This is a genomic window from Gallibacterium anatis DSM 16844 = F 149 (genome assembly GCF_000379785.1).
Classification (GTDB): Bacteria; Pseudomonadota; Gammaproteobacteria; order Enterobacterales; family Pasteurellaceae; genus Gallibacterium; species Gallibacterium anatis.
In genome coordinates this window covers 1-57,671 of the sequence record NZ_KB903737.1, presented here as the reverse complement: position 1 = coordinate 57,671, position 57,671 = coordinate 1, and the positions used below count along the sequence as shown (strand labels likewise).

At 41.1% G+C, this 57,671-nt stretch carries 56 protein-coding genes, 2 tRNA genes and 2 pseudogenes (1 of these 60 running past the window's edge); 40 read left to right on the top strand and 20 right to left on the bottom strand.

Annotated features, from left to right (window positions below; all coding sequences use genetic code 11):
• The 3 genes and pseudogenes from A3EO_RS13870 to tsaE form a co-directional block, all read right to left on the bottom strand.
• Positions 1–192 (bottom strand): annotated as a pseudogene (locus A3EO_RS13870) (N-acetylmuramoyl-L-alanine amidase) (its annotated part extends 490 nt beyond the left edge of the window); the annotation flags it as partial.
• Between the two features lie 192 nt (positions 193–384).
• Positions 385–702 (bottom strand): annotated as a pseudogene (locus A3EO_RS13865) (AMIN domain-containing protein); the annotation flags it as partial.
• A gap of 51 nt (positions 703–753) precedes the next feature.
• Positions 754–1,239: a tRNA (adenosine(37)-N6)-threonylcarbamoyltransferase complex ATPase subunit type 1 TsaE gene (gene tsaE, locus A3EO_RS0110840; RefSeq protein ID WP_018347162.1), complete on the bottom strand. Its 486-nt coding sequence runs from the start codon at positions 1,237–1,239 to the stop codon at positions 754–756.
• Between the two features lie 154 nt (positions 1,240–1,393).
• Between tsaE and A3EO_RS0110835 the strand changes: the two genes are divergently transcribed.
• From A3EO_RS0110835 to A3EO_RS0110805, 7 genes are all read left to right on the top strand, one after another.
• Positions 1,394–2,311, top strand: coding sequence for a LysR family transcriptional regulator (locus tag A3EO_RS0110835; protein ID WP_018347161.1), 918 nt, complete (start codon positions 1,394–1,396; stop codon positions 2,309–2,311).
• A gap of 74 nt (positions 2,312–2,385) precedes the next feature.
• Positions 2,386–3,657 carry a 2-aminoadipate transaminase gene (locus tag A3EO_RS0110830; RefSeq protein WP_018347160.1) on the top strand — a complete coding sequence of 424 codons (1,272 nt, stop codon included), beginning with the start codon at positions 2,386–2,388 and terminating at the stop codon, positions 3,655–3,657.
• 22 nt (positions 3,658–3,679) lie between these two features.
• A complete protein-coding gene (gene hglS / locus A3EO_RS0110825) occupies positions 3,680–5,080 on the top strand; it encodes a 2-oxoadipate dioxygenase/decarboxylase HglS (protein WP_018347159.1) in 1,401 nt (466 codons plus the stop codon).
• A 202-nt stretch (positions 5,081–5,282) separates the two neighbouring features.
• Complete coding sequence (gene amaB / locus A3EO_RS0110820) at positions 5,283–6,776, top strand: L-piperidine-6-carboxylate dehydrogenase (protein ID WP_018347158.1); 1,494 nt, start codon at positions 5,283–5,285, stop codon at positions 6,774–6,776.
• A gap of 139 nt (positions 6,777–6,915) precedes the next feature.
• Positions 6,916–8,379 carry a Na+/H+ antiporter NhaC gene (gene nhaC, locus A3EO_RS0110815; protein WP_018347157.1) on the top strand — a complete coding sequence of 488 codons (1,464 nt, stop codon included), beginning with the start codon at positions 6,916–6,918 and terminating at the stop codon, positions 8,377–8,379.
• A gap of 185 nt (positions 8,380–8,564) precedes the next feature.
• Positions 8,565–9,914 (top strand): L-pipecolate oxidase, encoded by a 1,350-nt coding sequence (gene amaA / locus A3EO_RS0110810; RefSeq protein WP_018347156.1) that lies wholly within the window; start codon positions 8,565–8,567, stop codon positions 9,912–9,914.
• A 26-nt stretch (positions 9,915–9,940) separates the two neighbouring features.
• Entirely contained in the window at positions 9,941–10,918 is a 978-nt protein-coding gene (locus A3EO_RS0110805) for an ornithine cyclodeaminase family protein (protein WP_018347155.1), read from the top strand.
• Positions 10,919–10,970: 52 nt separating this feature from the next.
• Here the strand turns inward: A3EO_RS0110805 and A3EO_RS0110800 are convergent, their stop codons facing one another.
• The 11 genes from A3EO_RS0110800 to orn all read right to left on the bottom strand — a co-directional run bounded on the left by A3EO_RS0110800 (position 10,971) and on the right by orn (position 19,813).
• Entirely contained in the window at positions 10,971–11,531 is a 561-nt protein-coding gene (locus A3EO_RS0110800) for an acetate uptake transporter (RefSeq protein WP_018347154.1), read from the bottom strand.
• A 156-nt stretch (positions 11,532–11,687) separates the two neighbouring features.
• On the bottom strand, positions 11,688–12,995 hold the full coding sequence (locus A3EO_RS0110795) for a sodium ion-translocating decarboxylase subunit beta (RefSeq protein WP_018347153.1): 1,308 nt from the start codon (positions 12,993–12,995) through the stop codon (positions 11,688–11,690).
• 10 nt (positions 12,996–13,005) lie between these two features.
• Positions 13,006–14,835, bottom strand: coding sequence for a sodium-extruding oxaloacetate decarboxylase subunit alpha (gene oadA / locus A3EO_RS0110790; protein WP_018347152.1), 1,830 nt, complete (start codon positions 14,833–14,835; stop codon positions 13,006–13,008).
• A gap of 11 nt (positions 14,836–14,846) precedes the next feature.
• Entirely contained in the window at positions 14,847–15,113 is a 267-nt protein-coding gene (locus A3EO_RS0110785) for an oxaloacetate decarboxylase subunit gamma (protein WP_018347151.1), read from the bottom strand.
• 230 nt (positions 15,114–15,343) lie between these two features.
• The gene (locus A3EO_RS0110780; RefSeq protein ID WP_013746747.1) at positions 15,344–16,528 is read right to left on the bottom strand and encodes an NRAMP family divalent metal transporter; all 1,185 of its coding nucleotides are present in this window, start codon (positions 16,526–16,528) and stop codon (positions 15,344–15,346) included.
• Between the two features lie 24 nt (positions 16,529–16,552).
• On the bottom strand, positions 16,553–17,293 hold the full coding sequence (gene pxpA / locus A3EO_RS0110775) for a 5-oxoprolinase subunit PxpA (protein ID WP_018347150.1): 741 nt from the start codon (positions 17,291–17,293) through the stop codon (positions 16,553–16,555).
• Positions 17,280–18,212, bottom strand: coding sequence for a 5-oxoprolinase subunit C family protein (locus tag A3EO_RS0110770; RefSeq protein ID WP_018347149.1), 933 nt, complete (start codon positions 18,210–18,212; stop codon positions 17,280–17,282). The genes pxpA and A3EO_RS0110770 overlap by 14 nt, the downstream gene beginning before the upstream one ends.
• Positions 18,209–18,859: a 5-oxoprolinase subunit PxpB gene (gene pxpB, locus A3EO_RS0110765; RefSeq protein WP_018347148.1), complete on the bottom strand. Its 651-nt coding sequence runs from the start codon at positions 18,857–18,859 to the stop codon at positions 18,209–18,211. Before pxpB ends, A3EO_RS0110770 begins: the two co-directional genes overlap by 4 nt.
• A 148-nt stretch (positions 18,860–19,007) precedes the next feature.
• Positions 19,008–19,083 (bottom strand) — tRNA-Gly (locus A3EO_RS0110760).
• A 24-nt stretch (positions 19,084–19,107) separates the two neighbouring features.
• Positions 19,108–19,183, bottom strand: a tRNA-Gly gene (locus A3EO_RS0110755).
• An 81-nt stretch (positions 19,184–19,264) separates the two neighbouring features.
• The gene (gene orn / locus A3EO_RS0110750; protein WP_013746752.1) at positions 19,265–19,813 is read right to left on the bottom strand and encodes an oligoribonuclease; all 549 of its coding nucleotides are present in this window, start codon (positions 19,811–19,813) and stop codon (positions 19,265–19,267) included.
• 72 nt (positions 19,814–19,885) lie between these two features.
• Between orn and rsgA the strand changes: the two genes are divergently transcribed.
• The 4 genes from rsgA to crr all read left to right on the top strand — a co-directional run bounded on the left by rsgA (position 19,886) and on the right by crr (position 23,836).
• Positions 19,886–20,947, top strand: a complete 1,062-nt coding sequence (rsgA, locus tag A3EO_RS0110745; RefSeq protein ID WP_018347147.1) for a small ribosomal subunit biogenesis GTPase RsgA — start codon at positions 19,886–19,888, stop codon at positions 20,945–20,947.
• Positions 20,948–21,221: 274 nt separating this feature from the next.
• A complete protein-coding gene (gene ptsH / locus A3EO_RS0110740; RefSeq protein WP_018347146.1) occupies positions 21,222–21,479 on the top strand; it encodes a phosphocarrier protein Hpr in 258 nt (85 codons plus the stop codon).
• Between the two features lie 55 nt (positions 21,480–21,534).
• Complete coding sequence (gene ptsI / locus A3EO_RS0110735; protein WP_013746755.1) at positions 21,535–23,262, top strand: phosphoenolpyruvate-protein phosphotransferase PtsI; 1,728 nt, start codon at positions 21,535–21,537, stop codon at positions 23,260–23,262.
• A gap of 73 nt (positions 23,263–23,335) precedes the next feature.
• On the top strand, positions 23,336–23,836 hold the full coding sequence (crr, locus tag A3EO_RS0110730; protein WP_018347145.1) for a PTS glucose transporter subunit IIA: 501 nt from the start codon (positions 23,336–23,338) through the stop codon (positions 23,834–23,836).
• Between the two features lie 65 nt (positions 23,837–23,901).
• Here crr and dld read toward each other — a convergent pair whose 3' ends face one another.
• Positions 23,902–25,593, bottom strand: a complete 1,692-nt coding sequence (dld, locus tag A3EO_RS0110725; RefSeq protein WP_018347144.1) for a D-lactate dehydrogenase — start codon at positions 25,591–25,593, stop codon at positions 23,902–23,904.
• Between the two features lie 236 nt (positions 25,594–25,829).
• Here dld and nrdD point away from each other — a divergent pair, with 236 nt between their 5' ends.
• The 13 genes from nrdD (at position 25,830) to mog (ending at position 37,102) form a co-directional block, all read left to right on the top strand.
• The gene (gene nrdD, locus A3EO_RS0110720; protein ID WP_018347143.1) at positions 25,830–28,010 is read left to right on the top strand and encodes an anaerobic ribonucleoside-triphosphate reductase; all 2,181 of its coding nucleotides are present in this window, start codon (positions 25,830–25,832) and stop codon (positions 28,008–28,010) included.
• Between the two features lie 9 nt (positions 28,011–28,019).
• A complete protein-coding gene (nrdG, locus tag A3EO_RS0110715) occupies positions 28,020–28,487 on the top strand; it encodes an anaerobic ribonucleoside-triphosphate reductase-activating protein (RefSeq protein WP_018347142.1) in 468 nt (155 codons plus the stop codon).
• A gap of 173 nt (positions 28,488–28,660) precedes the next feature.
• A complete protein-coding gene (locus A3EO_RS0110710) occupies positions 28,661–30,148 on the top strand; it encodes a carbon starvation CstA family protein (RefSeq protein WP_018347141.1) in 1,488 nt (495 codons plus the stop codon).
• A 67-nt stretch (positions 30,149–30,215) separates the two neighbouring features.
• A complete protein-coding gene (locus tag A3EO_RS0110705) occupies positions 30,216–30,557 on the top strand; it encodes a SirB2 family protein (protein ID WP_018347140.1) in 342 nt (113 codons plus the stop codon).
• Positions 30,558–30,561: 4 nt separating this feature from the next.
• Positions 30,562–31,362 carry a TatD family hydrolase gene (locus A3EO_RS0110700; RefSeq protein ID WP_018347139.1) on the top strand — a complete coding sequence of 267 codons (801 nt, stop codon included), beginning with the start codon at positions 30,562–30,564 and terminating at the stop codon, positions 31,360–31,362.
• Positions 31,363–31,437: 75 nt separating this feature from the next.
• Positions 31,438–32,415, top strand: a complete 978-nt coding sequence (epmA, locus tag A3EO_RS0110695) for an elongation factor P--(R)-beta-lysine ligase (protein ID WP_018347138.1) — start codon at positions 31,438–31,440, stop codon at positions 32,413–32,415.
• A gap of 11 nt (positions 32,416–32,426) precedes the next feature.
• Entirely contained in the window at positions 32,427–32,786 is a 360-nt protein-coding gene (locus tag A3EO_RS0110690; protein ID WP_013746764.1) for a YcfL family protein, read from the top strand.
• Between the two features lie 9 nt (positions 32,787–32,795).
• Positions 32,796–33,497 carry a phosphotransferase gene (locus tag A3EO_RS0110685; RefSeq protein WP_233432276.1) on the top strand — a complete coding sequence of 234 codons (702 nt, stop codon included), beginning with the start codon at positions 32,796–32,798 and terminating at the stop codon, positions 33,495–33,497.
• 7 nt (positions 33,498–33,504) lie between these two features.
• Positions 33,505–34,536, top strand: coding sequence for a beta-N-acetylhexosaminidase (gene nagZ / locus A3EO_RS0110680; protein ID WP_018347136.1), 1,032 nt, complete (start codon positions 33,505–33,507; stop codon positions 34,534–34,536).
• Positions 34,536–35,699, top strand: coding sequence for a 23S rRNA (uracil(747)-C(5))-methyltransferase RlmC (gene rlmC / locus A3EO_RS0110675; protein ID WP_018347135.1), 1,164 nt, complete (start codon positions 34,536–34,538; stop codon positions 35,697–35,699). Before nagZ ends, rlmC begins: the two co-directional genes overlap by 1 nt.
• 21 nt (positions 35,700–35,720) lie before the next feature.
• A complete protein-coding gene (gene glnB / locus A3EO_RS0110670) occupies positions 35,721–36,059 on the top strand; it encodes a nitrogen regulatory protein P-II (RefSeq protein WP_013746768.1) in 339 nt (112 codons plus the stop codon).
• Positions 36,059–36,529 carry a DMT family transporter gene (locus A3EO_RS0110665; RefSeq protein WP_018347134.1) on the top strand — a complete coding sequence of 157 codons (471 nt, stop codon included), beginning with the start codon at positions 36,059–36,061 and terminating at the stop codon, positions 36,527–36,529. Before glnB ends, A3EO_RS0110665 begins: the two co-directional genes overlap by 1 nt.
• 3 nt (positions 36,530–36,532) lie before the next feature.
• Positions 36,533–37,102 (top strand): molybdopterin adenylyltransferase, encoded by a 570-nt coding sequence (gene mog / locus A3EO_RS0110660; protein ID WP_013746770.1) that lies wholly within the window; start codon positions 36,533–36,535, stop codon positions 37,100–37,102.
• 68 nt (positions 37,103–37,170) lie between these two features.
• On the opposite strand, the gene fur is transcribed toward mog, so the two are convergent.
• The 4 genes from fur to A3EO_RS0110640 all read right to left on the bottom strand — a co-directional run bounded on the left by fur (position 37,171) and on the right by A3EO_RS0110640 (position 39,493).
• Entirely contained in the window at positions 37,171–37,614 is a 444-nt protein-coding gene (gene fur, locus A3EO_RS0110655) for a ferric iron uptake transcriptional regulator (RefSeq protein WP_026211122.1), read from the bottom strand.
• 171 nt (positions 37,615–37,785) lie between these two features.
• A complete protein-coding gene (gene fldA, locus A3EO_RS0110650) occupies positions 37,786–38,310 on the bottom strand; it encodes a flavodoxin FldA (protein ID WP_013746772.1) in 525 nt (174 codons plus the stop codon).
• Position 38,311: 1 nt separating this feature from the next.
• Positions 38,312–38,593 (bottom strand): LexA regulated protein, encoded by a 282-nt coding sequence (gene ybfE, locus A3EO_RS0110645; protein ID WP_013746773.1) that lies wholly within the window; start codon positions 38,591–38,593, stop codon positions 38,312–38,314.
• Positions 38,594–38,704: 111 nt separating this feature from the next.
• Positions 38,705–39,493 (bottom strand): alpha/beta fold hydrolase, encoded by a 789-nt coding sequence (locus A3EO_RS0110640; RefSeq protein WP_018347133.1) that lies wholly within the window; start codon positions 39,491–39,493, stop codon positions 38,705–38,707.
• 172 nt (positions 39,494–39,665) lie between these two features.
• Here A3EO_RS0110640 and seqA point away from each other — a divergent pair, with 172 nt between their 5' ends.
• The 16 genes from seqA (at position 39,666) to A3EO_RS0110555 (ending at position 57,357) form a co-directional block, all read left to right on the top strand.
• The gene (gene seqA, locus A3EO_RS0110630) at positions 39,666–40,325 is read left to right on the top strand and encodes a replication initiation negative regulator SeqA (RefSeq protein ID WP_230587140.1); all 660 of its coding nucleotides are present in this window, start codon (positions 39,666–39,668) and stop codon (positions 40,323–40,325) included.
• The gene (menE, locus tag A3EO_RS0110625) at positions 40,325–41,770 is read left to right on the top strand and encodes an o-succinylbenzoate--CoA ligase (RefSeq protein WP_018347131.1); all 1,446 of its coding nucleotides are present in this window, start codon (positions 40,325–40,327) and stop codon (positions 41,768–41,770) included. The genes seqA and menE overlap by 1 nt, the downstream gene beginning before the upstream one ends.
• Position 41,771: 1 nt before the next feature.
• Positions 41,772–45,107 (top strand): mechanosensitive channel MscK, encoded by a 3,336-nt coding sequence (mscK, locus tag A3EO_RS0110620; RefSeq protein WP_018347130.1) that lies wholly within the window; start codon positions 41,772–41,774, stop codon positions 45,105–45,107.
• 23 nt (positions 45,108–45,130) lie between these two features.
• On the top strand, positions 45,131–46,219 hold the full coding sequence (gene aroC, locus A3EO_RS0110615; protein WP_018347129.1) for a chorismate synthase: 1,089 nt from the start codon (positions 45,131–45,133) through the stop codon (positions 46,217–46,219).
• Positions 46,209–47,054, top strand: coding sequence for a penicillin-insensitive murein endopeptidase (mepA, locus tag A3EO_RS0110610; protein ID WP_018347128.1), 846 nt, complete (start codon positions 46,209–46,211; stop codon positions 47,052–47,054). Before aroC ends, mepA begins: the two co-directional genes overlap by 11 nt.
• A 14-nt stretch (positions 47,055–47,068) precedes the next feature.
• Positions 47,069–47,833 (top strand): TSUP family transporter, encoded by a 765-nt coding sequence (locus A3EO_RS0110605; RefSeq protein WP_018347127.1) that lies wholly within the window; start codon positions 47,069–47,071, stop codon positions 47,831–47,833.
• A gap of 5 nt (positions 47,834–47,838) precedes the next feature.
• On the top strand, positions 47,839–48,789 hold the full coding sequence (gene lpxM, locus A3EO_RS0110600; protein WP_018347126.1) for a lauroyl-Kdo(2)-lipid IV(A) myristoyltransferase: 951 nt from the start codon (positions 47,839–47,841) through the stop codon (positions 48,787–48,789).
• Positions 48,790–48,897: 108 nt separating this feature from the next.
• Positions 48,898–49,443: an adenine phosphoribosyltransferase gene (gene apt / locus A3EO_RS0110595; RefSeq protein WP_013746782.1), complete on the top strand. Its 546-nt coding sequence runs from the start codon at positions 48,898–48,900 to the stop codon at positions 49,441–49,443.
• Between the two features lie 21 nt (positions 49,444–49,464).
• Positions 49,465–51,633, top strand: a complete 2,169-nt coding sequence (dnaX, locus tag A3EO_RS0110590) for a DNA polymerase III subunit gamma/tau (RefSeq protein WP_018347125.1) — start codon at positions 49,465–49,467, stop codon at positions 51,631–51,633.
• A gap of 72 nt (positions 51,634–51,705) precedes the next feature.
• Positions 51,706–52,035, top strand: coding sequence for a YbaB/EbfC family nucleoid-associated protein (locus A3EO_RS0110585; protein ID WP_013746784.1), 330 nt, complete (start codon positions 51,706–51,708; stop codon positions 52,033–52,035).
• 72 nt (positions 52,036–52,107) lie between these two features.
• Entirely contained in the window at positions 52,108–52,710 is a 603-nt protein-coding gene (recR, locus tag A3EO_RS0110580; RefSeq protein ID WP_013746785.1) for a recombination mediator RecR, read from the top strand.
• A gap of 98 nt (positions 52,711–52,808) precedes the next feature.
• A complete protein-coding gene (locus A3EO_RS0110575; RefSeq protein ID WP_018347124.1) occupies positions 52,809–53,246 on the top strand; it encodes a DNA polymerase III subunit chi in 438 nt (145 codons plus the stop codon).
• Positions 53,246–53,680, top strand: a complete 435-nt coding sequence (locus A3EO_RS0110570; RefSeq protein WP_018347123.1) for a GNAT family N-acetyltransferase — start codon at positions 53,246–53,248, stop codon at positions 53,678–53,680. The genes A3EO_RS0110575 and A3EO_RS0110570 overlap by 1 nt, the downstream gene beginning before the upstream one ends.
• 17 nt (positions 53,681–53,697) lie before the next feature.
• Entirely contained in the window at positions 53,698–53,874 is a 177-nt protein-coding gene (locus tag A3EO_RS13405) for a hypothetical protein (RefSeq protein WP_018347122.1), read from the top strand.
• Entirely contained in the window at positions 53,864–54,460 is a 597-nt protein-coding gene (locus tag A3EO_RS0110560) for a zeta toxin family protein (protein WP_018347121.1), read from the top strand. Before A3EO_RS13405 ends, A3EO_RS0110560 begins: the two co-directional genes overlap by 11 nt.
• Before the next feature lie 20 nt (positions 54,461–54,480).
• Entirely contained in the window at positions 54,481–57,357 is a 2,877-nt protein-coding gene (locus A3EO_RS0110555; RefSeq protein WP_018347120.1) for a valine--tRNA ligase, read from the top strand.
• 87 nt (positions 57,358–57,444) lie between these two features.
• Here A3EO_RS0110555 and A3EO_RS0110550 read toward each other — a convergent pair.
• Positions 57,445–57,671: IS3 family transposase (locus tag A3EO_RS0110550; protein ID WP_018347119.1), on the bottom strand; the 227-nt coding region annotated here is incomplete at its 5' end.

Genomic DNA, 57,671 nt, shown 5'->3' with positions numbered 1-57,671 from the left:
ATCAGAACGATCCGGCACAGAAATAAAATAATCGCCAGAACGAGTTAAAACTGCTTTAAAGTTTGGATCTCGGTCAAGCAATGCTTTTAGCTCTTTAGCAATAGAAAGAGTGATATTTTTTTCTTTGATCTTTAGAATTTTACCAATAGCACCTGGATCTTTACCACCGTGTCCTGGGTCAATGGCTACAATGTATGTAGATGCACGATATGGTGTTGTAGTTGGTGGCGAAAAATTAACACTTGCTTCTTTTCGGTTTGTTTTTGAGGGGATGCTTTTTTTATCATTATTTTTGACAGCAACCGTTTTATTTGTACCGTTCGGATTAGCAATTTTTACTGAAATGGTATTGTTGTTGTGCATAAAAATGGCACGAACACTTTGTTCTAGCCGTAATACAACTCTAAGATTATTTGGACGAGCCGCTTTTGCTTGTTCAATGCTTTGTAGATTAGTGTTATTCTTACGAGGTAAAATGCCACGAACGCTATCACTATTAGAAAAATCTATGATTAAACGATTTGGTTTTTCAAGATAAAAATAACTATATTTTGTTGGAAAACTAAAGCGAAAATCGACTCTGGTTTCTTTATTGTTATTACTGATATTGATCGATTTTAATGTGCCGGCAACGCTCGACAAACTGACGGAAAAACATAGCAGTGTGATTAACCAATAAACAAATAGCGTTAATTTCTTCATCTTATTCTTTAATATCAACAGGTTAGTTATTTAAAGTAAAAACAGCAGCCGTTATTGTGCTAGATCTGACTTTAAAGCGCAAATCATTTGAGCAGCGATATTTGAATTTGCGGTGAGCGTGATTTGGCGCGCTTGTTGCTGATATTCAATATTAATCAGCAAATCGGGCTGTGGAATTAAATCACCACCTTTTTCCGCCCATTCCAGCAAACAGAGTGTATTTTCGCGAAAATAGTCACGAAAACCGATAAACTCCAACTCTTCCGGATCGCTTAAACGGTAGAGATCAAAATGGTAAATGCTCTTTTGCTGCAAATGATACTCTTCCACTAAAGCGTAAGTCGGGCTTTTTACATTGCCGTTATAGCCCATTGCTTGAATAATCGCTCTTGTCAATGTGGTTTTACCTGCACCAAGCTGCCCATTAAGATAGATGACAAAATTTTGTGTTGGAGAGCGTAAAAAACGGCTTAACTTTTGCCCTAAAGCGATGGTTGCTTCTTCATTCGCAAGAAAAAGAGTTAATGATTCTGCCATAAAAAATCCCGAAATCCTGAAAAAAGATAGAAAAGTTGCTTATCATAGCAAAATTATTGAATACGGATAAATTTTATTTGTTACAAGATTGTAAAAAAGAAGCGAAAGGCATAAACTGAGGCGTATGCCTTAATTATCGTAGAGAGCCTTCGTTATGCTTTGTTTCCGCAAATACCCTTCAACTACCGCAATGCAATGTTTTGAAACTGCTGCCAGACATTTAAGCTTTACTAAAGCAGCGCAGGAACTGCATATGACACAAAGTGCCGTTAGTAAACAGGTGGCGCAACTGGAAGATTTGTTACAACTGCAACTGTTTGAGCGCTCTTCACAAAGCCTTTATTTAACGCCGGTCGGTAAAAAATTTTATATTGAAATTGAAAATATCTTGAAACAGATCGAGCTTTCTACGATTGATGTGATGGCACACGGTGCTGAAACAGAAACGCTTAATCTTGTTTCCCATCCAACATTTTGTGCACGTTGGTTAGTTCCGGCATTAAAAGGTTTTGGTAAGGCTAACCCTAAAATTCATCTTGATATAAAAGAGATGACCGCCCCTTTCTTTTTAGAAGATCACAATATTGATGCCGCTTTTTTGCACGGCGATGGCGTATGGACGGGAATGAAATCTATCCTTTTGTTTGATGAGGAGATGGTGGCAGTTTGTCGTCCGGATTATTTGAAGCAGCCGTTACAAACGTTGTCGGATATTAGCCAATATATTTTATTACAGAGTAATTCCCGACCTAGTGCGTGGCACTACTATTTTCAAGCACAGAATGTGTGTTTAAGCGGCTCTTTTATTGGGCCTAGATTTGAAACTTTTTATACTTGTATTGCTGCCGCAGAAAATGGTTGCGGTATTGCGTTAGTGCCGAAAATTATGGTGCAAAAAGAGCTGGATTCCGGACAATTGGTGAAAGCGTGGCACTATAAATTTAAAGGAATGGGCGGTTATTATTTGGCTTATCCTTGTAATAAAGAGAGCACGCCAAAAGTGAAAATTATTATTCAATGGATAAAAAATTATCTAGAAAAAACGGCCAACGAAAAAATGGAATGCAGTTAAGACTTTAATTCGTTTGCTGTGAGTAAAGTCGGTTTCTACAATGAAATCAACATCACAGCAAAAGGGTTATTGTTATGACAGCAGAAAATTATCAAGTGACCGATGCATTTAATATTGTCCATCCTATTACTTTAGTTCAAGGAAAAAATGCAGAAGTTTGGGATAAAGCAGGCAAACGTTATATCGATTTTATCGGTGGGATCGGCGTTCTGAACTTCGGGCACGGTCATCCTCATATTCTTGCCGCCATTCACGCACAAGCGGATAAACTGGTGCATTATGCTTATAATGCGGCAGGACATCAACCATATCAGGAATTAATGCCGAAACTGTGTGATTTAGTGCCGATTAATGCGCCTTTGTCCGGAATGTTGACAAATTGCGGGGCGGAAGCGGCAGAAAATGCACTTAAAGTCGTCAGAATGAAAACCGGACGCACCGGTGTAATTGCATTTGATGGCGGTTTTCACGGCAGAACCTTAGCAACAGTCAATTTAAACGGCAAAGTTGCGCCGTATAAAAAAAATCTTGGTCCATTAGCAAGTTGCGTTTATCACATTCCTTATCCAAGCAAGAGTAACAATATCAGTGTTGATACCGCCAAAGCGGCATTGCAACGTCTATTTTCTGTTGAAACGGATATCAATAATATCGGTGCAATTATTTTTGAACCGGTGCAGGGTGAGGGTGGTTTTTTGCCGATAGATCCTGAATTTGCCCAATATTTACGCCAATTCTGTGATCAAAACGGCATTGCATTAATTATGGATGAAATTCAATCTGGTTATGGCCGTACCGGAAAACCGTTTGCTTTTATGCACTTAGGGGTTGAGCCGGATTTAGTTCTGCTCGGTAAAAGTATTGCCGGCGGTTTGCCGTTAGGTGCGGTTATCGGTAAATCCTCTTTTATGGATGGCTTGTTAAAAGGCAGCCTTGGCGGCACTTATTCCGGTAATCCGGTGGCGTGTGCGGCGGCGTTGGCTGTTATCGATATTATGCGTGATGAAAAATTGTGGCAGCAGGCACAACAGTATGAACAGATTTTGTTATCAACCTATCAGCGTTGGCAACAGGAAAACATATCTCCGTGGTTGGGTGAAATGACCGGTATCGGAGCAATGCGAGGCATTATGTTGCACCATCCGCAATATGGTTACGGCACAGCGGTGATGCCGTTATTGTTGAAAGCGGCGCGAGAGGCCGGGTTGTTATTGATGCCAAGCGGCAGTTATCGCCATATTATTCGCTTATTACCGCCATTGACTATTGAGCCGGAAATTCTGCAAGAGGGATTGGCTATTTTTGAGCAAGCGTTAAAAAGTTTACCGAATGAATTAACGAATTAATCTGAACAGTGAGGAGGATAGCGTGAGTAATTTTGTTGCAGCCAGTGAAATTCGTCGCCAATTTTCAAGTGCGATGTCAAAAATGTATCAACAGGAAGTTCCTTTATATAGCGAGCTTATTCAGTTGGTGAATGATGTAAACGAAAAAGTATTGAAAGATGAACCAGCCGTTAAGGCGCAACTTGAGGCGACAGGCGAGTTGGAGCGTTTGGATATTGAACGCCACGGCGCAATCCGTTTAGGGTTGCCGTCAGAACTGTCTACAATGCGCCGTCTGTTCGCTGTAATGGGAATGTTTCCGGTCGGTTATTATGATTTAGCACCGGCAGGTGTACCGGTTCATTCTACCGCTTTTCGTGCGATAGATGCGGAATCATTGAATATCAGCCCATTCCGTGTGTTTACCTATTTATTGCGTTTAGAGTTAATTAGTGATGAAAAATTACGTCAGCAAGCGGAACAGGTGCTGCATCGCCGTCAAATTTTTACCGCAAGAGCAGTGGAGTTAATTGAAAAATTTGAACAGCAGGGGGGATTGAATGCAGCGGATGCGCAGGAGTTTGTTGCCGAAGCATTGGAAACGTTCCGTTGGCACGACACTTCACCTGTCAGCAAATCGCTCTATGAAGAGTTACATAATCAACATCGTTTGATTGCGGATGTGGTGGCTTTCCAAGGACCGCATATCAACCACTTAACACCACGCACATTGGATATTGATGCAGTGCAGTCGGGAATGCTTGATCGTGGTATTACACCGAAAGCCGTGGTAGAAGGGCCTCCAAGACGTAATTGCCCGATTTTCTTGCGTCAAACCAGCTTTAAAGCTTTGGAAGAAGCTATCCAGTTTACCGGTAGTGAAGCCGGCACGCATACTGCCCGTTTCGGTGAAATTGAACAACGAGGTGTGGCATTAACACAAAAAGGGCGTGAAATGTATGATCGAATGCTCAATCAGGCACGTGAAAAAACCGGAGGGGCACCGACAGAAGCAAATGCACAGCAATATATGGAAAATCTTAAAGCCAGCTTTGTCGATTTCCCGGATGATTATCGTGCTTTGCGTGATGCAGAATTGGCATTTTTCTACTACTATCCAAGCAAAACAATGCCGAAAGATGCATTGTCTGATTATGCACTTGAACAGCTGACGGCAGAAAATATTGCCGAATTAATCGATGACGGTGTAGTAGATATAGAGCCGATTGTTTATGAAGATTTCTTACCGGTCAGCGCGGCGGGCATTTTCCAATCAAATTTAGGTGAAGGTGGGCAAGGTCATTACGATAGCCAATCAAATCAGGCAATTTTTGAACAGTCATTAGGTGTAAAAGTGTTTGATATGAATGAAATTTATCAAAATATCCAGCAACAGAGTTTAAATGCCTGTTTAGCAGCGTTAAAAGCATTAAAAAATAGCTAAATTTGTTGAATTTTTACGAAAAAATAAGAGCTGATAGACATTTTGTTTATCAGTTCTTTTTTTTGTTTAACGCTATTCCAAAACGGAATGTAGACAAGAAATATATTATTTTGTTGATTTTGATCAAATATAGTACTGTCTATTTGCTGATTAAGGCGCACAGCATAAATTCAGAAAGTAAATATTGTGACGGAGTTTAACTATGATTAAGACTTATATGCAAGCAATGGGCGTTGATGAACAACAATATCAACAAGGTTACTACAAAGTAAGAAGCCCAATTACCGGTGAGCAGATTGGTGCGATTAATTTGGATGGAAAAGATGCTGTTGATGTGAAAGTAAAAAACGCAGTAGCCGCATTTAAAGCTTGGCGTCAGGTGCCTGCACCAAGACGTGGTGAGTTGGTACGCATTTTTGGTGAAATTTTACGTGAACATAAAGAAAACCTCGGTGCATTAGTTTCGTGGGAAGCCGGAAAAATTAAACAGGAAGGCTTGGGCGAAGTGCAAGAAATGATCGATATTTGCGATTTCGCTGTCGGCTTATCTCGCCAATTATATGGTTTAACCATTGCCTCAGAACGTCCGGGGCATCATATGCGTGAAACTTGGCATCCGCTAGGTGTGGTTGGTGTCATTTCAGCCTTTAATTTCCCGGTTGCCGTTTGGTCGTGGAACACTGCATTGGCACTGATTTGCGGTAATCCTGTTATTTGGAAGCCCTCTGAAAAAACACCATTGACCGCCATTGCTTGCCAAGCCTTGTTTGAAAAAGCGTTGGCAAAATTCGGTACTGATGCACCTGCACATTTATCACAATTATTGATCGGTGAACGTGATGTCGGTGATGCTTTGGTTTCTCATCCGGATGTGCCGTTAATCAGTGCGACCGGTAGTACCAGAATGGGACGTGAGGTTGGCCCAAAAGTCGCAGCACGATTCGGTAAATCTATTCTTGAACTTGGTGGTAATAACGCAATGATCTTAACACCGAGTGCCGATCTTGATTTAGCTATTCGCGGTATTTTATTCGCCGCCGTAGGTACGGCAGGGCAGCGCTGCACTACATTACGCCGTTTAATCGTACACTCCTCCATTCGAGATGAAGTGGTTGCCAGAATCAAAAAAGCGTATGCGTCAGTGAGTATCGGTCATCCGCTTGAAGGCAATCTTGTCGGGCCGTTGATTGATCAACAAAGTTTTGACGCAATGCAATCCGCATTGGAACGTGCAAAAGCTGCCGGCGGTGTGGTAACCGGTGGTGAACGTGTATTGGCGGATGTTTACCCTCAAGCCTATTACGTTAAACCGGCAATTGTGGAAATGCCGACACAGCACGAAGTTGTCAAGCACGAAACCTTTGCGCCGATTTTATATGTAATGTCCTATGATGATTTTGAACAGGCGATTGAAATGCAAAATGATGTGCCGCAAGGCTTATCATCTTGTGTGTTTACTAACAATATGCGCGAAGCAGAACTATTTTTGAGCGATCGTGGCAGTGATTGTGGTATTGCCAATGTCAATATCGGTACCAGCGGTGCGGAAATCGGTGGTGCATTCGGTGGTGAAAAAGAGACTGGTGGCGGTCGTGAATCAGGTTCCGATGCGTGGAAAAACTATATGCGTCGTCAAACTAATACTATTAATTACTCAACAGAATTGCCGTTGGCGCAAGGCATTAATTTTGGTTGATTTCGCCAATAAATCTAGGTAACCAAATAAGCGGTTTGGTTACCTCTTGCAAAGTTTTTCACTCTGAAAAACAGAAACAAAAAACTCGCTTTCGCTTGATGCTGCAAGGGAAAGGAATAGCTAAACTGTGGAGGCCTCTATGACCAATACTAATCTTAAAGAAAGAAAAGGTGTATCTTATAGTGATAGTAACAATGCAATGCATACACCCAATCCTGAATTTACACCAAGATCAAATTCCGTTTTACTTGATTTAGCACCGCTGATTTTAACTGCAATTATTCTTATGGTGCAGTTCTTCTATTATGAAGACTTTACGCCTCATATTCCGTTAGCTTGCGGTATTTTGATTACCGGACTGTTTTTGAAGTTCCGTGGTGCCAGATGGCAGGAAATGGAAGAATATTTTTTGCAAGTTATTCAGATCGGTATTCCGGCAATTATGGTGTTGCTTGGTGTTGGAATGTTGATTGGCGGTTGGATTATCGCCGGTACGGTGCCGACAATTCTCTATTACGGCTTTAGTCTGTTTACACCGAGCACCTTCTTGGTTTCCGTCTGCGTGCTATGTTCTATTCTTTCCGTTGCAACCGGAACTTCTTGGGGAACGGTAGGAACGGCGGGTTTGGCACTAATGGGAATTGGTATGGGCTTAGGCATTCCGGCTTATTGGACCGGTGGCGCCATCGTTTCCGGCGCATTCTTCGGCGATAAAATGTCGCCGTTATCCGACACAACCAACTTAACGCCGGCAGCGTGTGAAGTGAAACTTTGGGATCATATCAGAGGAATGTTGCCGACAACGATTCCGGCAATGACAGTGGCGTTAATTATTTATGCCATTCTTGGGATGGAGTATGCCGATCAGGCGGTGGATCTCACCACTATTGAGCAGATCAAACAGACAATGATGGATAATTATGTGATCAGTCCGATAACCTTATTACCAGCTGTTGTCGTTGTGTTTGCCGCATTCAGAAAATACCCGGCAATGCCAACTATTTATGCCGGGGTAGTAGTATCGTGCATTATCGCTTTCGTGATGCAAGGCGTTGGTTTACACGATATTTTTAACACTTTGCAAAACGGTGCTGTGAGCAAAACCGGTCTTGAAATTGTGGACAAACTTTTAACTAAAGGCGGTGCAATGTCGATGACGTGGGTGGTGGTGTTAACCTTCTTTGCGTTGGCATTCGTTGGCTCATTGGAATATTACGGCACGTTAAAAACGATTTTAAATCGCCTAAACAAATATATTAAAACTCGCTTCGGTTTGATCTTATCAACTTACGGCAGTGTTATCGGTGTTGGTACATTAATCGGTGATGTTTATACCACTTTGGTTTTGCCGGCGCGTTTGATGAAAGAAAAATATGAAGAGTTGGGTTATAACAAGACGATTCTTACGCGTTCAATTGAGGATTGCGGTACGTTGTTATCACCATTAATTCCTTGGAATATGGGTGGTAGTTTCGTGGCTGCGACATTAGGTGTCAGCACATTATTGTATGCGCAGTTCGCCTTTGCCTGCTGGTTATCGCCGTTATTCGGTTTACTTTGGGCATTTAGCGGTAAATTTATGCCAAAAAGTAAAAAAGCGTGATGCGTAATGGGCGATAGGTTATCGCCCGAATTAGAGAATACAGGAATAAAGAGAAAGGTTTCAATTCAAAGAACATAAAGCGTTGATCTATGAATTGCTCTGATTTGGAAAAAATTATACCTCTCCTAAATTAAATACAGCCTACCGCTGTGTACGGTAGGCACTCAACTACTAAGGAAATTTCGATGAAAAGCGAACAATCAACATCTTATTCAGCTCAGGGATCAACAAAAGAAAACAGTGAATTTTGTCGTATCTCGCAATGTTTATGGCCGACTTTAGTTGATGATGTGGTGCATTACCCATCATTAAGCGCAGATATTCAGGTTGATGTCTGTGTGATCGGCGGTGGTTTTACCGGCTTATCCAGTGCTTTACATTTAACAGAGTACGGAAAACGTGTTTGTGTATTGGAAGCGCACACCATTGGTAACGGCGGTTCGGGTAGAAATGTGGGGCTTGTTAATGCCGGAACGTGGGCAAGACCGGATGACCTGAATCAATATTTAGGTGAAACTGCCGGCGAAAAATTGACAACTGCATTGGGGCTTGCTCCTAAACTGGTGTTTGACGTGATTGATAAATATGGTATCGACGCACAGGACACAAGAACCGGCAATTTGCATATGGCACATAACCGTAAAGGAGAAGAGGATGTTGATATTCGCTATCAGCAATTAAGTCGTCGTGGGGCTAATGTTGAAGTATTAACCGGCGCAAAATGCCACGAATATTGTGGCACGACCAAAATTAATAAAGCCTTGTTGGATAAACGAGCCGGCACGGTTAATCCATTTGCATATGTCACCGGATTGGCTAAAGCTGCAGATAACATTGGCGTACAGATTTTTGAACAGTCAGCAGTGACTAAAATTGTCAAAGAGGGCGATCATTGGTTGGTTCACAGCAATGGTCATACCGTTAAGGCGGAAAAAGTGATTATTGCAACTAACGCATATACGGAAGGTGAATGGACTGATATTCAAAAATGTTTCTATTTCGTTGAATATTATCAAATTGCTTCGGAGCCATTGAGCGGTGCGGTTGCAGATAGCATTCTGCCTTATAAAAACGGTTCTTGGGATACGCGGTTAGCATTATCCAGTATCCGTCGTGATAAAGACGGACGCCTATTATTAGGCACGGTAGGCAGTTCTGCCGGCAAACCGGCTAATTTTTTCATTAAGTGGGCGAACTGTATTCAAAAACATTATTTCCCGGAATTGGGGAATTTTGAATGGCAGTATCAATGGTGCGGTAAGTTCGGTTTTACTACGGATCATATTATGCGCATCTTTGAGCCGGCACCGGGAATTATCGCAGCGACAGCCTATAATGGGCGAGGAATTACCACCGGTACGCTTTTCGGTAAGGCGTTTGCTGAATATTTGCAAACGGATAATCGTGATGCATTGCCGTTGCCGTTTAAGCAACTTGATGATTGTACCGTTTCTTTCAGAGGGGTAAGGGCGTGGTCGACAGAATTGGGTGTAACACTTTATCACGCCGGACAGGTATTAAAAATTATTCCTTAATAATTGATGCTGAAAAGGGGGCGAATATGCTGTTTCTAAGTAAAGAGAATATTGAGCAGAGTTTCTCAATGCAGGATGCAATTCAAGCGTGCAAGGATGTGCTTTCGATGTATTCCAAAGGAATGGCTGAAGTCCCTTTGCGTACAAATTCCGCGATCAATGAATATGATGGGCATAGTTTGTATATGCCTGCTTATGTTAGTGGTGAACAAGGTGCATTGGGGATTAAGATTGCTTCTGTTTATCCCGGCAATGTTGCAAAAAATTTGCCGAGTATTAATGCAGTCGTTTTGTCTTTAGATCCTAAAACCGGCGTTGTGACTGCCTACCTTGACGGCACTTACCTTACCCAATTGCGAACCGGTGCGGTACAAGGGGCGGCAACGGATCTATTGGCAAGAAAGGATGCAAGTATCGGCGCATTAATCGGTACCGGAGGACAGGCAGCTTCTCAACTTGAGGCGATGTTAGCGGTGCGCAATTTAAGCGAAGTGCGTGTGTGCGGATTGGACTTTGAGCGCACCACTGCCTTTGTTAATAAAATGCGCAAACGCTTTGATATAGAGCTTATTGCGGTAAAAAGTAGTAAAGCGTGTGTTAGCGGAGCCGATATTATTACGACGGTTACCACCTCGACTAAACCGACTTTTGCTGCAGAATGGATTAAAGCCGGCGCGCATATTAACGGCATAGGAGCCTATATGCCTGAAATGTGTGAGATTCCTAAAGAAATTATTGGTCGTGCAGATGTCATTATCTTCGATACGATGGATGGCGTGTTAGGTGAGGCAGGCGATTTTATTGTTCCTTTAGAACAGGGTTTTGTCAGTATTGAAGATTATCACGGTGAATTGGGTGAATTAGTGAACGGTGATATTCAGGGGCGCTGTTCGGATCAACAAATTACCATATTTAAATCTGTCGGTAGTGCCGTATTGGATGTGGTGGTTGCTGCCAAAATTGTAGCCCAAGCACAAACAAAAAATTTAGGTGTACAGTTATAAAAAAATGTCCAAATTTTTTCGGACATTTTTGTAGATAATCGCACAGCCATTATTATAAGGCTAATACTGTTCTGCCGAATTTGCCATTAATCACTAAGGCGGCGGCTTCATAAAAGGCGAATGCCGCACAAATCAAGCCTTCAATACCGGCAATGGTATGCAATGTTTCGCTATGGAGAAAATTGGCTGCCGCTAATAAGAAAAATAGTATAACCAACGAGCCGAAAACCAGTTTTCCGATAGTGTTGCCGGCTAAAGTGCCAATAAACATCACACAAGAGAGCAATCCCCAAATTAATAAGAAAAAGCCTAGTGATGTTGAATTGACGGCGGTCAATCCGGCTAGAGGCGCGACCCAAATGAAAACAAGTGCTAACCAAAATGCGCCATAGGAACAGAAAGCGGTAAAGCCAAAAGTGTTACCTTTTTTCCACTCCATAATTCCTGCAATAAATTGCGCCAATCCGCCATAAAAAATCCCCATACTCATAATCATTACATCGAGCTGGTAGAAACCGGCATTATGCAGATTTAGAAGGAAGGTCGTCATCGCAAAACCAAATAAACCAAGCGGTGCAGGATTTGCTGTTTGATTTTTAAGTATGCGTTCCATATTGGATCTCCTCTAGTGGTTAAAAATTGATCTGATATTAACAGTTAAGAAATGATTTTGAAATATTTTTTTAATAAAAGATTGTTTTTTAGGAGTGAAAAAAGGGGGAACGAATATTTCCCCCTTTTGATAGATGAATTTAAAAAATTTTGTCTATTATGACATCAATGCTGAAATATATTTCAACATCACGCCGGCAGCAATAGCCGAGCCGATAACACCGGCAACATTTGGCCCCATTGCGTGCATCAGTAAGAAGTTTTGTTTATCCGCTTCTAAACCTAACTTATTGGCAACACGTGCTGCCATTGGTACTGCCGAAACGCCGGCAGCGCCAATTAATGGATTTAATGGAGTTTTACTAAAGCGGTTCATCAATTTACCCATTAAGACACCGCTGGCAGTGCCGATACCGAATGCGATTACACCCAATGCAAGAATACCAAGTGTTTGCGGTTGTAAGAATTTATCCGCAACCAGTTTGGCACCGACAGAAAGCCCTAAGAAGATTGTTACGGTATTAATTAAGGCGTTTTGTGCAGTATCGCTGAGGCGTTCTACCACGCCGCTTTCACGCATTAAATTTCCGAAACAGAACATCCCTAACAACGGCGCAGCATCCGGAAGCAATAACGCAACGAGTAGTAACAGGATGATAGGGAACAGAATTTTTTCCCTTTTGCTGACCGGACGTAATTGCACCATACGAATTTTACGTTCTTGTTCAGACGTTAAGGCACGCATAATTGGCGGTTGGATTAACGGCACTAACGCCATATAAGAGTATGCGGCAACGGCGATCGCCCCGAGCAATTCCGGTGCTAATTTACTGGCTAAATAGATGGCAGTCGGACCGTCCGCGCCACCGATAATCCCGATAGCAGCTGATTGCGGTAAGGTAAATTCAATAATACCGAAATAGTTTAATGCCAATGCACCTAGAACGGTGGCGAAAATACCGAATTGTGCAGCCGCGCCGAGCAACAATGTTTTCGGGTTAGCAATTAACGGACCGAAATCGGTCATTGCCCCGACTCCCATAAAGATAATCAATGGAGCAGCGCCGGAGTGGATGGCAACGTGATAAAACTGTGCCAAAACGCCCGGTGTGTAACCTAAATCGGTTGCCAAACTTTCCAACTCTTCTTGCACGGAAGGAAGTGCAGTTGCTAATGCCGCTTTAATAGAAGCCGGATCACTGGCACTGCCGAGTTTAGCGGCAACCAGTGTTAATTGATCGGCAATGCCTTGATGTAACAGGTTATCTAAGGCTGTCATCGCGAGACCGGCTTCGGGAATGTTGGATAATAATCCACCAAAACCGATTGGCAGCAATAACAACGGTTCAAACTGACGTGCAATCGCCAACCAGATTAAGAGTAGGCTGACCGCCATCATTATGGCTTGACCAAGGCTGAGGTGCCATAACCCCATACCTTGTATTAATGCTACAAAACTTTCCATATTGATGTCCCTAGACTAATGTCATTAGTGTATCGCCGACCGCGACCATATCGCCTGCTTTGATTTTAATGCCTTGCACGGTACCGGCTTTGGCAGCACAGATTTGTGTTTCCATTTTCATCGCTTCAAGTACAAGCAACACATCATCTTGTGCTACCTGTTGTCCTTCTGTAACAACGACTTTAACAATGGATCCCGCCATTGGCGCATTTACCGGTTCGCCTTGAGCGGATGATGAAGCCGGTGCAACAGGAGCTGTTGGCACAACAGGCGCCGGCGTAGGAGTAGGCGTTTGCGGTTGGCTGGCAACAATTTGATCAATATTGCCGCCGTTGCTGACTTTCACTACAAAAGCTTTGCCTTCAAGTTCAACGGTATAAACCGCAGATTCTGCAGGAGCCGGTTTAACCTCTGCTTTAGCTGCTGCTTTTTCAACAGGTTTTCCGGTTGGTTCAGGTTCAAATGCCGCCGGATTATTACGATTTTCAAGGAATTTCCAACCGACTTGAGGGAATAATGCAACAATAAGCACATCATCAATTTCATCTTTCGCCAGTTTAATGCCTTTTTCGGCAGCTTGTTGTTTCACTTCGGCGATTAATTTATCCATTTCCGGTGCAATATGGTCTGCCGGACGGTCGGTAATCGGTTGTTTTCCTTCTAAAACACGAGCTTGAAGTTCGGCATTAACCGGTGCCGGTGTTTTGCCATATTCGCCTTTCAGAATGCCTGCGGTTTCTTTGGCGATATTTTTATAACGTTCGCCCATTAAAACATTGATCACTGATTGAGTGCCGACAATTTGTGAAGTTGGCGTTACCAGTGGAATATAACCTAAATCTTTGCGCACTTGTGGAATTTCTTTTAAGACAAGATCCAATTTATCAGAGGCATTCTGTTGTTTTAATTGACTTTCCAAGTTGGTCAACATTCCGCCCGGCACTTGTGCCACTAAAATACGGCTGTCAACGCCTTTAAGCTGTCCTTCAAACGCAGCATATTTTTTACGCACTTCACGGAAATAAGCTGCAATTTTTTCAAGACGATGAAGATCAAGTCCGGTGTCGTAAGGTGTGTTTTGTAATGTCGCAACCATTGATTCTGTCGCCGGATGACCATAAGTGCCGCTCATTGAAGAAATGGAAGTATCGATACCGTCAACGCCGGCTTCAATTGCTTTTAATTGTGCCATTTCTGCCATACCGGTTGTTGAGTGGCAGTGTAAATGCAAGCGAACATCGAACCGTTTTTTGATTGCACTGACCAATTCATAAGCTGCCATTGGCGTTAAAATACCCGACATATCCTTGATTACAAGGGAATCAATACCAATTTCAAGCAGTTGTTCGGTGGTATCCAACCAGGTTTCCAAAGTGTGAACCGGACTGGTGGTGTAGCTCAGTGTACCTTGTGCGTGGCCGCCATTTTTACGCACGGCAGTCAATGCCTGTTTCATATTACGAGGATCGTTCATCGCATCGAAAACGCGGAATACGCTCATTCCGTTGGCAACGGCGCGTTCAACAAAGCGATCGACTACATCATCAGCATAATGACGATAACCAAGAATATTTTGACCGCGTAAAAGCATTTGCAAAGGTGTTTTCGGCATTGCTTTTTTCAATTCACGCAAACGTACCCAAGGATCTTCGCCTAAAAAACGGATACAGGCATCAAAGGTAGCGCCACCCCACGCTTCTAAAGACCAGTAGCCGATTTCATCCAATTCAGCGGCAATCGGCAGCATATCTTTTAAACGTAAACGAGTAGCGAATAGAGATTGATGAGCATCGCGTAAAACGACATCGGTAATTGCAATTTTTTTAGCTTGTACTGTCATAATTTAGTTCCTTACTTGATTCCTTGTTGACGACGATGATGTGCTATTGCAGCGATGATGACCGGACGTAAACGTTCAAGATCATCTGTTGGTTGTATTGAAACGGATTTATTGGTCGTAGAAGTTGCGGCGGTGAGTGGTGGGGGAGTAACAAAACGATTAATAATTTTGGACATTAAGCTAATCAGAAAGATTAGTAAAATGAGAAATCCAAGCACAAATCCCATGCCGGAAAACATAAGATTCACTCCTTCCATAAAGAGTTCCAGTTTGGTCATAAACAACTCCTCGCACTGATTTCAAGTCTGTCAATTGCTCTTAAAAAGAGAGGGAAGAAAACATTCTTCCCATTTTTAGTCACTAATGATCTTAGCTTAAGAGACTAAATTTCAAATTCATAAAATACTTTATAACAGTCAAATTGAGTTTGCATAAAGATTTTTGCAATTCTGTGAAGTGGATCAAAAGAATTTTTGTTATTGTTGCTTTATTTCCACTTCATAACAGATTAACCGAACAATCCTCCAATATATTTAGATAAGGTGATTGCACTTAAAATTGCCATCAAAATAACAACAACTGCGCCTGATATAGTCATCCAGATCGGATGTTTATAGTTGCCGACAATTTTGGATTTATGTGCAGCTAATAAAATTAAGCCTAAGGATATCGGCAGAATTAAACCGTTTAATGTGCCGACAAAAACCAAAACTTGCGCCGGTTTGCCCACGGTTGCCAATACTGCTGTTGAAATAACGATAAATGCAATAATCCAGTAGTTTTTGTGCTTTTCAATTGCCGGTGAAAAACTGGTAATGAATGAAACGGATGTGTAGGCTGCGCCGATAACGGATGTAATGGATGCAGCCCAAATAACGATACCGAAGATAATCAGCCCGACATTGCCGGCAACGTGAGAAAATGGTGTGGAAGCCGGATTGGCAGGGTTTAATTTAACACCTAGCGAAACAACACCAAGCACTGCCAAAAACAGTACGATACGCATAATCGAGGCGATTAAGATAGCAGAAACGGAGCTTTTACTGACCTCTTTTAAGGCATCTTGCCCTTTGATACCAGCATCAAGTAACCGGTGTGCGCCGGCAAAGGTGATATAACCGCCGACTGTTCCTCCAACAAGGGTGACGATAGCAATCACATCAATTTTTTCCGGAATAAATGTGTGTACGGCGGCATCAGCCAGCGGCGGTTGTGCATTAACGGCAACATAAATGGTGAGAGCAATCATCACAAACCCCATCAATTGGGCAAAGCGATCCATTATTTTGCCGGCTTCTTTAAATAAGAAAATACCTACCGCAATCGCACCACTGATGATGGCGCCCATTTCTGGCTCAAGCCCTGTCAAAATATTTAAACCGAGACCGGCACCGCCAACATTTCCGATGTTAAAAGCCAATCCGCCCATCACTATTAGAATGGCAAGAAAATAGCCGGCTCCGGGGAGTACCTGATTGGCAATATCTTGAGCTTTCTTTTCTGAAACGGCAACAATCCGCCAAATATTAAGTTGCGCGCCAATATCAAGCAGGATTGAAAGCAGAATGACAAAGCCGAAACTGGCTAATAACGATTGAGTAAAGGTGGCGGTCTGTGTGAGAAATCCCGGTCCGATAGCAGAGGTTGCCATTAAAAAAGCGGCACCGAGTAATGCGCTACGATTTTTGATCATAGGTACTCCTTTTATTGGGTTGAATTAATTAGGGGTTAAGTGAATTTGTTTTTCAGTCAATGCCTTACGGATTTTTTCGGCAAATGAAATGGCATGTTCGCCGTCACCGTGTAAACAGATACTGTCAGCTTGAATGGCAACATCTTGTCCGTCTACGGTCGGCACTGAGCCTTGTAAAACCATTTGTAGGACTTGATTAATTGCCTCTTCATCATTATCCACTAATGCATCTGCACGAGAACGCGGCACTAAAGAACCATCCGCTAAATAATGACGATCTGCAAACACTTCTGAAATAATGCCTAAGCCGTGCTGCTGTGCGACTTTTAACATCAAACTGCCGGATAAACCCATAAGTTTAAGTGAAGGATCGAATTGCTTAATGGTGAGCGCGATGAGTGCTGCCAATGATTCATCTTTAGCGGCTTGATTGTATAAAGCGCCGTGAGGCTTAACATAGGACAGTGAAACACCTTCGGCATCGCATAAGGCTTTGACAGCGCCCAGTTGGTATAGCAAACAGGCTTTCAGCTCATCATCGGGGAGCTGCATATTGGTGCGTCCGAAATTTTCTCTATCCGGAAAACTAGGGTGCGCACCGATACGCACCTTGTTTTCTTTAGCCCAGCGAATTGCTTTGCGCATTTCATTAAAATCACCTGCGTGCAAGCCACAAGCGACATTGGCGGAAGTAACCAACTGCAATAAGCGTTGGTCGTTACTGCAACCTTCAGCCAAATCAACATTCAAATCAACGTGTTTCATCTATGATTCTCCGTATATGGTTAAGATAGTTTTGATTTTTTTGATAAATTTCTAATGCTTGTTGGCGTGAAATTAATTGGAAGTAGATTTCACTGCCGAAAGGGTTTTGTGCCAAACGTCCCAGATCGGCTTGAATGACACAACCGAATTTTGGGTAACCGCCGGTGGTTTGTGTATCTGCCATTAAAATAATCGGTTGCCCGTCCGGCGGCACTTGTATTGTGCCCATCGGCGCTGCATAAGAGAGCATTTCGAGTGCATTTTTTAATTTCAAAGGTTGTTCGCCATTGAAACGATAGCCCATCCGATTACTGTTTGTCGCTAATTTCCACCCTTGTTGGCTAAAGCGTTGCTGACTCTCCTCAGTAAAAGCATCAAACTCAGAAGAAGCAACAACATAAATATGGTTAGTAAAAGAAATAGGTTCAATGCCGATAGATGATAGTGTTTGATCGCGTTTTGCTGTTGGAATATGATCGCCGGCCTTTAATAAACGACCTTGATAACCGCCGAATGCTGCTTTCAGATCTGTGCTATATGAATTCAATACCTTAGGAACTAAAAAGCCACCGGCAACACAGAGATAAGCGTAATTGCCGTGCGTGATAGCGTTAATCGTTAAGCGTTGTCCGGCTTTTGCGGTATAACGCCAATAAGAATAGACCGGCATATCGTCAAGAGTGGCTTCACATAATGCACCGGTAAGACAAAACGGTGTGCTGCAATCAAAGGTGATACTTAAGCCGCCGAGTGTGATTTCTATTGCCGGCGTATTTTCTTCGTTATGCAATAAAATATTGCCGGCTTGTAACGCCAATGCATCCATTGCGCCGGCGTGACCGATGCCGAAATCACGATAGCCGAAACGGCCTAAATCCTGAATATGAGCGAAAGCATTAATATTTTCAATATAAATCATAGATGAATACTCTCTGCAACGAAACGAACATTATCTCCGGCTTGCAATAGCACCGGCGGTGTTTTTTCAATATTAAAAAGTGGCATTTCCGTTCTGCCGATAAGTTGCCATCCACCCGGGGAAGTAAACGGATAGACGCCGGTTTGACTGCCACCGATGCCGACCGAACCGGCAGGCACTTTAGTGCGAGGTTGGCTGCGTCTTGGGGTGTGTAGATTTTCAGGCAGACCGCCTAAATAAGGGAAACCGGGTTGAAAGCCCATCATAAATACGGTGTAAGTAGCCGCAGTGTGGCGACGGATAATCTCTTGTGGAGTGGTTTGATGGAAATGAGCAACATCAAAAAGATCCTCGCCAAATTCTCCGCCGTAATGTACCGGAATTTCGATTAATCGTGTTTGTGGTTGCGATTGTTGATGTTCAGTTTGTTGCCATAACTGTAACAGTTGTTGTTCTAATATTTGACTATTGAGATCCAATTGATAGTAGAGGGTGAAGTTATTCATCCCGACAACAACCTCTTCCACGCCCGGAAGTTGACGTGCCAAGTCGGCGATAAGCCAAATACGCTGTTGTTTGCTTAACTCTGCCGGCGGTGGTAATAAACAGAGTAGCGAATGTTCACTGGTATAGGAAAATGTAAGCATTAGTGATAACCCCCGTTAAAAAATAGTTAATTTTTTAAAGGTAATTACAACAGCTGTCAAATAAAAAAAGAGAATCTCAAGCAGCAAAAATCAGAAATGTGATCTTACTCGCAAATTACTAAATATTTTGTGATAAAAGTGAAAAAATTGGAGCGGGAAACGAGGCTCGAACTCGCGACCCCGACCTTGGCAAGGTCGTGCTCTACCAACTGAGCTATTCCCGCATTATAGAAAAATAGGAGGAAAATTGGAGCGGGAAACGAGGCTCGAACTCGCGACCCCGACCTTGGCAAGGTCGTGCTCTACCAACTGAGCTATTCCCGCTTAACGGTAGTGCATTATACGAATATTTTTCGCCAGTGCAACTACCGAACAAGAAAATCTGCCGATTTATCAAGCAGTCGATCAATCAAGATTGATAAAATGCTGGCGATAGTATGCTAATTCAGCAATAGATTCACGAATATCATCCAATGCTAAATGTGAATTTTTCTTTTTAAAGCCGGATAGAATTTCCGGTTTCCAACGAGCTGCCAACTCTTTTAATGTGCTGACATCAAGATAGCGATAATGAAAATAATCTGCCAAATCAGGCATATAGTTAAAAATAAAACGTTTATCCTGTGCCACGCTGTTACCGCAAATCGGTGAAACGCCTTTCGGCACCCATTTTTTCAAAAAATCAAGTGTTTGTAATTCGGCAGCACGTTCTGTTAATTTACTTTGACGAACACGTTCAATTAAGCCGTTTGCGCTATGCGTTTTTTGGCACCATTCGTTCATTCCGGCTAAAATTTTATCATCCTGTTTGATTGCCAATACCGGCCCTTCCGCAAGAATGTTTAAATTTTTATCGGTCACAATAGTGGCGATTTCAATGATTCTATCTTTATTGGGATCAAGTCCGGTCATCTCTAAATCAATCCAGATGAGATTTTGTTTATCTAATTGCATATATCAGGTATCCTTTATTCCAATTTTGTGCGACATTCTACGCCATTTTTATAAAAACGATAAGGAGCGAAATTGAGTAAACGTAAGCTGACACATAATCAACAGCGGCGAATAGCCTCGAATCAGCATAGAAATTTGCGGAAACATCAACAGCAATTAAAACAGCAGGACAACTGGCAAGACGATATGCTGGGAACGGCGGAAGAGGGCGTGGTAGTAACGCGTTATTCACAGCACGCCGATGTGGAAAACAGTCAAGGGGAAAAATTTCGCTGTAATTTACGTCGAACTTTGGCTGATATTGTGGTCGGTGATCGGGTTATTTGGCGCAAAGGCTTACAGGAAATGGATGGTATTAGCGGTGTGATTGAGGCAAAACACCCGCGTCAAAGTGAGCTGACTCGTCCGGATTATTACGATGGTTTAAAGGTTATTGCTGCCAATATTGATCAAATCGTTATCGTTTCGGCGATTGTGCCGAAATTGTCGTTAAATATTATTGATCGCTACTTAGTAATTTGTGAAAAGGCAAATATTACGCCGATTATCGTTGTCAATAAGGTGGATTTATTAAATGAAGAACAACGCAATGAGGTCAAAAGTTTGCTGCTGATTTATCAGAAAATTGGCTATCAAACGTTAATGTTATCCACTTTAAGCGGTGAGGGAATGCACGAGTTGACAACATTGTTAGCACAAGGCAATTCTATTTTTGTCGGACAATCGGGGGTTGGAAAATCCAGTTTAGTGAACGCCATTCTGCCGGAAATTGAAACGGAAGTGGGAGAAGTCAGTGAAACTTCCGGTTTAGGGCAGCATACGACAACGGCGTCAACCCTTTACCATTTACCGCAAGGCGGCAATTTGATCGATTCTCCCGGCATTCGTGAATTCGGTTTGTGGCATTTAGAAACGGATGATATTACGCGTGGTTATCGAGAATTTTTACCCTATTTAGGCACTTGTAAGTTCAAAGATTGCAAACATCTACAGGATCCCGGCTGTTCAATTAGGGAAGCGGTTGAAGAGGGAATGATTGATCCTATCCGTTTGGAAAATTATCACCGTTTAATTGCCGCTAAAAATGAAACAAAATCACAACGACATTTTAGTAGTGCCAAAATGAGGAAGTAAAAAAAGAGGTCTGATTCCTGTTTAAATATTCAGCAATCAAGCTGTTTTTTCTTAATATTATTTAATAAAAATGCGTAATTTTGTGCGGTAACGCAAATTTTCGAGGATTTATACTTGATTATTGGCGGAGAATGTCGATACTAGCGATGACATTTATTTTATAAAATAAAATAAATATTGAAAAATTGTTGCTATTCTACATTTTGCGTTGCAGTTAAACGACAAAATGTAGTTATTTTTTATTTAACCATCTATGAGATTTAAGGAGAGAAAAATGTATTCTCAAGAAATTACCATCACTGCGCCAAATGGTTTACACACTCGTCCGGCTGCTCAGTTTGTAAAAGAAGCCAAAGGTTTCTCATCAGACATTACCGTAACTTCAGGCGGTAAAAGTGCAAGTGCAAAGAGTTTGTTTAAATTACAAACCTTAGGGTTAACTCAAGGTACTACAATCACTATCTCTGCAGAAGGTGAAGATGAAGTTGCGGCGGTTGAGCATCTTGTCGCATTAATTCCGACTTTAGAATAATCTATTCCGAAGTTATCATTCTGTTCTATTTAGTGATTTTAAAGAAGGTTATATTATGATTTCAGGTATTTTAGCTTCCCCAGGCATTGTTTTTGGTAAAGCCTTAGTATTGAAAGAGGAACAAATTGTTCTTGATAAACGTAAAATTTCCGATGATGAAGTGGAAAGCGAAGTTGCTCGATTCTATAAAGGAAGAGAAGCGGCGGCAGCACAGTTAACAGCCATCAAGGAAAAAGCGCGTCAAACTTTAGGTGAAGAAAAAGAAGCCATTTTTGAAGGTCATTTAATGATCTTGGAAGATGAGGAGCTGGAAGAAGAAATCGTATCCTATTTAAAAGAACATAAAGTAACAGCGGATGTTGCGGCTTCTGTCGTGATTGATCAGCAAGTCGCAATGCTTTCCGATATTGATGATGAATATCTTAAAGAGCGTGCCGGCGATATTCGTGATATCGGAAATCGTTTATTAAAAAATATTCTCGGTATGAATATCATCGATTTAGGTGAAATTTCAGAAAAATCTATCCTGGTCGCCTATGATCTTACTCCATCAGAAACAGCACAACTTAATTTAGATAATGTGCTTGGTTTTATTACTGATATTGGTGGCAGAACCTCTCATACCTCTATTATGGCGCGTTCTTTAGAGTTACCTGCGATTGTCGGTACCAACGATGTGACTTCACGCGTTAATACCGGTGATTATGTGGTGCTTGATGCCATCAACAACGCCGTTTATGTGAATCCGACAGAAGAAGAAATTGCTCGTTTACGTGCGTTGGAACAAAAATATAAAGAAGAAAAAGCGGAATTAATTAAATTAAAAGATTTGCCGGCAGTCACTTTGGATGGTCGCCAAGTGGATGTTTGCGCCAATATCGGGACAATTCGTGATATTGACGGTGCGGAACGTAATGGTGCGGAAGGTGTCGGTTTATATCGTACCGAATTTTTATTTATGGATCGTGACCAGCTACCAAGCGAAGAAGAGCAGTTCCAAGCGTATAAAGCGGTTGTGGAAGCGATGAAAAATCGTTTAGTGATTTTACGTACAATGGATATCGGCGGTGATAAAGATTTACCGTATATGAATTTGCCGAAAGAGATGAACCCATTCTTAGGTTGGCGTGCTATCCGTATCGCGTTGGATCGTCGTGAAATTTTGAATGCACAATTAAGAGCCGTGTTACGCGCTTCTGCATTCGGTAAGTTGGCAGTGATGTTCCCGATGATCATTTCTGTTGAAGAAGTACGTGAATTAAAAGCTGTATTGGAAACTTTAAAACAGCAGTTACGTGAAGAAGGCAAAGCCTTTGATGAAAATATTCAAGTGGGCGTAATGGTTGAAACACCGTCAGCAGCGGTTAATGCGAAATTCTTAGCGAAAGAAGTGGATTTCTTTAGTATCGGAACAAATGACTTAACTCAATATACATTAGCAGTGGATCGGGGTAATGAATTGATTTCTCATCTTTATAATCCATTGACCCCTTCAGTATTATCATTAATCAAACAGGTGATTGATGCTTCACACGCGGAAGGAAAATGGACAGGAATGTGCGGTGAATTGGCTGGTGATGAAAAAGCAACCATTCTATTGCTCGGTATGGGCTTGGATGAATTCAGTATGAGTGCGATTTCTGTGCCGAAAATTAAGAAATTAATCCGTAATGTGAATTATCAGGATGCACAGGATCTTGCAAAAGAAGTATTACAGCAGCCTACAGCAGAAGATATTGAACAACTTATTGCTAATTTTTTAGCTGAAAAAGCATTAAATTAGATACAAATATAAAATTTTCCGCTAATATTAAGCATAGCTTGAGCTTAGAAATGATTCTGATAAGGAGAAGAAAATGGGGTTATTTGATAAACTATTCGGTTCTAAAGAAAATAAATCCGTTGAAGTACAGATTTATGCGCCGTTAACAGGTGAAATCGTTAATATTGAAGATGTTCCAGATGTTGTATTTTCTGAGAAAATCGTAGGTGACGGTGTTGCAATTCGTCCTACCGGCAATAAAATTGTGGCGCCGGTTGATGGTGTTATCGGTAAGATTTTTGAAACTAATCACGCTTTCTCAATGGAATCAAAAGAAGGTGTTGAATTATTTGTCCACTTCGGTATTGATACGGTAGAACTAAAAGGTGAAGGTTTTAATCGTGTTGCACAAGAAGGGCAAACTGTGAAACGCGGTGATACAGTAATCGAATTAGATCTTGAATTATTGGAAGCAAAGGCTAAATCAGTATTAACTCCGATTGTTATCTCCAATATGGATGAAGTAACACATATGGAGAAAAAAGCTGGTGAAGCAGTTGCCGGAGAATCTGTTGTATTAGTAATTAGAAAATAATTGCTGTCATACGCAAAGATTAAAAAACCACATTGTTTTCGACAATGTGGTTTTTGTTTTTAAGGTTATGCCCAATATTTTTTCTTAGATGTTTTACCGATACCCGGATTGAAACTATTGGTCGGATCCAACTGTTGATAGAATTTTTTCAACGTCGGTTTAGCGTGATAAAGATGCCCAACATTATGTTCTGCCGGATATTGCGCACCGCGTTGATCCAGCAATACCAACATTTCTTCTTCCAGCTGCTGAGTATCTACACCCTTTTTAATGATGTAATCCTGATGGAAAACGTGGCACATAAAGTGTCCGTAATAAAGTTTATGGATACATTTTTGATTAATGCTGTCCGGTAAGGTTTCAAACCATTCTCTGTCATTACGGCGTAAAGCAACATCCAGTGCGACAATATCTTCCACTTGCTGATGGTGAATAATGCGATAACGCACTGCTGCGCCGGCAACTGCAAAACGGTGCAGCATTGCCGCCTGCGCCTCTTGCGGATTACATTCAAAAAATGTGCCACTCTTATTTGCGAAATAGGTTTGTAAAAAGTTTCTGGCTTCATTAATGCCGTCATTTGCCATTTTTAAGATCAAATGGTGTTCATATTGATCACGATAATCACGCAGTTTTTGCGGTAAATGTTGTGGTAATAGATGGCTGGCAAATTGCATTAATTTATCGGAAATATTATCCGGTAAAAATGGGATTTTACGACAGAAACGATCAACATTATTCTTTAATTTAAATAGTTTAGGTAAATTATTGGTACCAAGAATTTTAATCGCCCAGAAGGTGTCTTTACCATAGATTGCGGCAACATCAAATGCCTCGCGGTGAATATATTCCCCCGAGATCGGCAACTGTTTAAATTCAGCCAGAATGGTGCGACGAATATCATTCAGTTCGTGAATGTCATTAGTACCGATATAGAAAACTTGTGTATTTTTTTCTAATGGGAAAGTATCTACCCGCACCGCGAAAACCATCAACTTACCGGCGCAACCGGAAACCTCATATAAACGGTTCGGATCGGCATTAAAGCGTGCCGGCGTATCTTCATCAACTTGACGAACGTGATCGCAATAATGGTGATCGTGTCCGACACCGGCATCATTATGAATATCTTGCGCTGTATAATCCTGATTTTCTAAACGAGTTAAAATTTCTTCAGGTGAAGAACCTAAATCAACACCTAAATGATTGACTAATTTTAATTCCCCTTGCTGATCAATTTGTGCAAAGAGTGCCATTTGTGTATAAGCCGGCCCACGCTGAACCAACGAACCGCCGGAATTATTGCAAATTCCGCCCAATACAGAAGCACCTAAACAGGATGAACCAATCACGGAATGTGCCTCTCTGCCGTGTTTAGCCAACTCTTGTTCCAACTTAAATAAGGTACTTCCCGGTAAGCAAATGGCTTGTTCGGCATTGTTAATCGTTTGGATTTTGTCTAAACGCATCGTGTTGACGATCACAATATCTCTATCGTAATCATTGCCGTCCGGTGTAGAGCCGCCGGTTAATCCGGTATTGGCAGCTTGTGTTATCACAATCACATCGGCAGCAACACAGGCTTGTAAAATTTTCCACTGTTCCAACAGTGATCCCGGTAACGCAACGGCGATCGCTTTTCCTTCTCCAAAACGGAAACCTTGTCGATAAGGTAAGGTTTTGGCTTCATCGGTAAGTAGGTATGGTTTGCCAACGATCTGTTGCAGTTGTTGAATGAGAGATTGTTTATTGTTCATAAAACACGCCTTTGTTTATCAGTAGGAAAAATAAATTTTAGAAATGTTAAATTTGTTAAATATTAGTGATTATAGTGCCACTAAGGCATAATGGCTATCTTTTTTGAAGCAGGAAAAAAACATTTTACAAGTTAGTAAAATGCACTGAAAAATAGCAACAAAACACAATATATTGTGTTTGCATTATGAAAAATATCTATATATAGTATCTCCCGATTTTAAAAAAGGAGATTGCTATGCTCACTTATACCTCTCAACAACAACTTAATTCTGTAAATTATCAAGATCTCTCTGTTTTACCGATTGTGATTAAACGTGACGGATCTAAAGCGCAGTTTGATGCTCAATTTATTTTAAATGCGATGAAAAAGGCAGCACAGGCGGTCAATATTGAGGATGACAGCTATTTTGAACAACTCAGTCAGGAGATCAGTTTTGAAATTCTGAACGGGGTGAATCAACAGATTGATATTGCTGATATTCAACAGGTAGTCGAAAACCATTTAATGCAAAGCCGGTATCCTCAAGTAGCGCGTGCTTATATTGAATATCGTCACGATAGAGATAAAGAACGTGAAAAACGCAGCCAATTAACGCAAGAAATTGAAGGGTTGATTGAACAAAATAATGTGCTGCTAATGAATGAAAATGCCAATAAAGATGCAAAAGTGATTCCGACACAACGAGATTTATTGGCAGGCATTGTTGCACGTCATTATGCGAAAAGTTATTTGTTGCCGAAAGAGGTGGTTCAGGCACACGAACGCGGCGAAATTCACTATCACGATTTGGATTATTCCCCATTTTTCCCAATGTTTAACTGTATGTTGGTTGATTTGCAGGGAATGTTGACCAATGGTTTTAAAATGGGCAATGCTGAAATTGAGCCGCCAAAATCAATTACGACTGCAACGGCGGTAACCGCTCAAATTATTGCTCAGGTGGCGAGCCATATTTATGGTGGAACAACCATTGATCGCTTGGACGAAGTGTTAGCACCTTATGTTGAAAAAAGTTACCAAAAACATCTACATAATGCAGAAGTGTGGCATATTCCTGATCGGGAGGGGTATGCAAAAGCTTTAATCGAAAAAGAATGCTTTGATGCATTTCAATCTTTGGAGTATGAAGTCAACACGTTGCATACCGCTAATGGACAAACTCCATTTGTTACCTTCGGGTTTGGGCTGGGGACAAGTTGGCAGGCAAAATTAATTCAACGTTCGATTTTGCAGAATCGTATTGTAGGCTTAGGCAAAAACCATAAAACCGCTGTATTTCCTAAATTGGTGTTTACGATTAAACGTGGTTTAAATCAGCAGCCACAAGATCCGAATTATGATATTAAACAGTTGGCATTGGAATGTGCGTCTAAAAGAATGTATCCGGATATTCTTAATTATGATCAGGTGGTGAAAGTGACAGGTTCATTTAAAGCACCGATGGGCTGTCGTAGTTTCTTAGGTCGTTATGTTGAGAATGGTAAGGAAATTCACGCCGGACGTAATAATCTTGGTGTGGTGAGCATTAATTTACCGCGTATTGCATTGGAGGCTCAACACGATGAACAACGTTTTTATCATATTTTAGATCAGCGTTTAGCGATTGCTAAACAAGCCTTATTAACCCGAATTGCACGCTTGGAACAAACCAAGGCAAGAGTAGCACCGATTCTCTATATGGAGGGCGCTTGCGGAGTGAGATTGAAAGCAGATGACAATGTTGCAGACATCTTTAAGCAGGGCAGAGCTTCAATTTCACTCGGTTATATCGGTATTCACGAAACGATCAATGCGTTATATGGACAAGGTCATATTTTTGATTCTGACAAATTACGGGAAAAAGGTGTGGCAATTGTGCGTTATCTCAGCGAAGCAACCAAAAAATGGCAGGCGGAAACTGGCTATGCCTTCAGTTTATATTCAACACCAAGTGAGAGCTTGTGTGATCGTTTTTGTCGTTTGGACAGCAAGCAGTTCGGCGTTGTTGAAGGGGTAACCGACAAAGGTTATTACACCAACAGTTTCCATTTGGATGTTGAGAAAAAAGTTAATCCTTACGATAAATTGGATTTTGAAATGGCGTATCCGCCTTTAGCGAGCGGCGGTTTTATCTGCTATGGAGAGTATCCGAATTTGCAACATAACCTAAAAGCTTTGGAGGATGTCTGGGATTATAGTTATGACCGAGTGCCTTATTATGGTACTAATACGCCGATCGATGAGTGTTATCAGTGTGGATTTACCGGTGAATTTGAGTGTACCAGTAAAGGCTTTGTTTGTCCGAAATGTGGTAATCACGATAGTGCTAAAGTGTCGGTTATTCGTCGGGTGTGCGGTTATTTGGGTAGTCCGGATGCCAGACCTTTTAATCCTGGAAAACAGGAAGAGGTAAAAAGACGGGTTAAACATTTATAAGGCTTGAAAATGAATTATCTACAATATTATCCGGTTGATGTCGTTAATGGTGAGGGAACACGCTGCACGCTGTTCGTTGCCGGTTGCACTCACCAGTGTCGTGGCTGTTATAACCAAAAAAGTTGGTCATTTGATGCCGGTGTGCCTTTTACTGATGCAATGGAAGAGCAGATTATTCGGGATTTACAGGATACACGTATTCGTCGTCAGGGGCTATCGCTCTCCGGCGGCGATCCGCTACATCCGCGAAATGTTGAAAGACTGTTGCCATTAGTGAAACGCATTAAAACGGAGTGCAAAGGCAAAGATATTTGGTGCTGGACAGGGTATCGTTTAGCGGAATTAAATCAACAACAGCGAGAAATGTTACAGTATATTGATGTTTTGATTGATGGTAAATTTATACAAGAACAGGCAGACCCAAGTTTAGTTTGGCGAGGTTCCGCTAATCAGATTATCTATCGCTTTAACATTTAGATTACTTTTTAGACTAAAATTTATACCTATTTTTAGTTATAGATGATAAAAATTTCATCATATAAAGCAGATTGTTGTGATATTAATCACATCTTTACAGAAATTTTTAACAATAAGTTAAGGCTTTTGCTAGAATTCGTCCGTTTTGAACAACTATTGTTAAAGGTGAAATTATGTTGTGGTTCATTGCTGCCGTTGCTTTATTAATAGCCGGCTATTTCATTTACGGTTCAATCGTAGAGAAAGTTTTTAAAATCAATCCAAAACGTGAAACTCCGGCGCATTTGATGAATGATGGTGTCGATTATGTGCCGATGACTAAGAAAAAGATTTGGCTTATTCAATTATTGAATATTGCCGGAACCGGACCGATTTTCGGGCCAATCTTAGGGGCGTTATATGGACCGGTCGCTATGCTATGGATTGTATTCGGCTGTATTTTTGCGGGTGCGGTGCACGACTATTTCAGCGGAATGTTGAGTGTACGTAACGGTGGCGCTTCTGTGCCTAATTTGGCAGGTAAATATATCGGTGCGCCGGTTAAACACTTTATGAATGCATTGGCATTAGTGTTATTGGTGCTCGTTGGCGTGGTGTTCGTTATTTCTCCTGCCGGGCTTTTAACGAATATTACAATGGATAATTTCGGCGAAAGTTTAAGCCTTGATCGTGCTGATACTTTAGTGACTTGGACAACCATTATTTTCGTCTATTACATCATTGCCACTTTGGTTCCGATTGACAAAATCATTGGTCGTATTTATCCACTCTTCGGTGCATTATTGCTCTTTATGTCTTTTGGTATGTTCTTTGCTTTGTTATTTGAAGATAAAGCGTTGTTCCATAGTATCGGTGATATGAGTTTTTCTAAATTCTTTGAAAATGCACATCCGAATAATCTACCGATTTGGCCGTTAATTTTCGTTACCATCGCTTGCGGTGCGGTATCCGGTTTTCACGCGACACAATCCCCATTAATGGCGCGTTGTATGGAAAATGAAAAAGAAGGTCGTTTCGTTTTCTATGGTGCGATGATCGGTGAAGGGATTATCGCGTTAATTTGGTGTATGGTCGGTTTAACTTTCTATGATAGTCCGGCATTAATGAATGATGCGATCAATGCAGGTACACCATCAAAAGTGGTTTATGATTCAGCAACACATATGTTGGGTTACTTCGGTGGTATTTTAGCGGTGTTGGGTGTGGTGGTATTACCAATTACTTCAGGTGACACTTCATTCCGTGCAGCGCGTTTGATTGTCGCAGAGTTTTTCAAAATCGATCAGCGTAACTTAGTTAAACGTTTAATGATCGCAATTCCATTATTCATATTAGGTTTCATTATTTCTAAACTTGATTTCCAAGTGATTTGGCGTTATTTCGGTTGGGCAAACCAGACCACCGCAATGGTAATGCTATGGACTGCAGCAGCATACCTCTATCGTTATCATAAATTCCACTGGATTTGTACAATTCCGGCGATCTTTATGACAATGGTATCAGCAACATTCTTAGCTTATGCGAAAATTGGTTTCGGATTATCTTATGAAACATCAGTATGGGTTGGCATAGCATTAACTGTAGTAGCGATCGTCTGCTTCTTCACTATGTTGAAACCGATTGCTAATGGCGATCCTGATTCAGAAGTTACCACTGCTTAATTATTGATTTTAAATAATCGATTATGCAAAATAGCCATCTACTTTTTCTAGATGGCTATTTTTTATTATGAAAACATTAATTTATCTCCATTTATTCAGCGCTTGGTTAAGTTTAATTCTGTTCGTGCTTCGTGGCGGTTTGCAATTACAAGCCCAAGATTGGCGCCAATACAAATTGTTGCGTATTTTGCCACATATCACTGATACCGTATTGCTATTGAGCGGCCTCTCGTTTTTAATCTTTTTCCAGTTTCCGTTGATGACTTGGCTGCTGATTAAAATTGTTGCCTTGGTGCTCTATATTATTTTGGCAGCAAAAGCATTTAAACGACAAAATCCGCAAAATAGATTGCTTTTACCGGCATTAATCTGTTTTATTGCAGCGATGTTATTAGGTTATTTCCATTAAGATTATGCCGTTTTTTGATACCCACACCCATTTAGATTATTTGGCACAAGATCTGAATCAATCATTATCGCAACTGGTGGCAGAGGCAAATGCGCAACGAGTTGAGAAAATGTTGGTTGTCGGCATTAATCGACAAAGCATTGATTTTTTGCCGACTTGGCTCAATGGGCAACCGAATCTCTATTATGGTGTGGGATTGCACCCTCTTTTTATTGCTACCCATCAGCGTCAAGATTTGGATTATCTGGAACAACATTTGGCACAGCAAAATAACCAATGTATTGCGGTGGCGGAAATTGGCTTGGATCGTTATCCGGCAGACATTATCACGGAGCAAATGTGGCAGAAACAGTGCGAATTTTTTGATGCACAATTAAGTTTGGCAAACCGTTACCATTTGCCGGTGAATCTACATTCTCGCCGCGCACACGATCAGCTCTATACCTTTTTAAAGCGACATCAATTGCCGAAAGCCGGTATTGTTCACGGTTTTTCCGGCAGCTATGAACAGGCGAAACGATGTGTTGATCTCGGCTATAAAATTGGTGTCGGCGGTACTATTACTTATCCACGTGCGAATAAAACTCGACAGGCAATTGCCCGTTTGCCGTTATCCGCTTTGGTGCTTGAAACGGATAGCCCGGATATGCCAATAATGGGCTGGCAAGGGCAGCCGAATCATCCGGCACGTTTGCCGCTTATTTTTGCAGAATTATGCCAATTAAGATCAGAAAATCAGGAGAATATTGCAGAACAGCTCTGGCAAAGCAGTGTGCAGTTACTGTTGTCGGAAAAGCAGAGTTAAGCATGATGAGCTAAATTGTTATTTATAGCTGAAGTCATTACAATAAACGGATTTTCTATCGATTAAGGAATTACTATGTCAGATATTGACCAATCATTAAATTGGAAATCCACATCATCCATTCAGAACCTGTTAAAACGCGCCAAAATTATTGCTGATATTCGACAATTTTTTGTTGATCGTGGTTTATTGGAAGTTGAAACTCCAATTTTAAGCGAGTTTTCGGTGACAGATGTTCATCTTTCTACCTTCCAAACAGAATTTACACCGCCTTTTGATCAGAAAAAAACGCTGCATTTAATTACCAGCCCGGAATACCATATGAAACGCTTATTGGCAGAGGGTAGCGGTCCGATTTTCCAAATCTGCAAAGTGTTTAGGAATGAAGAGGCGGGAAAACGCCATAATCCGGAATTTACGATGTTGGAGTGGTACCGTCCTTTTTTTGATATGTATCGCTTAATCAATGAAGTGGATGATTTATTGCAACAAATTTTAGATTGTCCGCCGGCGGAATCTTTGAGCTATCAGTTTGTGTTTCAGGAATATGTCGGCGTTGATCCATTATCAGCCAGCAAAGCGGAGCTGGTAGAAAAGGCAAAGGCTCAGGGGTTGGTCAATGCGGATATGGAAGGAAGAGATACATTGTTGCAATATCTCTTCAGTGAAGTCGTGGAAAAAAATATCGGACAGGAACGCCCTATTGCGGTGTATCATTTCCCTTCAGCACAGGCGGTATTGGCACAAATCAGTTCGGAAGATCATCGTGTAGCGGAGCGTTTTGAGTTTTATTATAAAGGTTTGGAATTGGCGAACGGTTTCCACGAATTAACAGATGCCAATGAACAGATGCACCGTTTTGAACAGGACAATTTGTTGCGTGAAAAATTGCATTTGCCACCGCAACAAATGGATAGCCGTTTTCTGGCAGCATTGAAATCCGGAATGCCATCCTGTTCCGGTGTGGCGTTGGGCGTGGATCGTTTATTAATGATTGCGTTATCGACAGACAATATTGAAGATGTCATCTCTTTTTCGATAAAAAATGCGTAGATGGAGGCAAAATGAGAACACTTTTTTTAATGTTGATTATACTGTTGGGATTAAGTGCTTGCTCTTCATCGGTGAAATCACCGTTACGCAGCAATCAGCCGGTGATTAATATTGAAGCTGTGTTAGCGCCATCGTTGCAGGTGTCAGCCAATTCATCACAGCTTGAAGTGAAAAATCGAGCCGATAAACTGATTAAAACGGCTTTCCTGCTCACTTGGTATGATAAAAATGGCGTTACTCAACGTGCCGATTGGCAACAGGAAGAACAGTGGATCGGATTAACTTTGGCAGCACAGCAACAAAAAACGATTCAATTACAAAAGCCGAATAAAAACAGCGTGAATTATCGTGTCTACTTTAAAGCTGATTAAATAAGTAAAATGGAGCTGCAAACATCGGGAATGACACGAGGCAGTGAGATTATCACCATTGCCGATCAGCGTTATGTTGTTCGTTATCAAACGCCTGAATTGGCGTTGCTTGGTGTTGATCGTGCGCGAGAGGCGGCGGTTTTAAACTATCTGGCTGCGGTTGATAATAAGGCAATGATTTCCCCTACAATGATAGAACAACATTCACAGCAACTGGTTGTGAGCTATATTTGGGGGAAAACGGCAAAAAAATGGACGAAGCCTTTGTTAAAAAAGGTCGCGATGGCACTAAAACAGCTACAACAACAAACCGTTTTTGCAACGTTGGATGAGGTGAATATTAGTGAGCGTTGTTCTGCTCTGGCTAAATATGCACCGCATTTAATTGCGCCACCAATAGAACCGCAATTAACGGAGCTGAAAAGCTTGTGCCATTTTGATTTGCATCTTGGCAATATTGTAAAAACCGGTCAAAAGTTAGCCTTTATTGATTGGGAATATGCCGGTTATGCTCATCCGTTTTGGGAGCTGGCGTTATTTTTGCAAGCTAACCATTTAGCAAAAAGACAAGAAAATTATTTTTTAAAGCATTATTTTAGCGATCATCCACTGCTTTCATTTCGCCAATGGCAAGCGCAAAAAAAGTCTTGTTTGCAATGGGCAGATTATTTGATCGCATTATGGCTTATTTGTCATCAACAACTGAATTGAGGGTGTTATGTCTAAATTAATCGTTGATTTACAAGGTAAATCAGTAGAGGCGGAAGAGATTGAAATTCTTAATCATCCGTTAATTGCCGGCGTTATTCTGTTTTCGCGTAATTTTGAAGATATTCCGCAATTGCAGTATTTAATTAAAACCATCCGACAAAAAGTAAAACGCCCGCTATTGATTTGTGTTGATCAGGAGGGCGGCAGAGTTCAGCGTTTTCGTAACGGATTTACGCAATTACCGGCAATGCAGGCGTTTAGTGCATTATTGGCACAAGAGGAACAACAATATTGGGCGCAAGAGAGTGCGTGGTTGATGGCATCCGAAATGATTGCAATGGATATTGATTTAAGTTTTGCCCCGGTTTTGGATGTCGGTCATCAATGTAAAGCGATCGGAGATCGCAGTTTTCATCAGGATTGGCGACAGTTATTGCCGTTAGCGGAAGCTTTTTGTGACGGTATGTTGCAGGCAGGAATGGCAACGACAGGCAAACATTTTCCGGGGCACGGACACGTTATTGCCGATTCGCATTTGGAAACGCCAAGGGATGAACGCCCTTTAGCCCAGATTCAACTGCAAGATTTGCAACCGTTCCAGCAATTAATTGAAAAACAGAAATTGAATGCAATTATGCCGGCACACGTGATTTATACTCAGGCAGATACACAACCGGCAAGTGGCTCAAGTTTTTGGTTAAAACAGGTGTTAAGACAACAGCTTGGTTTTAAAGGGATTATTTTTTCTGATGATTTAGGAATGAAAGGTGCCGGTGCGATGGGCGGTTTTGTCGAACGGAGCCAACAGGCATTGGCGGCAGGTTGCGATATTCTACTATTATGCAATGAACGTGCCGGTGTGATTGACGTGCTGGATCGGCTGCAATATCAACCGACAGTGCAGGAAAAAACAGCTTATTTACAATTAACGAAGAAAAAAACGTTTTCATTATCTCAATTACAAGCCAGTGAGCGTTGGCTAAAAGCGCACCACTTTTTGTCTGCATTACAACAGAAATGGTTAGAGGTAAAAGGCTGATGCATTGTCTTTATTTTGCACAAGGAAAATGCCGCTCTTGTGCTTGGCTGGAACAACCTTATCAACAGCAAATTGAGCGTAAACAACAGCATTTGCAGCAATGTTTATCCGAATTAGTGAGCGAAGAAACTATTTGGTTTCCGTCACAGCAATCGGCACAACAGGCGATGCGTAATCGCGCCAAAATGGTGGTGAGCGGTGTAGTGGAAAAACCGATATTGGGTATTTTAACCGATCCCAATGATATGAACAGTGCAATTGATCTTACTGATTGTCCTCTTTATCCGATTGAATTTAAAAAGATTTTTTCTCAATTAAAAGATTTTATTGCTAGAGCCGGGCTTGTACCCTATAACGTGGCGAAGCGTAAAGGCGAGTTAAAATATCTATTGCTGACACAGAGTCAATTCAATCAACAGTTTATGTTGCGTTTTGTATTGCGTAGTGAAACAAAATTGCCTTTGATTCGTAGAGAATTGCCTTCATTACAACAAAAATTGCCACAGTTAGCCGTGATTAGTGCCAATATTCAACCGCAACATGCGGCTATTTTAGAGGGTGAAACAGAAATTTACTTCACAGAACAACAGGTGTTGGAAGAGCAATTCAATCAGATTTCCCTATTTATTCGCCCACAGGGCTTTTTTCAAACTAATCCGCAAGTTGCTGCTGCTTTATATCACACTGCTCAACAATGGACACAAGCATTGCCGATTAAGCAAATTTGGGATCTGTTCTGTGGAGTAGGCGGTTTTGGTTTGCATTGTGCGTTAGCTAGAAAAAAGGTTGAACCGGAGGTGTCATTAGTCGGTATTGAGATTTCAGAATCGGCAATCCGCTCTGCACGTTTAGCAGCTGAAAAAGCTGGATTATATAATGCGATATTTCAGGATCTTGATGCGAGTAAATTTCAAGCACATCAAGGTGATAAACCAGATTTAGTAATTATAAATCCGCCAAGACGAGGTATTGGTGAAAAATTAATACAATATTTAAATGAACTACAACCTCGTTTTTTGCTATATTCCAGTTGTAATGTAACGACAATGCAGCAGGATTTACAACGCTTATCTGGTTATCATTTAAACAAAGTACAGTTATTTGATATGTTCCCACATACGGCACACTATGAAGTGTTAGTGTTGTTACAATTAAATAAATAAGTTTCACCGCAGGAGGTAAATATGAAAAAGATTGAAGCAATTATTAAACCATTTAAATTGGATGATGTGCGTGAAGCACTATCGGATCTTGGTATTACCGGGATGACCGTGAGTGAGGTAAAGGGCTTTGGTCGACAAAAAGGGCATACCGAACTTTATCGCGGAGCGGAATATATGGTGGATTTTCTGCCTAAAGTGAAATTGGAAATTGTTGTGGTCGATGAGCAGGTTGAGCAGTGCGTTGAGGCGATTATTGATAATGCACAATCCGGCAAAATCGGTGATGGCAAAATTTTTGTGTACGATGTTGAACGGGTGATCCGTATTCGTACCGGAGAAGAAAACGAGGATGCAATTTAGTGGGAATCATTTATGTTGTGTTTGCTTTAGTCGCCGGTGTCGGGCTTGCTTCGCAGGCGGCGATTAATAGCCAGCTTAGTAAAGTGGTTGCCGGGCAACCGTTAATTGCGGCATTAATCTCTTTTGCTACCGGAACATTAGCGTTGTTGGCGGTATGTTTGTTGAAAACCAATTTATGGGAAGGATTACAAAACCTTGCCGGACAACCGTTTTGGAAATTTATTGGCGGGCCGTTAGGTGCATTGGTGGTATTTACCACGATTTTTCTTGCGCCGAAGGTCGGTATTACCAATATGCTGTTTTTTATTATTATCGGACAGTTGGTGGCGGCGATGATTATCGATCATTTTGGCTTAATTTATATGCCGGTGCGTGAAGTGACTGTCTGGAAAATGGTGGGTATGTTGGTAGTAATGGGCGGATTATTGCTGTTCTTTTTCGGCGATAAATGGTTTTCAATAAAAGGATAAAAAATGACACAGTTTAAAGTTGGATTAGTTTCTATTTCAGATCGTGCCTCGCAAGGTGTTTATGAAGATAAAGGGTTGCCTGCTTTGCAGCAATGGCTAGAGCAGGCGTTAATAGCGCCTTTTGCGGTGGAAAAACGTTTGATTCCTGATGAACAACCGTTAATTGAGCAAACATTAAAAGAGTTGGTGGATGAGTGCGGTTGCCATTTAGTATTGACCACCGGGGGCACAGGGCCGGCAAAGCGAGATGTGACACCTGATGCAACGTTAGCGGTGGCAGATCGGGAAATGCCCGGGTTTGGCGAGCAGATGCGACAGATTAGTTTGCAATTTGTGCCGACAGCTATTCTTTCCCGTCAAGTCGGTGTGATCCGCAAAGAGAGTTTAATTCTTAATTTGCCGGGACAACCGAAAGCAATTAAAGAAACATTGGAAGGATTGAAAGACGAAAATGGTAAAGTGATTGTGAAAGGGATTTTTGCTGCTGTGCCTTATTGTTTGGAATTATTGAGCGGAATTTATATTGATACGCATAAAGCAATTGTTGATAGTTTCAGACCAAAGAAAAAGTAGAGCTAAAAGTTGAAAATAAAAAATGGTTGCCGGTAAGTTTAAGAACAGCAACCATTTATTTATATCAATTATTTATTTTGATTTTTTTCTTCACAATGCTTAATGTCGGCACATTTACCATAAAGGTATAGGCTGTGAGAAAGTAATTTTATGCCGTGCTGTTCGCTGATCTCTTTTTGTCTTCTTTCAATAAGATCATCATTAAATTCAAACACTTTGCCACAATCCATACAAATAATATGATCGTGGTGTTCTTGCGGAGCAAGTTCAAATACAGATTTATTTCCTTCAAAATTATGGCGAATAAGAATGTTGGCTTCATCGAATTGATTTAAAACGCGGTATACGGTTGCCAATCCAATTTCTTCATCTTCTTCAAGTAACCATTTATAAACATCTTCAGCGGAGAAATGTTGTACCGGAGTACGTTGCATTAATGAGAGGATCTTTAAACGAGGTTCGGTAATTTTTAACCCCACTTTTTTTAATAGTTTAATGTTTTCATCTACAATATTTGTTGTCATATTCGCCTCTAATTAAATCAATATCATAAGTTGTTGTATATCTTAACTTTATGAATGATAAATGGATAACTGAAAATTTCTATTAAGAAGATAGAAATAATCCATATCAGCAGTATGGATTATTTCGTTTTTGAATGCAAATGATAATTAAAAGGAGGGTTAAGCAAGTTGATCTAAACACATTTCGCTATAAAGTTGTTTGCACCATTTTTCAACGCGTTCACTGCTTAATTCAGGTTGACGATCCTCATCGATACACAATCCGACAAATGTTTTATCATCAATCAGTGCTTTTGATGATTCAAAGTGATAACCCTCTGTAGGCCAATAGCCGACAATTGTCGCACCGTGCGGTTCAATAATATCGCGGACCGTTCCCATTGCATCACAGAAATAATCGGCGTAATCCTCTTGGTCACCACAACCGAAAATAGCAACTAATTTATCTGTGAAATCTATTTCTTCCAAAGTTGGAAAGAAGTCATCCCAATCGCACTGCGCTTCTCCGTAATACCAAGTCGGAATGCCGATCATAATAAAATCGTAAGCTTCAATATCTTCTTTTGTGCTTTTTGCTATGTCGTGAATATCAACCAGTTCGTTGCCTAACTGTTTTTGGATCATTTTGGCAATATTTTCTGTATTACCAGTATCGCTACCATAAAATAAACCAATAAGTGCCATATTAATTCCTATTTTTGTCTAAATATGTTTGTAATATTTGTTCGATCAATTGTTGACGACTCATATTTGCCGTTTCTGCTAATTGTTCAAGTTGATTTACCATTGTCGTGTGTAATTTCAGCTCAACCCGTTTTAGACCTACAGCTTTATCGCGACGTAACTGATTTCGTTTGTTGATGCGGATTTGTTGTTCGCGACTAAGCGGATTTGTTCGAGGTCTTCCGACTTTAGCAACGTGAGCAAATAAGTCTAATGTTATGCAATCTGCTTCTTGTTTTGCCATTATTATACTCACTGAAAGCCATCTTTCAGACTACTTGAGATTTATAAGCCGTTTTGTGGCGTGCAATATATCACAGTTTCCCGCAAACTGAAAATATCACACCATTTAAATTTATGACTTTTGTTGCAGATGTCTTTCAATTGCTCGAATCACGTATTGCGGCTTGTCAGCGTGTACCCAATGTGCGGCACCATTGATAGTAAACGCACTGGCATTAGGGAAAAGTTGCATAATTTTATCTCTATATTGAGGCAAGACATAATTGGAATTACCGCCACGAATAAAAAGAGTCGGCAACGTACATACATTATTGTTTTCCGGCCAATCCATCAGTTGTTGATAACGTTTGAACAACACTTGAGTATTAAAACGGAATCGTTGAGTCTGTTTTGCATCGAATGATTTTAAGACGAACTGTAAAATGGCTGGGTTTTCAATAAACTGTTCCATAATGACTTTTGCTTGTTGACGTGTTTCTGATTGCGCTTCAGCAACAGCAAACAATGCTTGGAAGACGGTGCGATGTTCGTTATGGGTATAAGTAACGGGCGCAATATCAAGCACAATGAGACTTTTTACATAGTCAGGATAGGTTAACGCAAACTGCATTGCCGTTTTGCCGCCCATAGAATGCCCGATAAGAATGACTTTTTTCAGACCAAGATGTTGCAGAACGCGTAATAAATCATCCGCCATTAATGGGTAATCCATCTCATCGTGATGAAAACTTCTGCCGTGGTTACGCAAATCAATTCTCAATAAAGCGTATTGTTGATCAAATGCTTTAGCGATAATGCCCAAATTGTTCATATCGCCAAAAAGTCCGTGAATAAAAACGAGGGTATCCGCTTCAGCATTTGCAGAAGGCTGATAATCGAAGTTTAGTAATGGAGTTGTCATAATAAATTTTGTCTAAGAAAATGATGCTTGAAGATAAAATATTTCTTAATAAGGATCAAGTTTTAATCAGTTGTGAAAAAATGGTTGATAAATTAGACATAATGCGGATTTTATTTTCGGCTTTGCCTTGTTATGACGTATAATAACGACCATTTAGCAGCACTTGGAGGAAATGATGAAAACGATTAGTATTGATGACGAACTTTACCAATATATTGCCAGTAACACGCAAGCAATCGGTGAAGATGCCTCTACAATTTTGCGCAGATTATTGAATTTCCCTCAAGTTCAACAAATCAAAAAAGAGCCTATTACGTCGAATGTTGCGGAGGCGAGTAATCAGGGTAATCACAGCCGTTCTGAAAGTGGAGCGGTTACCGAAAAAGAGTTCAGTCTGACCACTTCAGAGCAACCGCTTGTATTACCGAAACAGCCAAGCAAAGAGGTAATTGAGCACACTAATCGACAAATTCAAAAACTCATCAGTTCCGCAGAATTTTTGCACGAAGATAAACAGGTTAATCGTTTCTTAATGATTTTAAGTATGCTTTATCGAGCCAATCCGGAAGGTTTTTCCAGTGCGACAGAAGTGAGCCAAGGGCGTTCAAGAGTTTACTTTTCTTTGGAAGTGGCGGAAATTGAGGCTTCCGGCAGTAGCGTCAATCCGAAACAAATTCCAAAATCACCGTTTTGGGTGGCAACAAATAATAATACGGCTAGAAAATTAAATATGTTGGAGTCTGTGATGCGCGCAATGTATGTGCCGGAGCATTTAGTGCAGTTAGTGGCATTTCAGTTCACATCACCACATATTGAAGAGGAAACAGTTTGATGTTATGGCAACGATATACCGAGATAAAACCAACAGATATTGCGTTAAAATTTGAGTTAAAACAGCAAGTTAAAAGCGGGGATGAAACCCGCTTTTCTATTGTTGAACGCGATTTAACGTGGCGAGATTTACATCAAATAATTGAACAATGGGCAGATGTCTGGCAAGCAGAAGGCGTGAGTTCAGGGAAAGGCGTTGCTTTGATCGGACGTTATCAACCTGCATTAGTCATTGCCTATTTAGTGGCATTACGTTTGCAATGCCGTGTGTTGGTGATTAACCCGATGTTTCCGGCAGAAAAAATCAAACAAATTTGTGAGCAGTGCAATATGGATTACCTGTTGGATTGCACGCAGTTGAATGGCGTCGAAGTAGGTAAGTTGCAACGGCTTGGTTTTGGTTTAGCGGATAATGTGAGCCAACAATGGATGACACAATGCCCACTGACTTTCACGTTAACTTCCGGTTCGACCGGGCTGCCGAAAGCGGTCGTGCATACTCTATCTCAGCATTTGGCCAGTGCCGAAGGTATTTCACCATTATTGCAGATTGATGAAAACAGTGAATGGTTGCTGGCATTACCGCTGTTTCACGTTTCCGGGCAAGGCATAGTTTGGCGTTGGTTGCAAAATGGTTGTTGTTTACGTTGTGTTGGTGACAATATCTACCAGAATTTATTACAGGTTACTCACAGTGCTTTAGTGCCGACACAGTTACAGCACTTTCTTTATTTTTTACAGGAAAATAAAATTTCATCCTTTCGTTTAAGTCACATTTTATTGGGTGGGGCACATATTCCGGTGGCATTAACTCAGCAAGCGATACGCGCCGGTATTCACTGTTATTCCGGCTATGGAATGACAGAAGCCGCATCGACCGTATTTGCGAAAAAAAGTGATGCCAGTGCCGGTGTCGGTTATCTTTTACCGTTACGGGAATATCGATTAGTTGACGGTGAAATCTGGGTGAGAGGTCAAACACTGGCGTTAGGTTATTGGCAGAAAAATGGCGAAATAAAAACCTTATTAAATCAAGAAGGTTGGTTTGCTACACGAGATAAAGGTTATCAAGCAACGAATACGGAAGAGTTATTTATTCAAGGGCGGATTGATAATATGTTTATCTCCGGCGGAGAAAATATTCAACCGGAAGAGATTGAGGCTTTTATTTTGCAACAACCTGATGTAAAACAGGTTTTTGTCTTACCGATTGAAGATCAAATCTATGGGCAGCGTCCGGTTGCAGTGATTGATTTTGCGAATGGCTTTAGTTTTGATAAAGTGAACGCTGTTCAAGTCGCATTACGGGAAAAACTAGAAAAATTTAAACAACCTATCGCCTATTATCCGTTTGAAAAAATTATGCGGTCGGCGTTAGGCATTAAGGTTTCCCGACATTTATTGTCACAACAATTATCGTTATTTTTACAAAATTCAGAGGAATGATATGAGCAAACGTATTCTGTTTTTCGTGCTGTTTTGGGCGGCTTTATTGGTCGGTATTAATGCGCAGGCTCAAATTCCTTCCGCAAGCGACATTCAGGCACAAATTACAGCGCAAAAAGCAAATCCTAACAGTAATGATGCCACACAACAGCAATTACTGACGGCGCTGGATGACAGTTTGGATTTATTAAAACAGTTGGATGAACAGAAAAAACAGACAAACGAGCTGAACAGTCAGATCAAAACGGCAACAACAGAAATTCCTAAGTTACAGTCAGAATTGCAAAAACTTAAAACCAACTCGAATAATGCCGTCAATACTGATGATCTGGCAAAATTGTCGGAAGATAATCTGCAAAAAAGAATGGAAGCCTCTTTCCAAAAAGTAGATGAGTTGCAAACTGCGCTGAATGAGATTGCCTCTAAATTGGTAAATCAACAGACATTTCCGGATCGTATTCAATCGATATTAAGTGATAATTTGGCAAAAACACAGGCGATCAATAAATCGTTAACGGATAGTCAGCTCGATCCAATCTTGGTGAATAAATATCAAATTGAGTTGGCATTGATTGAAGCACAGAATGACTACAATCAAACCTTATTGAAAGAGAGTTCTACCCTGAACTCTTGGTATGAGTTACAGCGCGATCAAAAAACTTACTATTTGCAGCAGGCGAAAAGTGAACAGCAGGCGTTGCAATCCGTACTGAATAGCAAACGTTTGGATGCCTCTAAAAAACAGTTGGCACAATTAGAGAAATCGCAACAAACAAAGGATGAAAATGTTAATCCGCTGATTCAGAATGAGTTAAATCAGAATACACAATTGAGCCAGCAGTTATTGAATGAAACGCAAACTTCTAACCAATTGTCGCAAGAGAATTTACGCATTAAAAATGTGTTGGATAACTTAACGCAAACACAACGAAGCATTGATGAACAGATTAGTGCTTTGCAGGGAACGTTGGTTTTATCTCGTATTATCAATCAGCAAAAACAGAATTTACCGACAGATCAAACGATTGAAGGCTTGGGAAAACGCATTGCCGATCTGCGTGTGCAGATTTTCGATTTAACACAAGCAAGAGATGCAATTTATGCTCCGGAAGAGTATATCGCCAAGTTACCTAACGCTTCCGGCTTGAGTGATTCTGAAAAAAACACTTTAATTTCGGTATTATCTGAGCGGAAGAAAATTTATTCAGATATTCTTAAATTATTGAATGCACAGTTAAATTTAGCGATTACTATTGAGTTGAATCAGCAGCAGGTCAGATTGATCAGCGATGATTTGCAACAAAAATTGCAACAGCAGAGTTTCTGGGTGAAGAGTAATAATCCAATCGATTGGGATTGGATGGTGTCATTTCCAAAATTGGCATTGACGCAGTTAAAGAATATCAGTAATGCGATCGATACACGTCATTTCAGTCGCAATCTTATTCCGATGTTGGGTTTTGTTCTGTTTTTATCACTAGTCGCAGCTTTGATTTATTCACAAAAAGCGAAATTGCAATCTTGGTTGGCAAAGATCAATTCTCAAGTCGGTTCCTTAAATGCAGATAGCCAATGGCATACGCCGTTAGCCATTCTGCTAACCGCAATATTAGTCGTGCCTTACCCATTGATGTTTTTAATTATTTTTGTGCTGGTGGGGCATTTTACCATTGCTGATCCTATTTTAGCGTGGCCGTGGACTTTAAAAATGGCAGGCTATTGGTGGCTATTTTCTTTCTTAATTGAGCTATTGAAGCCGAATGGTCTGGTTTATCGTCATTTTGGTTTGGCAAAAGAGAGCGGCAAGCTATTTTTAGCGGTATTAAAACGTTCAATTTGGGCAATTATTTTCTTAATTAATACCACTTTGATTAGCGATATGAGCAATACGCCGTTGACTAATGACGTTATCGGTGAAGTTATTACCATTTCGGCATTGATTTTCTGCGTTTTGATTATTGCACCTCGTTTCGGGTATGCGGTCAGAAAATATGAGGCGACACAAGAAAATGATGGCGGTTATCAACACGTTGGGCCGGTATTGTTGAAAGTGATTCGTGTATTGCTGTTGTTAATTCCGATAGCGTTGATCGTGTTGATCGTGGTCGGCTATTACTACACCGCTTTAAATCTCATTACACATTTTATTGCCAGTTATTTGGTTACTGTCTTATGGGTATTAATCAAACAGATTACCGATCGCACATTGGCAGTATCGGCAAGACGTTTGGCGTATAAACGCTTAAAAGAACAGCGGGAGAAAAACCAAAATAAAAGTGAAAGTGGCCGCTCGGAAGAGATAGTGATTGATACTAAAGATTCCGAATTGGCATTGAGTCAGGTTAAACAACAGGTGGCGCGTATTGCTGAATGGGCATTATGGGCGGTGTTAGTCGGTTTCTACTATATTGTATGGTCGGATTTATTAACAGTGGCGTATCATTTGGAAAGCATTACTTTATGGCAACAGACGGTTACCACTGAAACCGGCACGGTAGTGGAATCCATTACCTTATTAAATATGCTACTGGCAATTTTCATTCTATTAGTCACTTATGTGTTAGTCAGAAATATTGCCGGTTTATTGGAAGTGTTTGTTTTTTCAAGAATTAAACTTTCACAAGGCGCACCTTATACTATTACGACACTATTAACCTATTTTATCGTGGCAATCGGCGCGGCTTGGGCATTTTCAACACTGGGAATGTCGTGGTCGAAATTGCAGTGGTTATTTGCGGCATTATCTGTTGGTCTTGGTTTCGGTTTGCAGGAAATTTTTGCAAATTTTGTTTCCGGTATTATTATCCTGTTTGAACGTCCGGTGCGCATCGGCGATACCATTACTATCGGTGAATATTCGGGTACGGTTTCCAAAATTCGTATTCGTGCAACCACATTGGTCGATTATGACGGTAAAGAGGTTATCGTTCCGAATAAGGCATTTGTAACGGAACGTTTGACAAACTGGGCATTATCCAACACGATCACGCGTTTGGTGATTACGGTCGGGGTTGCTTATGGTTCAGATCTGGAATTAACCAAAAGATTGCTGTTACAAGCGGCGATGGATTGTGAAAAAGTGTTGAGAGAACCGGAGCCAAGAGCCTATTTTCTGACTTTCGGTGCCAGCACGTTGGATCACGAATTACGGGTTTATGTAGGAGATTTGTCGGACAGATTGCCGACAACAGATTTTCTGAATCGCAGAATTAATCAATTATTTGCGGAAAATAATATTGAAATCGCCTTTAACCAGCTGGATGTTTTTATCAAAAATCAACAAAGCGGAGAAGAAATGAAAGTGGCGACATCGACAGAAAATAAATTAACACAATAAAGTATTAGAAAGAGGAAGCGAATATGGCAGGCAATAGTATTGGACAACTATTTAAAGTAACGACGTTTGGTGAGTCGCACGGTATTGCATTAGGCGGCATTGTAGACGGTGTTCCGCCGGGATTGGAATTGAGCGAAGCAGATCTTCAACCGGATTTGGATCGCCGTAAACCGGGTACATCACGCTATACCACGCCACGTCGGGAAGATGATGAAGTGCAGATTTTATCAGGTGTATTTGAAGGAAAAACTACAGGAACAAGTATCGGTTTATTGATCAAGAACAGCGATCAGCGTTCTAAAGATTATAGTGAGATCAAAGATCGTTTCCGTCCTGGACACGCTGATTACACCTATCAACAGAAATACGGCATTAGAGATTATCGTGGCGGCGGGCGTTCTTCCGCACGGGAAACGGCAATTCGTGTTGCAGCCGGAGGGATTGCTAAAAAATATCTTGCTCAGCATTTCGGCATCAAAATTCGTGCATTTCTATCTCAAATTGGTGATATCCAAGTGCCGGCGCAACCATTAGAGAAAGTTGATTGGGATTTTGTTAACAGTAACCCATTTTTCTGTCCGGATGAGGCAACAATTGAAAAATTTGATGCATTAATCCGAGAATTAAAGAAAGCCGGTGATTCTATTGGCGCAAAATTGACGGTTGTGGCGGAAAATGTTCCGGTTGGATTAGGCGAACCGGTTTTTGATCGTTTGGATGCTGATTTGGCACACGCCTTAATGGGCATTAATGCGGTTAAAGGTGTAGAAATCGGTGATGGCTTTGCGGTAGTAACGCAGCGAGGTAGCCAACATCGTGATGAAATGACACCGCAAGGTTTTTGTTCCAATCACGCCGGCGGCATTTTAGGCGGAATCAGCTCAGGTCAACCGATAGTGGCAACTATTGCATTGAAGCCGACTTCCAGCATCACTATTCCGGGACGCAGTGTGAACTTGCAGAATCAAGCCGTTGAGGTGGTCACTAAAGGCAGACACGATCCTTGCGTCGGTATTCGTGCAGTGCCGATTGCAGAAGCAATGGTAGCGATCGTGTTAATGGATCATTTATTACGTTATCAAGGGCAATGTGGATTAAAAAATGAAGCTTAGTCAGCGAATTATTTTAGCCCTCTTGGTTATTTTGGGCTTAACCAATGTCAGTTTGGCGGAAACCGAATGGCAGAAAATTAAACGTCCGATTGCCGGAGAGCCGTTGCCGATTGGTAGTTACAGCAATGGTTGTATTATTGGCGCACAGGCGTTGCCTTTGCAGGGTGAAGGTTATCAGGTGATTCGATCTCAAAAGTTGCGTTTTTTCGGGCATCCGGAAATGTTGAGTTATCTGCAACGTTTGGGGCAAAAGGTTAAAAATGCAGGTTTGCCGACAATGTTAGTTGGCGATATTGCAATGCCCGCTGGTGGTCGTTTTGCTAGCGGGCACGCTAGCCATCAAATGGGATTGGATGCTGATATTTGGTTAAAAATGGGGGCAATGAGTGCAAAACAGGCTTTAAATCCGACGGCTATTTTAATGGTGAATCGTAAGGTACAACGAGTGGATGAGCGTGTTTGGACGCCCAATCAGACTGAATTAATTCGTTTGGCGGCACAAGATGATAAAGTGGCAAGAATTTTTGTTAATCCGGCGATTAAATTGAAACTGTGTCAAACGGTTAAGGGTGATCGTAGTTGGTTAAGAAAATTACGTCCGTGGTTCGGGCACGATGCACATTTCCACGTGCGTTTACATTGTCCAAAAGGTGCGCAATATTGTGAAGAGCAGGCGCCAATTCCTGCCGGAGATGGTTGTGGCGAAGAGTTGATGTCGTGGTTTAAACCGCGTTCTGCAACTGCACCAAGTTCACCGAAGAAACCGCCACAATTACCTTTTTTGTGTCAGCAATTATTGGATTCCCCTGATAAACAGCAGTGGTTTGCACAATAAATAGAGGAGAAAAAATGGACATCGGTTTGGATATTTATGCGATTCTTTTTTTGTTGGCAGGAATAGCCGGATTTATCGATGCGATTGCTGGCGGCGGCGGATTGATCACGATTCCGGCATTATTGGCAGCCGGATTGCCACCGGCAGCGGCATTGGCGACCAATAAATTGCAGGCGAGTGGCGGTTCTTTTTCTGCAAGTCTTTATTTTGTGAGAAAAAAAGCGGTAGATTTGCGTACTGTCTGGAAGATGATTCTCGGCACTTTTAGCGGCGCAATGGTCGGAACAATTGCCGTGCAATTAATTGATGCTTCTATTGTGAAGTCATTATTGCCTATTTTGGTGTTGGTTGTTGGCTTGTATTTTCTATTTTCTCCTAAATTGGGTGAGAAAGATTGTCATCAACGTCTAAGTTTTACCGCATTTGCGCTAGCGGCAGCATTTCCAATCGGTTTCTATGATGGTTTTTTCGGACCGGGAACCGGCTCTTTTTTGTGTGTCGCTTTTGTCACCTTGTTGGGATTTAATTTAGCGAAAGCAACTGCTCACGCTAAAATCTTAAATTTCACCTCCAATTTCACTTCATTGATCTTTTTTATTTTAGGTGGAGAAGTTTATTGGACGCTTGGCTTCGTTATGATGATCGGCGGTTTTTTAGGCGCAAGATTAGGTGCCAAAATGGTATTAACCAAAGGACAAAAATTGATTCGTCCAATGGTGGTGATAATGGCATTTATTATGACTGCCAAAATGATGTATGACTATGGTTGGTTTAACTAAAAAAGATGTCTGACGAAAATAGAAGAATTACAGCACGAGTAGGGTATGAACCTCAGTTCCGGTGGAGTTATCTGCATCCAAAATTTTGGGGTGTTTGGTTCGGCGTGTTTTTATTGGCTTTATTGGCTTTTGTGCCGTTTCGTTGCCGTGATGCTTTGGCAGCGAAAATCGGTTTATTGGTCGGAAAAGTCGCCAAAAAACAACGAAAACGGGCACAAGTTAATTTGCGTTACTGTTTTCCGCATTGGAGTGAACAGCAGCGTGAGCAGGTAATCGACAAAATGTTTATGACCGTGGCGCAAACAATGTTGGGAATCGGCGAAATAGCATTGCGTTCCACTAAACATTTGCAAAAGCGGAGTCTGTTTTTAGGCATAGAGCATTTACGTCAAGCAAAACAGCAGGGTAAAAATATTATTTTGTTGGTTCCTCATACTTGGGCTATTGATGCTTCCGGTATCATTTTGCATACGCAAGGAATGCCGATGACCGCAATGTATAATCCACATCGAAATCCGTTGGTGGATTGGCTTTGGAATGCGGTTCGAGAACGTTTCGGCGGCAAAATGCACGCACGCCAAAATGGCATTAAGCCTTTTCTGAATGCTGTTCGTAAAGGGGAGATGGGGTATTATCTGCCGGATGAAGATTATGGCGAAGAATTAAGTGTTTATACTGATTTTTTTGCAACTTACAAGGCGACATTACCCGGACTGAATAAAATGTGCAAAATTGCTAAAGCGGTGGTAATTCCGATGTTTGCCCGTTACAACGCACAACAAGGACGTTATGAAATTGAGATTGATGCGCCATTAGCGTTGACAGATGACGAGCAGCAAAGTGCAAGATTAATGAATGAAGTGATCGAAAAATTTGTTACGGTAGCACCGGAGCAGTATGTCTGGATTTTACGATTACTGAAAACGCGTAAAGACGGCGTTGATATTTATCAATAGAAATTTTATTTTTTTGATATAAAAGTGTATTTTTTCAGAAGTAGCACTGTTAGAATACGAGGCTTTGAGAACAGCGGAAGCTGTATAATTTTTGTTAGGCAAATCATAATGAACCAACAGCAAAAAGAATTAATTAAATCATCAATTAAATCTATTCCAAATTATCCTGCGGAAGGCATTATTTTCCGCGATATTACCAGTTTAGTCGAAACGCCGGCAGCATTTAAAGCAACTATCGATTTAATCGCAGAACACTTTAAAGATAAAAACATTACAAAAGTTGCCGGTACAGAATCAAGAGGATTTATTTTCGGCGCGCCGGTAGCATTAGCTTTAAATGTTCCTTTTATTTTAGTGAGAAAGCCGGGTAAATTGCCGCGCGAAGTGATTTCGCAATCTTATGAATTAGAGTATGGTCAGGACACGTTAGAAATGCATACCGATTCAGTCAATCAAAATGATAATGTACTTATTATTGACGATTTATTGGCAACCGGCGGCACAGTGGAAGCTACTATTAAATTAATTCAACGTTTAGGCGGTAAAGTTGAACACGCCGCATTTGTGATCAGTTTACCTGAATTAGGCGGTGAAGAGCGTTTGCGTAAATTAGGCGTAGAACCTTTTACGCTGGTGGATTTTGCCGGACACTAACAGCAAATAAAAAGGGAACGTATGAGTTATCAGGTATTGGCACGTAAATGGAGACCGGATCAGTTTTCTGATGTGGTGGGGCAAGAGCATATTATTGCTGCGTTGACCAATGCCTTAAATAATCAGCGATTACATCACGCCTATCTGTTTTCCGGCACTCGCGGTGTTGGGAAAACCTCTATCGCGCGCCTGTTTGCCAAAGGATTAAATTGTGAAAAAGGGATTACAGCTACGCCGTGCGGTGAATGTGAAAATTGTCGTGCAATTAAAGAAGGGAATTTTATTGATCTGATCGAGATCGATGCGGCTTCACGCACTAAAGTCGAAGATACCCGAGAGTTGCTGGATAATGTGCAATACAAACCGGTACGTGGTCGATTCAAGATTTATCTTATCGATGAAGTGCATATGCTATCGCGGCATAGTTTTAATGCGTTGTTAAAAACGTTGGAGGAGCCGCCCGAATATGTCAAATTCCTCTTGGCAACGACCGATCCGCAAAAATTGCCGATTACTGTTCTTTCTCGTTGCATTCAATTTCATTTAAAAGCGTTGGATGCGGATGTGATTGCCGCGCATTTGCAGAAACTATTGCAAAAGGAACAGATCGATTATCAACCGCAAGCCTTGATGAAAATTGCGCGTGCAGCACAAGGCAGTGTGCGTGATGCTTTGAGTTTAACCGATCAGGCGATAGCCTTGAGTAACGGCAATATTAATGTCAATGATGTCAATATGATGCTTGGCTTGTTGGATAACGATAAATCTATTGCCTTATTAAAAGCCCTTTCTCAAGCTGATGGTGAGCAAGCAATGCAAGTGTTGAATGAGATTGCACAACAAGGCGTTGATTGGGAAAGAGTGCTGCAAGAGATGGCAGAAACGTTACATCAAATTGCTATGTTGCAGTTCCTACCACCTAATCCGGAACAGGCGGATACAGCATTAACTTTATTAGCGAAAAATCTGTCGCCGGAAGATGTGCAGTTCTATTATGAATTGATGATTAAAGGTCGAGAAGAACTCTCCTATTCGCCTGATCCTAGAATCGGGGTTGAGATGACAATGTTGCGCGCATTGGCGTTTCATCCAAAGCGTTTTTCCTTGTCTAATGAAGTAATTGCTGTTTCCCCTTCAGCAACAAAGCCTGTTGAAAAAAGCGAGAAATCATCCTTTTCTGTACAAAATTCACTGTCACAAAGTCAGAGTAATGAAGTGCCATCCGTTTCTATAAACAAAGAGAGTGCCGCTAATAGCAGCTGGAAACAGGTTGTACAGCAAATTGATGCCGGTGAATCAACTACGCCGGTGGATAGCAGTCAATCACAGGAAATAAAATCTTCAGCACAACAATCTTTGAGCATTTTGCAGGCGGTGTCTCATCTGGAACAGGGGCAGCCGGCACATATGGTTCTGGATGACAAGGAAGTTGTAGCGCACGAAAAAAAAAAGTTTGATCTTGTAGAAGATCGAGCTATTCGGTCAGTAAATGAAGTATCTCCTTCAATTTCAAGAAAACAGAATTCTGAACCTGAAAATAGGGAGCTTATAACAAATGATTATGCTCATAATATAGATGTTGCAGAACCATCATCTTCGTTGTGGGAAAAAGCTAGTACTGAAGCCAACGATGAAGAAGAAAGCGAAAATGAAAGTATCAATGAGGATTATCACTGGTCTTGGAGCGATCCTTCATTGGCACTTCAGGGACAGGCAGTAAAGCCTTCGGAAATTAAACAAACTTTATTGAAACGATATACGCCTGAAGTATTGGAGCAGATTATTGCTTTAACTGCAAAACAGAGTGAGTGGAGCAGTGATATTGAAAAAATGGCAGTTAAGGGCAATAGCAAAGGTATTTTATTAAAATCGGTGATCCTTGAGAAAACAGATGATTTTTTGAAATTAGGTCTGCGTCCTGAAGCCTTTAATTTATTAAAAACTTTAGATTCTGCTTTTATTACGCAAGCATTGAAAGATTTTTACGGCCATCAGATGCGGATTGAACTTGATGTTTATCAAGGAGAACAAAAAACGCCGTTTGAGATACGCAACGAAATTTATCAGCAATTAGTGGTTCAAGCGCAACAAAATCTGCAACAGGATCGAGTGTTGCAGGACTTTATGCAGCAATTTGATGCTCAAATTACTTTAGATTCGGTGCGCCCGACAGGTAAAACAGGTCATTGAGAATTGCACAAATATGCTTTTCAGTTAAAATACAGCTTTTATTTTTCATTACACAATAGATAGGTAAAAATTATGTTTGGAAAAGGTGGATTAGGCGGCTTGATGAAACAGGCGCAACAGATGCAAGAACGGATGCAGAAAATGCAAGAAGAGATTGCACAGATGGAAGTGACCGGCGAATCCGGTGCCGGACTTGTGAAAGTCACCGTTAATGGGGCGCATAGTTGCCGCCGTGTCGAGATTGATCCTTCATTGTTGGAAGATGATAAGGATATGTTGGAAGATCTTGTTGCGGCAGCTTTCAATGATGCTGTTCGCCGTGCAGATGAATTACAAAAAGAGAAAATGGCTTCCGTTACTGCCGGAATGCAATTACCACCAGGTTTTAAAATGCCTTTCTAATCAAGATGGGGAGCAATAGCTCCCTTATCTCTGTTGTTAAATATAATTTCATTTAGGTCCTTTCTTTAAATTATGCAAATTAGCCCTTTACTTGATGAATTGATGGATGCTTTGCGTTGCCTGCCGGGAGTCGGCCCGAAATCAGCACAACGAATGGCGTATTATTTATTACAGCGTGATCGCAGCGGTGCAATGAATTTGGCTAAAACGCTGACAGAAGCGATGGCGCATATCGGTCATTGCAGTCAATGTCGTACTTTTACCGAAGAAGAAGTGTGTAATATTTGCAATAACTATCGCCGTCAAGAGAATGGGCAGTTATGCATAGTGGAAATGCCTTCCGATATTCAGGCAATTGAACAGACAGGGCAGTTTTCAGGTCGTTATTTTGTATTAATGGGGCATTTATCGCCATTGGATGGTATCGGCCCGAAAGAGATTGGGCTGGATTTATTGCAGAAAAGATTGCAGACAGAATCTTTTTCTGAAGTGATCTTAGCGACTAATCCAACAATTGAAGGCGATGCGACGGCGAATTATATTGCAGAAATGTGTCAACAGTATGGTGTAAAAGTGAGCCGTATTGCTCACGGCATTCCGGTTGGTGGTGAGCTGGAAATGGTGGACGGTACAACGTTATCACATTCGTTTATAGGCAGACGAGAATTAAAGTAGTAAAGCAAATTGGATTTTCATCATTTGTATGGGCGATTCTTTATCCTATTTTCCTTTTACGTTACAATAACTCAATTCTATGAATAAGCAGGATAATTATGGCAAAACAGGCTCTTTTTTATGTTTTTTCTGAGGTAACTATACAAGAAAATCCTTTAGAAAATAAAGCGTGTGATTTGGCAGCGGATGCGTGGCGATTAGGAAAGAAAGTACTGATTTCTTGCCAAAATGAAGAGCAGGCTTTGTTGATTGATGAACTGTTATGGCAACGAGAGCCACAACAGTTTGTCCCGCATAATTTATCCGGTGAGGTTAGCGGTTTTATGACGCCGGTAGAAATCTGTTGGCCGGGAAAGCGTAATTCACAACGGCGAGATCTATTAATTTCATTATCATTACAGGTTCCTGAATTTGCATTACTTTTCCCTCAAGTGATAGAGTTTGTTCCGGCAGATGAACAACTGAAAGCGCTAGCCAGAGAACGTTATAAACAATACCGCCAGCTTGGTTGGCAATTAAGCACGGAGCAAGCCTAATGTCGTGGATTGCAAAATCCTTTGCTCAACTTAGCACAGAAGAATTGTTTGCGATTTATCAATTACGCACCGCCGTGTTTGTGGTGGAACAGCAATGTGCCTATCAAGAAGTGGATCACTGGGATAAAAGTGCGGTGCATTTTTGGCAAGAATTTGACGGCAAAATTTGTGCTTACTGCCGCATTATCCCGCAAGATGACGGCGTGCATATTGGCAGAGTGCTAGTAGTACAACACGCACGGGGCAAAGGCTTAGCTAAAGCATTGGTGCAACAAGCATTAGCTTATTGCCAACAACATTGGACAACCCAACCCGTGCTAATCCAAGCTCAAACTTATTTACAGGATTTTTATCAATCTTTCGGCTTCCAAGCCATTTCAACGGAATATTTAGAAGATGGAATACCGCATTTGGATATGAAATTGGCGAGCTAAGGTTGGAGGAAGAAATAATGAAACCAATGACAAAAGAAGAAATCATTGAACAACAACGGCAGTTGCATATTCTTTTTAAAGCGTGGATGGAAGATAAGAAAAAGCGTGAGGTGCTGACATTTCAACGTCCCAATGGAAATATTGTTCAGCATTATCCAGATGGACACGAAGAAGTGATTAAATATGCAGAATAATTTAGCCATTTTCTATTGTGGGACAAATGGTGCTGGAAAAAGCACCTTACGTTCTTTTAATCAGGATTCTGTTCAAGTAGTGATTGATTCTGATCATATTGCGATGGAACTTAATCCACAAAATCCTCGACGCGCAGATATAGAGGCGGGGAGAAAAGCGGTTGAATTATTTAAGTATGCACTTAAAAATCAGGTTTCGTTTTCAATGGAATCGACTCTTGCAGGAAAGTCTATTTTGCATCGTATGCAACAAGCTAAATCAAAAGGGTTTTACGTAAGATTAAATTATATCGGGGTCAATGATCCTGACATTAATGTGAAAAGGGTGCAGGCGAGAGTAGCTAATGGCGGCCATTTTATTGATGAAGCCACAATTCGTAAACGCTATGAAATTAGTAGGCAGAATTTAATTTTTGCCTTGCCACTGTGTGATGAAATATTTATTTATGATAATTCAGCAGAAATGCCAATACTTGTTTTTCATCTTTCTAAATCGAAAATGATTACCCAATTCGAACAAGTATTACCTAATTGGTGTGAGAATTTATTAGCAGAATTATTACAGTTAGATTTTAATTTAGTTTAGTTAGAAACAGAGAAAAAGCAATGACACAAAAATTTGAAATGGAAGATCGTTTTGATCCTTCTGCCGTAGAACAAGCACTTTATAAACACTGGGAAGAACAGGGCTATTTTAAGCCGAATGAAAACCCGAATGCACCGAGTTATTGTATTGCGATTCCGCCGCCGAATGTAACGGGATCGTTGCATATGGGGCACGCCTTCCAACAAACTCTAATGGATACCTTAATTCGTTATCATCGTATGCAAGGTGACAATACATTATGGCAAGCAGGAACCGACCACGCCGGTATCGCAACACAAATGGTGGTAGAACGTAAAATTGCAGCGGAAGAGGGCAAAACTCGCCACGATTACGGACGCGAAGCCTTTATCGAAAAAATCTGGGATTGGAAAGCCTATTCAGGTGGCACGATCAGCCAGCAAATGCGACGTTTGGGTAACTCCATTGATTGGGAACGTGAGCGTTTCACAATGGACGATGGTCTTTCTGATGCGGTGAAAGAAGTCTTTGTGCGTTTGCACGAAGAGGGCTTGATTTATCGTGGGAAACGCCTTGTAAACTGGGATCCAAAATTGCACACTGCCATTTCCGATCTTGAAGTAGAAAATAAAGAAAGCAAAGGCTCGCTCTGGCATTTCCGCTATCCGTTGGCAAACGGTGAAAAAACAGCGGACGGTAAGGATTATTTAGTGGTGGCGACCACCCGTCCTGAAACAATGCTGGGCGATACCGCGGTGGCGGTACACCCTGAAGATGAACGCTATCAATCTCTTATCGGCAAAACAGTGATCTTACCGCTGGCGAATCGTGAAATTCCGATTATCGCTGATGATTATGTGGATCGTGAATTTGGAACGGGCGTAGTGAAAATTACACCTGCCCACGATTTCAACGACTACGAAGTGGGTAAGCGTCATCAGTTGCCAATGGTAAATGTGATGACATTAAATGCCGATATTCGTGATGAAGCGGAAATTATCGGCGTGGATAATAAACCGTTGGCAAATTATGTGGCTGAAATTCCTGAGAAATATCGTGGAATGGAGCGTTTTGCCGCACGTAAACAAATCGTGGCAGATTTCGAGGCTTTAGGTTTGTTGGAAGAAATTAAACCGCACGATCTTAAAGTTCCTTATGGCGATCGGGGTGGTGTGCCGATTGAGCCAATGCTGACCGATCAATGGTATGTGAGCGTGAAACCGTTAGCAGAAGTTGCCATTAAAGCGGTAGAAGACGGTGAGATTCAATTTGTACCGAAACAATATGAAAATCTCTATTTCTCTTGGATGCGTGATATTCAAGATTGGTGTATTTCCAGACAGCTATGGTGGGGACACCGCATTCCGGCTTGGTATGATGAGCAAGGCAATATTTATGTTGCACGTAATGAAGCGGAAGTGCGTCAAAAATATCAGTTAAGTGACGACATCAAATTAAAACAGGATGAAGATGTCTTAGATACTTGGTTCTCATCAGGATTATGGACATTCTCCACATTGGGTTGGCCGAATAACACCAAAGATTTGCAGATGTTCCATCCGACAAATGTGCTAATTACCGGTTTTGACATTATCTTCTTCTGGGTGGCAAGAATGATAATGTTCACAATGCATTTCATCAAAGACAAAAACGGCAAACCACAAGTGCCGTTCAAAACGGTTTATGTAACCGGATTAGTGCGTGACGAAAATGGCGCAAAAATGTCGAAATCGAAAGGTAACGTGATTGACCCATTGGATATGATTGACGGTATCGATCTTGAAAGTTTAGTCGCGAAACGAACCGGCAATATGATGCAGCCGCAGTTGGCAGCAAAAATTGAAAAGGCAACACGTAAAGAGTTTCCTGAAGGCATTGTGGCGCACGGTACGGATGCATTGCGTTTTACCTTAGCAGCATTGGCATCAACCGGACGTGATATTAACTGGGATATGAAACGTCTGGAAGGTTACCGTAATTTCTGTAATAAATTATGGAATGCGAGTCGTTTTGCCTTGATGAATATTAACGGTAAAGATTGTGGCTATGGTGAGAATAAGGAGATGGAATTATCTCTAGCGGATCGTTGGATTTTGGCGGAATTTAATCAAACTGTAAAAACATTCCGACAGGCATTGGATCAATATCGTTTTGATATTGCAGCAACCACTTTATATGAGTTTATTTGGAACCAATTCTGTGACTGGTATTTGGAATTAACAAAACCGGTATTAAACAGTGGTTCTGAAATTCAACAACGCGGTACGCGTCATACATTAATTACCGTATTGGAACAAATATTGCGTTTAGCGCATCCTATTATTCCATTTATTACCGAAGAAATTTGGCAAAAAGTGAAAGGATTAGTCAACATTGATGCGGATACTATTATGTTGCAACCATTCCCGCAGTTTGATGCCAATTTGGTGGATGAGCAGGCAATTAACGAAATTAACTGGATTAAAGAATTAATTGTGAACGTTCGTAATATTCGTTCAGAAATGAATATTGCTCCGAGCAAAGCATTAGATGTGTTATTGCGTCATTTAACGGAAGAAGAAATTAACTGTTTAAATAATAATTTGTCATTAATTAAGACAATGGCAAAATTAGAAAGCATTAATATTTTGTCTTCTGATGAAGAAGCACCGTTAGCAGTAACGAAGTTATTGGGTAATGCGGAATTACTCATCCCAATGGCAGGTTTTATTGATAAACAAGCGGAATTAGCGCGTTTAACCAAAGAGCTTAATAAGTTGCAGCAGGAAGTTCAACGTATTGAGAATAAATTAAATAATGAGAACTTTGTTGCAAAAGCGCCGGAAGCCGTTATTGCTAAAGAACGTGAAAAAATGCAAGGCTATTTGGATGGTCTTGATAAATTAAAAGCACAATATGCTGCTATTGAAGCGTTATAAGTAGAAATAAAAGGCATATCTTTTTGAAGATATGCCCTAAATACAAATAAAAACCTACGAATGATCTGACCCCGAAAAGTTAGACTGTTATTTTAAGGACTGAATTCTGTATTGAACAGGGCTCAGTCCATTTAATTTTAATTGTATTCTTTCCTCATTGTAATAACGAACATATTCTTTGATAACAGATTCAAGTTCTTCAATGTTTTCGAAAGTTTTGCCATAAAAACATTCCACTTTCATCCGACCAAAGAAACTCTCCATCGCGGCATTATCTAAACAATTGCCTTTCCTTGACATACTCTGCACAATAT

What these genes read in the sequence shown, in the direction of transcription:
- A3EO_RS0110575 (WP_018347124.1), top strand. Translation starts at nt 52,809, where the DNA reads ATGGCAAAACAGGCTCTTTTTTATGTTTTTTCTGAGGTAACTATACAA.
- epmA (WP_018347138.1), top strand. Translation starts at nt 31,438, where the DNA reads ATGTCAGATATTGACCAATCATTAAATTGGAAATCCACATCATCCATT.
- recR (WP_013746785.1), top strand. Translation starts at nt 52,108, where the DNA reads ATGCAAATTAGCCCTTTACTTGATGAATTGATGGATGCTTTGCGTTGC.
- A3EO_RS0110685 (WP_233432276.1), top strand. Translation starts at nt 32,796, where the DNA reads ATGGAGCTGCAAACATCGGGAATGACACGAGGCAGTGAGATTATCACC.
- pxpA (WP_018347150.1), bottom strand. Translation starts at nt 17,293, where the DNA reads ATGAAACACGTTGATTTGAATGTTGATTTGGCTGAAGGTTGCAGTAAC.
- A3EO_RS0110795 (WP_018347153.1), bottom strand. Translation starts at nt 12,995, where the DNA reads ATGGAAAGTTTTGTAGCATTAATACAAGGTATGGGGTTATGGCACCTC.
- A3EO_RS0110710 (WP_018347141.1), top strand. Translation starts at nt 28,661, where the DNA reads ATGTTGTGGTTCATTGCTGCCGTTGCTTTATTAATAGCCGGCTATTTC.
- tsaE (WP_018347162.1), bottom strand. Translation starts at nt 1,239, where the DNA reads ATGGCAGAATCATTAACTCTTTTTCTTGCGAATGAAGAAGCAACCATC.
- mog (WP_013746770.1), top strand. Translation starts at nt 36,533, where the DNA reads ATGACACAGTTTAAAGTTGGATTAGTTTCTATTTCAGATCGTGCCTCG.
- A3EO_RS0110770 (WP_018347149.1), bottom strand. Translation starts at nt 18,212, where the DNA reads ATGATTTATATTGAAAATATTAATGCTTTCGCTCATATTCAGGATTTA.
- mepA (WP_018347128.1), top strand. Translation starts at nt 46,209, where the DNA reads ATGAAGCTTAGTCAGCGAATTATTTTAGCCCTCTTGGTTATTTTGGGC.
- orn (WP_013746752.1), bottom strand. Translation starts at nt 19,813, where the DNA reads ATGCAATTAGATAAACAAAATCTCATCTGGATTGATTTAGAGATGACC.
- nrdD (WP_018347143.1), top strand. Translation starts at nt 25,830, where the DNA reads ATGCTCACTTATACCTCTCAACAACAACTTAATTCTGTAAATTATCAA.
- A3EO_RS0110570 (WP_018347123.1), top strand. Translation starts at nt 53,246, where the DNA reads ATGTCGTGGATTGCAAAATCCTTTGCTCAACTTAGCACAGAAGAATTG.
- seqA (WP_230587140.1), top strand. Translation starts at nt 39,666, where the DNA reads ATGATGAAAACGATTAGTATTGATGACGAACTTTACCAATATATTGCC.
- pxpB (WP_018347148.1), bottom strand. Translation starts at nt 18,859, where the DNA reads ATGCTTACATTTTCCTATACCAGTGAACATTCGCTACTCTGTTTATTA.
- A3EO_RS0110780 (WP_013746747.1), bottom strand. Translation starts at nt 16,528, where the DNA reads ATGATCAAAAATCGTAGCGCATTACTCGGTGCCGCTTTTTTAATGGCA.
- A3EO_RS0110585 (WP_013746784.1), top strand. Translation starts at nt 51,706, where the DNA reads ATGTTTGGAAAAGGTGGATTAGGCGGCTTGATGAAACAGGCGCAACAG.
- ybfE (WP_013746773.1), bottom strand. Translation starts at nt 38,593, where the DNA reads ATGGCAAAACAAGAAGCAGATTGCATAACATTAGACTTATTTGCTCAC.
- A3EO_RS0110700 (WP_018347139.1), top strand. Translation starts at nt 30,562, where the DNA reads ATGCCGTTTTTTGATACCCACACCCATTTAGATTATTTGGCACAAGAT.
- amaA (WP_018347156.1), top strand. Translation starts at nt 8,565, where the DNA reads ATGAAAAGCGAACAATCAACATCTTATTCAGCTCAGGGATCAACAAAA.
- A3EO_RS0110555 (WP_018347120.1), top strand. Translation starts at nt 54,481, where the DNA reads ATGACACAAAAATTTGAAATGGAAGATCGTTTTGATCCTTCTGCCGTA.
- nagZ (WP_018347136.1), top strand. Translation starts at nt 33,505, where the DNA reads ATGTCTAAATTAATCGTTGATTTACAAGGTAAATCAGTAGAGGCGGAA.
- aroC (WP_018347129.1), top strand. Translation starts at nt 45,131, where the DNA reads ATGGCAGGCAATAGTATTGGACAACTATTTAAAGTAACGACGTTTGGT.
- ptsH (WP_018347146.1), top strand. Translation starts at nt 21,222, where the DNA reads ATGTATTCTCAAGAAATTACCATCACTGCGCCAAATGGTTTACACACT.
- apt (WP_013746782.1), top strand. Translation starts at nt 48,898, where the DNA reads ATGAACCAACAGCAAAAAGAATTAATTAAATCATCAATTAAATCTATT.
- A3EO_RS0110705 (WP_018347140.1), top strand. Translation starts at nt 30,216, where the DNA reads ATGAAAACATTAATTTATCTCCATTTATTCAGCGCTTGGTTAAGTTTA.
- A3EO_RS0110605 (WP_018347127.1), top strand. Translation starts at nt 47,069, where the DNA reads ATGGACATCGGTTTGGATATTTATGCGATTCTTTTTTTGTTGGCAGGA.
- glnB (WP_013746768.1), top strand. Translation starts at nt 35,721, where the DNA reads ATGAAAAAGATTGAAGCAATTATTAAACCATTTAAATTGGATGATGTG.
- oadA (WP_018347152.1), bottom strand. Translation starts at nt 14,835, where the DNA reads ATGACAGTACAAGCTAAAAAAATTGCAATTACCGATGTCGTTTTACGC.
- crr (WP_018347145.1), top strand. Translation starts at nt 23,336, where the DNA reads ATGGGGTTATTTGATAAACTATTCGGTTCTAAAGAAAATAAATCCGTT.
- dld (WP_018347144.1), bottom strand. Translation starts at nt 25,593, where the DNA reads ATGAACAATAAACAATCTCTCATTCAACAACTGCAACAGATCGTTGGC.
- rlmC (WP_018347135.1), top strand. Translation starts at nt 34,536, where the DNA reads ATGCATTGTCTTTATTTTGCACAAGGAAAATGCCGCTCTTGTGCTTGG.
- lpxM (WP_018347126.1), top strand. Translation starts at nt 47,839, where the DNA reads ATGTCTGACGAAAATAGAAGAATTACAGCACGAGTAGGGTATGAACCT.
- A3EO_RS0110785 (WP_018347151.1), bottom strand. Translation starts at nt 15,113, where the DNA reads ATGACCAAACTGGAACTCTTTATGGAAGGAGTGAATCTTATGTTTTCC.
- A3EO_RS0110835 (WP_018347161.1), top strand. Translation starts at nt 1,394, where the DNA reads ATGCTTTGTTTCCGCAAATACCCTTCAACTACCGCAATGCAATGTTTT.
- nrdG (WP_018347142.1), top strand. Translation starts at nt 28,020, where the DNA reads ATGAATTATCTACAATATTATCCGGTTGATGTCGTTAATGGTGAGGGA.
- A3EO_RS13405 (WP_018347122.1), top strand. Translation starts at nt 53,698, where the DNA reads ATGAAACCAATGACAAAAGAAGAAATCATTGAACAACAACGGCAGTTG.
- A3EO_RS0110690 (WP_013746764.1), top strand. Translation starts at nt 32,427, where the DNA reads ATGAGAACACTTTTTTTAATGTTGATTATACTGTTGGGATTAAGTGCT.
- amaB (WP_018347158.1), top strand. Translation starts at nt 5,283, where the DNA reads ATGATTAAGACTTATATGCAAGCAATGGGCGTTGATGAACAACAATAT.
- A3EO_RS0110560 (WP_018347121.1), top strand. Translation starts at nt 53,864, where the DNA reads ATGCAGAATAATTTAGCCATTTTCTATTGTGGGACAAATGGTGCTGGA.
- mscK (WP_018347130.1), top strand. Translation starts at nt 41,772, where the DNA reads ATGAGCAAACGTATTCTGTTTTTCGTGCTGTTTTGGGCGGCTTTATTG.
- A3EO_RS0110830 (WP_018347160.1), top strand. Translation starts at nt 2,386, where the DNA reads ATGACAGCAGAAAATTATCAAGTGACCGATGCATTTAATATTGTCCAT.
- dnaX (WP_018347125.1), top strand. Translation starts at nt 49,465, where the DNA reads ATGAGTTATCAGGTATTGGCACGTAAATGGAGACCGGATCAGTTTTCT.
- A3EO_RS0110805 (WP_018347155.1), top strand. Translation starts at nt 9,941, where the DNA reads ATGCTGTTTCTAAGTAAAGAGAATATTGAGCAGAGTTTCTCAATGCAG.
- ptsI (WP_013746755.1), top strand. Translation starts at nt 21,535, where the DNA reads ATGATTTCAGGTATTTTAGCTTCCCCAGGCATTGTTTTTGGTAAAGCC.
- nhaC (WP_018347157.1), top strand. Translation starts at nt 6,916, where the DNA reads ATGACCAATACTAATCTTAAAGAAAGAAAAGGTGTATCTTATAGTGAT.
- menE (WP_018347131.1), top strand. Translation starts at nt 40,325, where the DNA reads ATGTTATGGCAACGATATACCGAGATAAAACCAACAGATATTGCGTTA.
- fldA (WP_013746772.1), bottom strand. Translation starts at nt 38,310, where the DNA reads ATGGCACTTATTGGTTTATTTTATGGTAGCGATACTGGTAATACAGAA.
- A3EO_RS0110640 (WP_018347133.1), bottom strand. Translation starts at nt 39,493, where the DNA reads ATGACAACTCCATTACTAAACTTCGATTATCAGCCTTCTGCAAATGCT.
- A3EO_RS0110800 (WP_018347154.1), bottom strand. Translation starts at nt 11,531, where the DNA reads ATGGAACGCATACTTAAAAATCAAACAGCAAATCCTGCACCGCTTGGT.